We start from the raw sequence: 57,671 nt of genomic DNA, 5'->3' as shown, positions 1-57,671 counted from the left end.
GTGACTGGTAATCGTCCATCTTAGCGGTATATGCAGTACGGCTTGTAACCGAAAAGCTCGTAACTGCCATATTCACAGTAAGCTCACAGATTACGACAACAAACGCCAGATTCCGGAACATTCTTCGCATCGCACGGTTGGACTTTTTGCAAAGCAGCAGGATCACTGCATAGATTGCCAGAAAAATGCCGGTCACATAAAATGCCAGCGGATCAACCAGTTCCGCATCCATCTGCATAAAACCTGCAATGAGTACGCCACTACCAGCCAGAAAAGCCACTACAATATGCCAGATTTTATTTCCTTTCCATTTCCGTATCGTCTCAAATGACATCACAAGAATTAAGAACGAATACAAAAAGCTTTGTCTTCCCGGGAGTGAATCTGGAAAATGCAGCCCATGCCAGATAAAATCCAGATAATTATTGGAAAAACTAATCAGGAAGAAACCAAGCATTGCAAGTGAAGGAATCTTTTTCTTCCATGAGATTCTGCGGTTAAACACATAGAGAACCACACACAACATTGTAAAAACACCGGTATAAAGATTCGGCCAGTGTTCCCTTCCCGTGTAAACATATGCGGTGAGACAGTTTCTCGAAAGCTCCTGGATCAGATTAAAATACCAGCTGACTGTTTCCGGGAAACTGATTCCCTGTGATCCACTGTATCCTAGGATCAGATATTCCGGGATTAACAGAATGGCCGCTGTTCCACCTGCAAGAAGCGAATAAATTCCAAAACGGATAAGTGCTCCCCATCTTTCCTCTTTCTGTGACACAAAAAGCACAAGAAAATAAAAGACCAGACACAGGCAGATCATGATTGAAATATAATAATTCGATACAATCGCCACTGCCAGCGATACATAATATACGGCAACTTTATTCTCCTTTACTAATTTTTCAAGTCCAAGGAAAATAATTGGTGCCAGCACAATGCAGTCCATCCACATGATATTCCAGTTGTATGCTGCCACAAATCCACACATCGCATATGCGGTTCCACAGGCAATAGCCGGCACTCTGCTGTTAGCATGAAGCACTCCGTCTTTTCCAGTCAGTTGGAAATGATATTTCAGAAACAGGAAAAAAGTCACACCACTTAATGCTATCTTGGCAAGAATCAGCACCGTCATAAACTCGATCACATATGCTTTCGGGCACAGAATCAGAAGCCAGTTCAACGGACTGGCCAGATAATACGCATATAAGGACACAAAATCAGATCCAAGCCCCAGATTCCAGGAGTACAGAAGGCTTTCTCCGTTTTGGAGTTTCTCCAGAAATTCCGTAAAAAACGGGCAGTACTGATGATACATATCCACATGTAAAATACAATTCTCACCAAATGGATAGACTCCGTTTCCGATACAGATTCCCAGACAAGCCAGAAACGGGATCAGAAACGCAATCATATGCGGATAATATTTTTTCCTTGTAAGTTGTTTCCACCAGTTTTTCATTCTTAATCCTCTTTTTCATCAAACAGGCTGTAATATTGCAGCTGTTGATATTGAAGTAGTCCTTTCTTTTCTTCTTTACTATTCGTCTCCGTTCCGTCTGCCTTTTCAACACGGACCGCTGATATGACCGGATAATCTTTTTCAAGTTCCAGCAGATAATTCTGATATGCGGATGTCGGAACGCCGGCAGTCTGAAGTACTCTGGCTGCAAGATAATTTGCGCTCGTATCCTCTCCGGTGCCTTCCTCAATATCATAATTTGCCCAGATAACATACGGAACCTGATAGCGCAGTCTCTGGTCTTCACTGTTTAACGAATTCACATCTTTCCCATTCAAAGCCAGAACCGGTGCTGCAACACTGTCTGCCGGCTGATGATCACCAAAAAACACAATGATTGTCTTTTCCTTCTGCCCTGCAAAATAATCAATCAGATTTTCCAGAGCCTGATCCGTCCGTTTAATCAGGGACAGATACTGTTCCAGCACAAAGCTGTCTGTACCTGTAACCGTAACATCCGGTGTGAAATTATTATATGCATCCGTATAGCTTCCATGATTCTGCATGGTTACATTAAAGATAAATGCCGGATGACCTTCGTCTTTCTGTTCATACGTCTGAATGATATTTTTAAAATCACTGTCATCACTTACGTATTTTCTTAAGAAAGTTTTATCTGTAAAATCATCAAAAAATCTGGTATTTTCAAATCCAAGAAGCGGATAGACACGATCTCTGTCCCATCCGGAAGCATTATACGGGTGCATTCCATATGTTTCATATCCCAGCCCGGAAAGATATTCTGCCAGGCTTGGAGTTTCGCTCTTAATGTACTGCTGATACGGAATACTTCCTGCCGGAAGAAATGCCATCGTATTTCCGGTCAGAAATTCAAATTCTGTATTTGCCGTATTGCCCCCACAGACAGACACATTCAGGTATCCGGTAACCGTATTGTCATTGCCCTGTTCCAGGCTATGTACAAATGGCATATAATCCTCATTGGGCTCAAAGTCTCCTACCACTGACAGATCTGAAAATGCCTCATCCATAATCACAATAATGTTCGGTAAATCCTCTGTATTGTCTGCTGCATCTGCGCTTTCATAGGTCTCCAGAGTCTCTTTTGCATCCTCCGCATGATAATCCGCTGGTCTGTCCACCGCAATATACTCCAGATTCATGGCAAATGTAACAAGCATACCGTTCACCTGTGTCATATACGCTGGTGTAAATAAAAACGGATACAGATAATGCTTTGTTTTAAAATCATCATTCTGAAGTGCATTTACAAAGACACAGAGCACCAGTACGACAAGCGCTGCGGATATCATTCTTGCATATAATTTCCATTCAGATCGGAAACGCAAAAAACGGACGCAAAAAATCAGTGCAAGAAAAAGAATGCTTACTAAAATCACCCTTCCTGAAGGCGTAAAATCATAGTTTCCCGCTACACTGGCAGCCGTATTTACCGATAAAATATCCCATGGAACAAACGGCGTTGAACGAAATTCCATAACATAATGGTTCACCAGTCCAAAGATCATAACCGCAACAAGCTCGATCCGAAGCGCCAACACAGCTCTTCCAGCCAGAAAAAATAAAGTCCATGCGGTCAGTTCCAACAAGAAAATATTAAAAAGCTGGGCTTCTGTTCTTACCTCCTGAAACGGATTATGCTGATAAAATTCCAGAAGATAAAAACAAATGACAGGAATCAGGGAAAACAAAATTGCCTTCCCTGACACTGTCATGATCCTTTTCTTCTGATTCGGTTGTAACAAATTACTAAAAACTTCCACTTACTCTATCTTCTTTCTATCATAATGGGGCATCCACTCTCTCAGCCTTACGAGCCCTTTTCAGACGATACATTTCCTCATCAGCCTCATTGATGCAATCATTCAGTGATGAAGAACTTCTGTCTGCGATCACATAACCGATACTTGCTTCAATCCGGAAACCAGATCTGTGCGTATCCGATATTTTCTGCAATGTATGCTCAATTTTGCTCTTTAGTTCTTCCGCTTTCGCCTGATCATAGTCCGGAATAAGTACCACAAATTCGTCTCCTCCGTATCTCATGGAAACTGCACTTTGTGGGCAGCACTGACGGATTCCCGACGCAATACTGCTGATGGCAAGATTTCCCATATCATGTCCAAAATTATCATTGATGTATTTCAAATGATCTGCATCCACAAACATGACCATGATTGTCCTGTTCTCTTTCATACATCTCTCATAGAGTGGTATCGCTAGCTTATTATATGCCATCCGGTTATATAATCCGGTAAGTGAATCCATAATGTACAAAAGAGACAGCTTTTTGTTCATTCTTTTCAGCACAAGTCTTCCGTACAGATTCTCAAGTGACTCCTGAATTGTCGTCATGATCTCAAACAAAAGCTGATGGTTTAAAATATAATCGCAGTTCTGTAAAACCAGATATCCAACTTCTCTGTCACGGAAATGGATTGGAGCAAACAGATACAGATTTCCGGGTGCTTCCTTCCATAACTGTGGAATCAGTTCTCCCTTTTTCCGCTCCATACTACAATACTGCTTTCCATGTCCACATGCAAGAACCAGATCCATCTCTTCCGGATACCCCTTTTTAACATATGCTTCTGCCATATCTTCTTCCAGAATATCCATCTCTTCCGCCTGCAGGATGTCCCTGTTCATATAAAAATACATTCCTTCGCAATGCAGACCTCTGAAATACGGCGGAAGCCACTCTGCCAGTTCCAGATAACTGTTGCATTCCAGAAGATGACGCTTTAAATCCAGCATCTCATTCAGAAAATCTGTCTCACGTACTTCCCCGAATATCCGATCGATCACATACTGTCCTCTGCTGACCGGATGCCTTGCTTTGCATCCACAGCTATCCTGAAATACCCACTGTACATCCACATATAAAATCCGTTCCGTCTTATTGCCTCTCCAGATCTGATCCAGCAATCCCATTGCTTTATATGCAATGTTTTCTTTCGTAAAGCCTACAGTTGTAATCCTCGGTTCATAGATACATGCTTTATCAAAATTATCAAATCCGGTCACAAGAAAATCATCCGGAATCCGATATCCAAGTTCTGCAGCACGATGGCAGAGTCCGACCGCAATGTTATCGTTGGCACATACAAACGCCTCCGGAAGAAGCTCTCTGTTCAGAAAATAATCAAATCCCCATTCACCTGTATCGATCTCATAGTCTTTATGAATGATCCTCTGTTCTTCCACTTCTATTCCATGACGTTTCAAAACATCACAGTAAGCTGCAAGTCTTTCCTTGTTTTCGCCATTCCAGACCGGTCCTCCCACATAATTCAGTGTTTTGCATCCGTGTTCTGTCACCAGATGCTCCACAATCTTCTCCATTGCAGAATAATTATTGATTCCCGTATAATATAACCCTGGAATCTCTTCTAACAGAGAAACGGCCGGAACTTGGGACTTCTTCACATTATCGATGATCTCATTCCGGATATTCTCCGGTGAAATATTCGTCACCTCCAGAATAATACCATCAAATTCCCTGAAATCTGGAAGATTTACAATATTATATTCTCCATTATTGAATTTCTCGTCTCTGCTGAAATTACCAAAACTATTAAAGACATAAATATCAACATCCAGATGATGTTCTTTTATATACTGTCTGCTGCCACTGATCCATGCATAATTTGCGAATCTACGCCAGCCATCTGTAACAATTGCTATTTTTTTCATCGTAAAGCCACCCCATCAGCAATACATGTAATGTAACTATTATACCCGAAAGTTTCCGCTGCTTCCAGTAATTTTTCTTAATATTTTCTACATTTTGGTTGATTTTATTTTATTTTTATGTTAACATAGTCACTGTTCAGTCGCAACGTCTTTGTTGCTATGAATGCGCCGGCATGTCGGAATTGGCAGACGAGGCAGACTCAAAATCTGTTGATGGCAACATCGTGTGGGTTCAAGTCCCACTGCCGGCATCCAAATGAATATGACAACTACTTGCAGATATGGTTCATCGGTAGAACGCTAGCTTCCCAAGCTGGAGAGGCGGGTCCGATTCCCGTTATCTGCTTTTTTAATGCTGAGTTGTGCTTATATATAGCATTCCTCAGCTTTTTTGATACTGTTTTGATACTATAGTTATAAATGCATGGCAACTCTCTCTGTTGCACTAGTCCTTGTATTTAAGAACGACTTAACACCCGTTCCCTTCATACCCTCATCACGAATCATGTGCGGATCTATCCAGAACGACTTATTAATATACCTATGATATGGTATATTCTTTTTATCAATATTCCACCAACTAATTATATATTCATCATGACAAATTTTACAATATGCTGGAAGATTTATAACCTTTGTTTCACTTGTCAGTTTTAAGATTCTCTTACGGCATACAGGGCACAATGCCCATCCGTCAACTTCCTGAATAAAATTATCGGGGAGTTCTTCCTCTTTTTGGGGTTGCACTTTTTCTTTCTTTCGTTCTGTTTTCTTGTTCGGGACACACTGATCCATATCCTCATCAATCATACAAAGTTGCATAAAAGCATGTATCAATTTCTGAAAACGTTTCGATAGTTTCTTAGGCTCTGCACCATCGTCACACGCCATATTATTCAAATCTACGGTTGTTCGTGTAAAACTATACAACACATCGTAATATGCTCCAATGCTCTGATCACACTCACTAAGTTTCTTCTCTGCCATGTATCTTGTCTCCATATAGGAGTAGTGCCCGAAACTACATTTCTGTAACTCCAGGCGCTCCCATTTTCCTACGTTGTTATATATTAATCGCATACCAAAATGCAATCAATATCAGTTTATGATGCGGAATTTTCCTGATAATAGATACCCATTTTCTTGTTTTCAAAGATATAGGCATCATATACCACACGCCCCTCCACCAGTGTTCCGCTGACTCCTGGTGGGTCCTGATGCATGTTATACGCTTCAAGTCTCGTAGGTGCACAACATGCGGATTTGTGAGACAACATGAAACCGAAGTCTTCCGGCAGTCTTGATGCAGCAATCTTGAGCACTGCTGCCCCGTCAAGGTTTGCAATCACGCCTTTCTTCCTCATATCTGCACCGATTTCTGTTTCCATAACAATGTCTTTAGATTTCTTCATAAGAAGATAAATCTGCGGTGTTACTGTCAAAACCCTGTCCTCTTCCGGTACAAGAGCATCATCCAGAGCGGCGCTTGCCTTAATAATCTCATCATAAATATTCGTTGCTGTAAGTTTAACTGCTGCCGGCTTTGTCCCGGCTCCTGCCGCCATAACACCATATACATAATTATCAATTTCCGGGATAATGACTTCTCTTTGCTGTCTTGCAAGTGCCGTAGCTCCTGCAAGCTGTCCTCCTGTCTGGTCTTCATCCAGTTTGTCGATTACAAATGTAAAGGAACGATCTTTTGTGAGGGTCGCCGTCTCTGTAGTAGCGTCCAAACTCTTCAATGCTCCATATCTTGACCAATTGCTGCCAGTTGGACCGCTTCTACCATAATCTGACATTTCTGCGGTATTTACCTTATATATTTTTACTGACTGAGCACCGTCAAACGAGAAATTATTATTTGTCAGTAAACTTTTTTTACTCTCCTGCGTGAATAATTCATCCACATAAGGAAGATATTTCTTTACTAATTCAATAGCCATTTAATATACCTATTTCAGACCGAATGCATTGCGAACCGGATCAGATGGATTTACTCCAGCGCCTACTGCTCCAATTGGAGAACACGTCCCAATTACTCTCGGTTGCTCTCCGGTCTCACCTTTCATTTTTAATACTGCTTCCATACTCTTCTGGAAGTCTTCCTCTGTATTCATGTTAAGAGCATCTACGAGATAATCCGGCAATCCATTCTCTCTCAGCTTTTCCTTTGCTGTGAGTTTGCGCTCTCTCAGATCAAGCTCTGCTGCTCTCTTTGTTAATTCATCGTTGTCGTTTCCCTTGCTTCTTTCTTTCGCAAGTCTTTCCTGCACGATCCGGTTTACATCATCCTGTGTAAATGTTTTCTGCTGTGCCCCTTCTGTGCCTGTCTGTGTGCCCTCTGTAGAGGTATTCTGTAAATCGCTCATAAATATTTACCTTCCTTTCATTTTACGCCCGAAATAGGCTAATTCCGCTTACACGGTGCGTGCCCCGGAGCCTTTTTTCTTCATGCTCAGGAATATTCCAAAATCATCGCCGGGCAGGAGAAGGTTGGCCCGTATCTGTGGTTAGGAAAATATGGCAATATTCCACAACACTATTTTACCATAACTTATAGTTATATCAATAGTGTTATTATATAATTTGCTATTATTTTGCTATATCCTCTAATTTTTCAAGACGATCCAATATATCAACCTGCTCTGTCAATCTATAAGTATGTCGGAGCAGCATATCAATAGCATTGAGCCTTACCTGTGTGGAATTACCTTTATCATCGATCACTGCCACAAGCTCATTTACCGCTTTTTCCATGTTTGCCTGTAATCTATGACAATTATCTGCAAGCATTGCCCTGCGTTTTCCGTCATATTCCTTTTTGAATTCCTCATTTCTCAAATAACGATATATCGTTGCCTCACTGATCCCGGTTGCCTCAGCAGTTGCAGTAATTGTCGTATGAGCCAGTAACCCCGCTATAATAATCTCTTTAGTCTTTTCCTTTTTCATCCTCTTCCCTCTCTTCTGGCTGCTCCAGTTCATCTATGTCTCTATTCGGCAGCGGATGCAATATGGCATTAATCAGCTCCGCAAAATCACTTCCCGCTGTTTCTATGATGGGATTATCTGCATTTAACAGATCCTCAATTGGTGGCGTGCCATAAAATCGCTTCATTTCCCCATTCTGGTATTTTGCGTCAACTATTGGCAAATCATTTGCAAAGGCCTTTTCGAGACGTTTCAGCCTGGCTTCTATCATTCTTCTATCCATATGCTCCCCCTGTTGTACCTCGTATTTTCTTTCTTTTTCTCTTATATGATAGCATTATTTCATATGTTTTTCCATTTTTATTGCATATAGTGCTTTTCAATTAAAAAAGCCTATGCCAGGCATTTTATTACTTCTTTGCTCGGTATAGGCTTTTATGTGTCGAGGGCTTTGTTTCATTCAGAGCATTACCGCTCTATGCTTGTATTATAATTTCTGATCGCTTCCCTTGAAATGGAACAATGATTTCTGTATGCTCAACTAGGATCGGATCCAGAAACTGCAGCACGGTAGTAAGCTGTTCTTCTTTTTCATATTCGAGGGTAAGCATACACTGCCTGCCCCCTGTCTGTATCATACAGCACCTTCTTTCAGGCATGAACCGATTGTGATCCATAGCTTTTCCATGAATTTCTGTGCCGCCGGTCTGTCTGCACATGCATTCATCATTTCTTCTTTGATCTGTTCCTGATCTTCTTTTGGTAATCTTTTAAGATGCAGAACTATCTCTGCAACTTCCGGAACAATTGATATGTAAAATTCTCTTTCTGTCATTTTTCTCCTCCTATGGCATTTATTCGCACTTACGTATTCCCCTACTTTGTCAATAGCTGGTAAATGCTATCATACTTGAGCTTAATCAGATATAAGCTCTCTGTGAGAGATTTCATTACAGGTGTGTCAGACTGCGCATATCCATAGCACATTTCAAGTAAATTATTTGCATCATGGAATGCATCCATTATTTCTTCAAAATTTTTATTATCCATATGTTCCTCTTTCTGCCGGAATCTGCTATAATGCAGACGTAACCGGACTTTTCTGTGGTTATTGTGTTACATTGCCCTGTGATGGTGTTGCAGCACCGTCCTGGGCATTTTTCATTATGTTCTTTAGAAAATCCATGTTTTCATCGTGTGCCTGTATGGTCCTGATCGATTTCTCCGGCAAATCCAGTTTTATACACATACTAAAGATCCGGTCAACGATGCGTTCATTCAGCTTCAGCTTATCTATTGGAATATTACTGGTAAAGATCGTGACCTTTTTATTTGAGTATCTGTAATCAATCAGCTTGAATAATTCCGTATCAATCCATTCTTTTTTCGTTTCTGCTCCAAGATCATCCAGAATCAACAACTCTGCTGCCCATATCTTCTCAATGTCTTCTTTTTCAATAAAGTCTTTATAACTTTTCTTTGTCATTTCGAGAAGCTCCGGCACCGATATAAATTTTACGCATATATCCACATACTCCATAACACCATTAGCAAGACAGCACGCCAGCAACGTTTTTCCACTACCCTTTGTCTTGGAGAAAATATACAATCCTTTGCCCTTCCTCCGGTACTCTCCGAACTGTTCAATAAATGATTGCGCTATCCTTTCTTGGGATGAAACATTCTCTCCATACAGGTCCCATCGGAATTTTTTCATTGTGGCATCTAAGTAATTAAAGGGTATAAGGGAACGTGATCTTCTGAACTCTCCGTTACTGATCTCCCTATTCTCGATATATTCTGCATAACCGTAATCCTTTACCTGATAAGCTACAAGATCACACATTTTCCCATCATGCTGTTCTATACGCTCCCTAGACAATTCCTCTTTACTTATATCCAAGTTCTTTCCATAATTTTTCATATTCATCACTGTCTTGATATATAGACCGGTCTCCTTCCTCTTCGCATTCTGTTACAGGCTCTGTATAGTTTGCATCCAGATAATCTACGTACCCACTGTTAAAGAATGTGCTGCCGTTCTGAGGCTTTCTCCATTCATCCTTGGAAAGATCATTCGTATACCGTTTGATTGCCCGGCTCAACTCATCATAACCGATTTCAAACAATGCTTTTTTCTTGGAAGCGCTAATCTGCCCTTTTCCTTTTTTATTTGGGTATAACTTCCAGATCTTTTCAAAAAACTCATCAATGTCAGCTTTGCTCGCTTTTGGTGCAGCGTCAGATGCACATAGTTTATTATCTTTACTTTCCTTATCTAACCTATACTTACCTATGCGGACATTTGCCAGACATTTGCCAGACACTTGACCGTCATTTGTCTGACAAATAGACTTTACTCGTGAGTAATACGATGGTTTTGATTCTTTTAACATAGCATCTGGTACTATTTCCAACAGCAGCTCTTTGTAAATACTATCAACTTTTCGATCAGCTCTAATATTATTATTTTCAAGCCAATCATTTAAGAATGTGACCATATCACTATTAAGCAACGTTGCAAATCCTTTTGAGATTATCACTCTCAGATCATCCTCTGATGCCCCTATTGAACACATTACAGGATATGCTTCAACAACTCCATCATCATCGGCATGCATTCCTAAATGAAAGTACAGATTTTGAGAGGTTGCCGGCATTTTTAAAAATCTCGTTGACTCCGTCACCCTGGAGCTAAACATCCTCCTACTCGCCATTATTCACATGCTACCCCCTTTCCGTCATAGACACGCTCATAGAAATATTTTGCATTAATCTTGCCACGATTCACAATGTAGCCCTTGCTGGTCATTTCATCATTCAACTGACGTATAATTGTATATGCCCTGCTTACGCTGCATTCCATAATCTGTGACACGTCTGTGGCAGTCAAAAATCTTTTTTCGCCTTCCATATGTTCTTATCCCTCCGTTTTTTCTCTTTTCTCGATAATCGTAAGAGCCTTAATGATGCCTCTCAGAATATCATCTTCCATATATGATGATAACGTATATTCATCGTTGACTTCTTTCAGAATAATTTTCGCTTTTTCTTCTTTGCTCATAAGTTGCTCCTTTCTCTCTTACTACATCGCCGCCAGGCTTTTAGTCCTCTAAAATTTCTGTTACGTCTACACCAAGAGCTTCCGCTATTCTTCCAACGGTTCCCGGCTTGCATGTACCTCTTGAATACACAGTACAAATTGTGTTCACTGACATTTTTGCTTTTTCTGCTAAGTCATTACGGTTAAGTTTTGCACGTGCCATTGCGATTTCTACTTTCTTTTTGCTTACTTTCACTGTTTTATCCTCCTTAATTATTTCTTGCACTTGCAAGATTTGATTATATGTTACTGTGCATTTGCAAGATTGTCAATAGTTTTTTGTACAAATGCAAGTTTTTTATATACAAATGCAAGTTTTTATGGTTTAATAATTAATAGAAAGTGAGGTGTTTACCATTGGCCATAGGAAGAAATTTGCAAATTGCACTGAAGGACATAGATATGACCGTTGCCGAACTATCAAGAAAAAGTGGCGTTTCAACTAACACTTTATATGCAATAATACGACGAGACAGCAAAAAAGTTGATACAACTATTTTAAAAAAAATATGCGAAGCCAGCGGAATTCCTATATATGACCTCTTAGATGATGTTACGTCTGATGAGGATTTTCCTTTTTACGATTATTTATGCGCTGAAACTGATGCAGATCGTAAAGAGGTTAAAGATAGAGTGGTAAAGTATCTAAAAAATAAAGATTCTGAATTAAGCTCATATATAGCGGAATCCTTAAAAACCGATGAAATGTTTATGCAGATATCATCTGCATATGATTCGCTAAATTTTTTAGGAAAAAAAGAAGCTCATAAACGCGTACAGGAATTAACCGAAATTCCACGATATACCAAACCGGACAAGGACTAGCCGGGTGCAATATTGCTCTGGGCAGTCCTTTCTTCCGAAAATGGAATGAAGCCACTCAGATTTGAGCGGGTTGTCCAAAGGGTGTGCGTACAATTCGCACCCTTAAAACTGCGCTGCCGAAGGTAACTTATCGCCAAAAATGACGAAAATAAGCGTACTCAAAATTGAGTAAAACCCTGCATAAAAAAGTACGGGGTGACCGAACCAATATTGCTTTTTGACTGATCTGTCCAAACCTGGACACACCGACAACGAGCGCAGTATTGCTCCGGTTCACAACGTGGGAAGTTTTTCCTTGGTTGCCAAAGCAAATATTCACCCCGGCAGAATTTATCACATTGACAATATAATATACTTAATAGGGAAGCCGGGGAACGGTTGCATCTACTCCGAGCCTGTGAAGGGGATGATGCCGATGGTTACATATTCAGATCTGTTCACGTTTGTGATAATGATATGTGCTATTGTTACACTTGTAAGAGATTTTAGACATAAAAAATAACCGTCCTGCTCCTGGTAAGAACTGACGGTTATTTTATAACTTGATATTCGCCGGAGTAGATAGCTGGTACCTATCTATCGGCTTTCCTGTTAAGTATATTATACGTATAAGGCACAAAAAAATCAATACCTATCTCTTTTACTACATCGCCGCCAGAGATATAGAAAAGAGGTAATAATATGCCAATATATCACGATGAAAAAACAAACACCTGGTACGTGAAACTATACTATCAGGACTATACCGGGACAAAGAAACAGAAAATGAAGCGCGGGTTTAAGCTGCAACGAGAAGCCAAAGAATGGGAGCATGAATTTATCACAAAGCAAGCAGCACAGCCCTCTATGCCTTTCAGAACGCTTGCAGAGCTATATCTCGAAGATAAGCAGGCACACACAAAGAAAATCACCTACGAAACGAAAAAGAACCGGATCAATACTTGGATATTGCCATACTTCAATACGCAACCCATCAATGAAATCAGTGCACCGGATGTAAGAAAATGGCAAGCAACCTTAAAAGAATCTAAGAATGCTAATAATGCCCCTTTATCCGCTGGTTATATGCAAAACCTTGTTATGGAGCTGTCAAGCATGTTTAACTTTGCAGTGCGCTTTTATGGGCTTGCGGTCAATCCTTGCCATATTGCGGGGAATACAGTAGGAAAGAAAGCACGCAGTCTGAACTTCTGGACCAAAGATGAGTTTGATAAATTCATAAGTACGTTTGACAAGTCGAGCCCTTATTATGTGGCATTCCTTATACTCTACTACTGCGGAATGCGTATAGGAGAACTGGAAGCCCTCACTGCTGCTGATGTGGATCTTAATGCGAACACTATAACCATTAACAAAACCTATCATCTAATCAATGGCCAGGGTGTTGTTACAACGCCAAAGACACAGAAAGCCAACCGGACAATCACAATTCCACCATTCCTATCTGCAGTTATACGGGAATATGAGAATCGCATATACGGTTTAGAGGGTGATATACGCCTGTTCACGGCTTCTCATTCAACCTATGCCCGTCTAATGGAAGAACATACAAAGCAGGCCAATATAAAGCGTATACGACTCCACGATATAAGGCATTCACATGCGAGCCTGTTAATTGAGCTTGGCTTTTCAGCGCTTCTGGTGTCGGAAAGACTTGGTCATGAAAACGTATCAACAACACTTAACATTTACTCCCATTTGTTCCCTTCCAAGCAGATAGAGGTAGCGGAAAAACTGGAAAAGTTGTGTAAAAATAACTCTTATTTATGATACTAAAATGATACTATAAAATTGTATATATAAAAAAATAACGGGGAAAACAAGCCTAATTTATATATTTTTCAGCCAAAAATAGCTAAAAAACCATGTAAATTTGCGACTTGCGATTCCCGTTATCTGCTTTTTTATATATAAAAACACCATCCGGTCTGGATGGTGTTTTTCTTCGTCAATATGCTATTCAGTAATATGGATATCATCAAAACAGTCAAATGTTGCAAAATAATCTTTCGGTGTTTCTGCTCTTCGGATAAGCTGTACGGAACCATCCTCTTTCAGAAGCAGTTCTGCCGATTTCAGTTTACCATTGTAATTGTATCCCATGGAGAATCCATGTGCTCCGGTATCATGAATTACCAGATAATCTCCCATCTCAATCTCAGGAAGCATTCTGTCAACTGCAAACTTGTCACAGTTCTCGCACAGGGAACCTGTCACATCATATTTGTGATCACATGGTGCATCTTCTTTTCCAAGTACCGTAATATGATGATATGCGCCATAAATTGCAGGTCTCATAAGGTTTACTGCACATGCATCTACACCAATGTACTCTTTGTAGATGTGTTTCTGGTTAATTGCCTTTGTCACAAGGCAGCCATATGGTCCCATCATAAATCTTCCCATCTCGGAGTAGATTGCCACATCTCCCATACCAGCCGGAACCAGAACTTCATCATATACTTTATGAACGCCTTCGCCAATCACACGGATATCATTCGGCTCTTTGTCCGGAGTATACGGGATTCCGACTCCACCGGAAAGATTGACAAACTTGATATCGCATCCTGTCTTTTCTTTTAATTCTACTACCAGTTCAAACAGCTGTTTTGCAAGCTGCGGATAATACTCATTTGTTACCGTATTACTTGCAAGGAATGCATGAATTCCGAACTTCTTGGCACCCTTTGCCTTTAAGATCTTGTATGCCTCAATAATCTGCTCCTTGGTCATACCATACTTGGCATCTCCAGGGTTGTCCATGATTCCATTGCTCATCTGGAACACTCCGCCCGGATTATAACGGCAGCTGATCGTCTCTGGAATATATCCCAGTGTATCCTCTAAAATCTGAATATGTGTAAAGTCATCCAGATTGATAATTCCACCAAGCTTATTGCAGTAAGCAAATTCCTGTGGCGGTGTATCATTGGAAGAAAACATAATGTGATCTCCGGAAAACCCAGTTGATTTTGCAAGCATCAGTTCCGTATAGGAAGAACAGTCACATCCACAGTCATATTCCTGCAGAATCTTAAGCAGGTATGGATTTGGAGTTGCTTTCACGGCAAAATACTCACGGAATCCAGGATTCCATGCAAATGCTTCCTTTACTGCTTTTGCATTCTCCCGAATGCCTTTCTCATCATATAAATGAAACGGTGTTGGATAGGTCTTTACGATCTCCTCAACCTGTTCTTTCGTTACAAACGGTGTCTTCTTCATATATTCCTCCCATATCGAATCTTCTGTTCGCTTTTATACTTTATCATGCTAAATACTTTGCTTTCACTATGCTACAACATATTTTTCGGAAATTCAAGTTTTTTTGCGTATTTTTCCTGTTCGTTCCTGAGAAAATATGTTATACTTGGCGTGATGTGATAATGAATCATACATATAGTAAGAAAGGAGCAGTGATTGTGAGTATTACAATTCTGCCTTATATTGATCAGACATTGCTTCAGCAACAGAAAGAAGCAATTGCCAATTCCAAAAAACAAGAAGTCCTGAACCAGTTTGAAGCAGCACTGAACGCAGCAGCTTCCGCCCTCGAAACAATTCAGGCGGATCAGAAAGCTTTTTCTGCAACGGCTTCGCCTGCTTCTTCGGTCACTGTGTCTTCTGAACCATACAGCATTTCATCCCAGACTGCACCTGTCACTTCCGCATCACTGAATTGTCCTGCAGAACTGGAAGCCTATTTTAAGGAAGCCTCTGAGACTTACGGGGTTGACGAACGTTTATTAAAATCCATCGCCAAAACCGAATCCTCTTTCCAGTCGGATGCAACCAGTCATTCCGGTGCAATGGGTATCATGCAGCTTATGCCTGCTACTGCTTCCAGCCTCGGAGTCTCCAATGCATATGATGCAAGAGAGAATATTCTTGGCGGTGCCAAATATATTTCTCAGCTTTTACAGCAGTATCAGGGAGATACCTCCCTTGCTCTTGCAGCTTACAATGCCGGAAGCAATAACGTTAACAAATATGGCGGAATCCCGCCATTTACCGAGACCCAGAATTATGTTTCCAAGGTTCTCGGCTATTACAACAGCGAAGAATTATAATTTTAACTTTGAAAGAAGATCTCCAAGACTTGTCGATGCGGTCTCATCGGATGTGTACTCTTCTACATCTCCGGCATCCTCCGTATCGACCATTTCTTCTTCCAGCGCTTTCATACTGAGGCTGACCTTGTTATCATTTGTATTTATAATCTTTACCTTGACTTTCTGTCCTTCTTTTACCTCCTCATGTGGGGATGCAATTCTTTTCTGACAGATCTGTGAGATATGCACCAGCCCGCTGATTCCATTTCCAAGATTCACAAATGCTCCGTATGGCATAATCGACTCTATGGTTCCTTCTACGATTGATCCAGGAACAAGCATGGAAATCTTATGATTTCTCTGTTCTTCTTCACGTTCTCTCGCAACTGCTTTACCGGATAATACTAACTTCTCTTTTTCCGGTTCCACCGTAATCACGCGGACATCTACTGTTTTTCCGATCCATGCATCTGTATTTTCCACATAATCACTGCAAATCTGTGATGCCGGGATAAATGCACGGATTCCTTCAAGATATGCAACCACACCGCTTGGAACACTTTCTTTTATACGCACAGATACGACCGTATCATTTTCTTTCATTTCTTCCAGTTTGTCCCACGCAAGCATATCGTTGGCTTCTTTTTTGGATAATTCCATATTACCGTTTCCATCATCCATATTGATAACAGTCGCCTCAATCTCATCTCCCGGATGGATTTCTTCCATTACGGAAAAATCCGGATCATTGCTTAAATTCTCGACTTTGATAATTCCCTGCGTATAATATTTCAGATCCAGAGTTACCTCTTCTTCATTCACATCAATAACCGTTCCTGTAATGATATCTCCTTCTTTGATCTGCCGAAAAGAAGCCTCTATTTCCTTTTCAAAATCTTTCATTGTTTCCATTTGTATTGTTCCTGCCTTTCTTTGAAAATGTAAGAATTTTTTATACAAAACACAAAATTCATATTGACATTTTATGTCTGCTATAGTATATTAAATGAGCTGACGTAATTGCGGAAGCAAGTGATGCTGATGTGGCTCAGGGGTAGAGCACTTCATTGGTAATGAAGAGGTCACGGGTCCGATTCCCGTCATCAGCTTTTTTCAAACCCTTGATTTAATCAAGGGTTTTCTTTTTATCTTAAAAGCACATTTCCTGCTTTATCATTCCCTGCTTTTAATCTCAACGATCACAAACAGACCGATCAGGCCAAAAATTCCACCGATACATGCAAATCCGGGATTCGCAAGGAAAACGCCAATTGCGACAAAAACCACACATAACAGGAAGAGGAACATGATGATCCGCATTTTCCAAACGTTATTTCTTTTTTTCATAGTCTCATCCTTTCCACGACAATATAAGGACTTAGACCGGGTTTTGTTCCTCCCCGTCTAAGTCCCCCTTTTTAACCTTGAATATAATTCGGCACGCCTTCATTCAGTGCCTCAAATTTCTTACGGATATCCGATGCCACATTTTCCGGAGTATCCTCCGAAAGAACATACTCTCCATTCCGTACATGCAGATAATATAACTCATCTGCCGTAAAACCTATATCCATAACCGGCTGCCTCCCTTTTCCGTCATTTTAAATTATGTAGCTCTATATTTCAATGATGTATTTCTCATATGCATTGATTACCTTGGTATCTCCGATCATATCTTCTCTCTGGAATTGTCTTCCATAGGACAAATGAACATGACCATGCACAAAATATTTCGGACGATATTTATCGATCAATGTCAGAAAAACCTGAAATCCCTGATGACATAAATCGGTTCCATCATGAAACCCTCTGGCTGGTGAATGCGTTACCAGAATATCAAAACCTCTGTGAAACCATAATTTAAACTTCAATTTTGTAATCCGTTTACGCATCTCCCGTTCCGTATACTGGTTGATGCCCTGCTTATACCGCTGTGAGCCGCCAAGTCCAAGTATCCGTACTCCCTGAAATGAAAAAATATCATCTTCGATGCAGATACATCCCTGTGGTGGATCTGTTTTATAACTGTCATCGTGATTCCCCCTGATATAAAGCACCGGAATCGATGTCATAGTCGTCAGGAACGATAAATACGATGCTTTCAGATCGCCACAGGAAATAATCAGATCAATATCCTTAAAGTCATCTTTGGAAAAGAAGTCCCAGTAAGTTTTGTACTCCTCATCCGCTATACACAGTATCTTCATTCTTATTTTGTTTCCTCTACACCCTTTAATGCAACAACCGAATGTGCATCGTCAACAAGTTCGCCGATTGCAGGAATCCTTCCGATTACATTTTCTACAAGCCAATCCATTTTCATGATCTTCTCCGGCTTCATCTCCTGCCCTTCCCGATTCTTCAATGTGCCATCCTGTGAATGGATTTCTCCATAAAACGGAACGATCGATCCGGAACAGATATCGTTTTTGAAGTGTCCCACCAGACGTCGTACACCCGTTGGAACATTGTTGGAGCAGATCAGGTCAATAACACCTGCCGACATTCCCCACCAGTAATTTAAAGCTTTACGCTCGCCATTCTCTTCGTTCTGGTAATTGCCTTCCATGATGCTTCGTATCATCTTCTCATAGAAAATTCCCCAGTTCCAGAGTGGCATTGCAAGGTTGGTCGTCACACCATTCTCAATCCGATAGATGCCAAACTGTCTCGATGCACTCTGTGGTGTAATCATATCCTGATTGGAAATATAGTGAATATCGTTCTCTTTGATAAACGTATCCAGGTCATATCCTTTTCTTGTAGACCATTCCAGATAAATCTTTGCTCTTGGATTTACACAGGCTGCACCAAGGGCAAATGCGTTGATATTCGCAGTCATTCCATAAATCGGATAATCTGCAATATATCCAATCTTGTCATTTTCAGCCATTGCTCCTGCAATCAGTCCGGATATAAATTTCGCCTCATACATACGTGCATAATACGTGCGGATATAACGATGTGGGGTATTCAGCGAACAGTTCAGAATCTTAACTTCCGGATGTTCAATCGCAGCTTTCAGGCTCTGTTTCATCATCTGCGGGGCAACTCCAAATATAATCGTAGCTCCCTGTGCTATCACAGACTCCAGTACCTGTGCAATATTCTGTTCATTTACATCATTCACGCAGATCGTACTGACTTCATCCGGGAAAGTCTCCTCGAGATATGTCCGTCCCAGTTCATGTGCATAGATCCAGTCCGATGTTTCCGGTGATTTCGGATATAAAAATGCAACCTTAACTTTCTTTGTGGTAGAAGGTAAAAAGTAACTCCAGAGTTTCCGTTTTTCCGGTGCCTTTTCCTGTTTCGGATCAAGAACCAGATCAACACTGTGTTTCTCTGTCAGCATGATAAATTCATTCCACGATTTCACTACATTATCGTTGTATTCTTTATCACTCATATTAAGTGCAGCTTCAAATCCAAAAATATTAATAAAGCACAGGATTGCATCTCCCATTGTAATCGGAAGTTTATCTCCACCGTTAAAACGATATGCACGTTCAAAATGAAACAGCACTTTGTTAAACTTCTCTCTTGTGAGATCATCCCACTTTCCCTGTACCCCAACAAGTGAAAGCAGACGTTCTGCACTTCCTTCTTTTGTAAATTCAACCGTATTCAATCCTGATATATCACTGAATTTCATAAATTCATAATAGTGCCTTACATCTTCGTCATCCGTCAGTTTCGGTATCTTTCTTGTAACAAACGCGGAAATTGCAAATGCTTCATAATATTTCAGCACGCTTACCCTTTTATTGCCCTCAACCACATAATAACGGTTCATGTATTCGTATACTTCGATTGGATCACGAATCCCCTCTGTCACCTGTGCATCTGCAAGATTGGACCATTTTACGGAAAATTCCGTACCATAATCCAGAATCGGCATAAAATTATCTGCAAATGCCTGTGTTCTCCCCATCGTACTGGTACCAACCACGTGATCCAGCGGAATGTTCATCAGCCCCAGATACTTCTCTGTCTGTATCATATCATTATTAATGATTTCATCCAACACAGGAAGATACGGAAACCGTCCCTTTGCGACAGATGATTTATATTCTTTTCTGCCAAGCTTTAATGCTTCCTGATATTCATGTATTCCCATTGACTCACACTCCTTTGTCATCTCCTATAGTATTATAATATCTTCTTTTGTCGAAAAAAACAAATACTTCTTTATTAACTGCCAATTATTTGATATAATAAGTTAGGTAATAGGTACTACAGGAGGGGATTGAGTGAAAAATATAACTTTGGAGCAGGCAGATATCATTGGAGAAATCGCCAATATCTGCACTGGAAATGCTGCTACAGCATTAAGTATGATATTGAACCGTGCAACAAACATTACAACACCTGTCGTTGAAGTCCTGAGTAAAGAGGATGCTCTGACAGCGAAAGACCGGATTCTGATCAAAGTTCCTTACACCAAAGGATTAGATGGCACGAATCTTATGATTCTTCAGGAACACGATGCACTTGTAATTGCCAATCTCATGATGGGCGGTGATGGTAAAGATGTTTCCAATCTTGCACTGGATCCACTCACCTTATCGGCAATTTCAGAGGCAATGAATCAGATGTGTGGCACAATCGCCACTTCCATGGCAACACTTTTGAACAAACCAACCGATATTGGAACACCTCTCATCAATTCCAATTATGAGAAATCCTTTGATATACCGGAAGAATTATGTAACGGAACAGACATTTTAAAGGTCACATTCCACCTGACCGTAGATAATCTGATCGACAGCAGTCTTCTTCAGTTATATCCAATCAGTATTGTACAACAGATTTTAAATCATTAGGAGGAAATGAATATGGCAAGCGTTTTAATCGTTGACGATGCAGCATTTATGAGAATGATGCTCAAAGATATTCTTACTAAAGGAGGATATGAAATCGCCGGTGAAGCTGGCGATGGCAATGAAGCTGTGGCAAAATATGCAGAACTGAAACCAGATCTCGTCACACTTGATATCACCATGCCAAATAAAGATGGTCTTCAGGCATTAAAAGAAATCAAAGAATCCGATCCAAATGCAGTATGCGTCATGTGCTCTGCAATGGGTCAGCAGGCTATGGTTATCGATGCGATCCAAGCTGGTGCAAAAGATTTCATTGTAAAGCCTTTCCAGCCAGAACGTGTTCTGGAATCTATTCGTAAAGTAATTGGATAAAACAAATTGCTTTTATCCACTAAAAAACCAGTAAATGGGAATTCCATTTACTGGTTTTTATTATACACAGGAACATTTCTTTCTTACTCTCTGAATATACTTTCTTTCAAATTCGCGTACTGAAATCGGTTTATCGTACAGATATCCCTGAATCATATTACAGCCACATTCCTGAACGATCTTCTCTTCCTCACTGGTCTCAACGCCTTCACAGATTACATCCAGATTGATTCTCTGGAACATCTCCACAAGACTTCTCATAATCTCAATTCCCTGACAGTTCTGAAGACTGTTCACAACAAACGCACGGTCAAATTTTACAACGTTTGTCGGGATTCTTCCCAGGATATAGAGAGAATTATATCCGGTTCCAAAATCATCCATACTGATCCGGTAACCTTTCATTCTAAGCCAGGTAACCTTCTGAATGATTCTCTGTAAATCCTCACAAAACATGGTTTCCGTAATCTCAAACTCAAGGTATTTCTTTGGGATCTGATAGCTTTCTACCAGTTGGTCCACTTTCTGAAGGAATCCAGGAACCATAAAATCCGCGCGGGAAAGATTTACGGATACCTCAAGCAATTCTCCATAATCTTCCTTCCACTGTTTCATCTGTTCAAGCACAAGAATGATCATCTGAAAATCCAGTTGTGTGATCAGTTCCGCAGACTCAAGAACAGGAACGTAGACATTGGGTGACATTACATTTCCATGTTCATCTTCAATGCGGGATAACGCTTCCGCTCCAACAACCTTCTGTTCATCAATTGAAAACTTCGGCTGCAGGAAAAGCCGGATCTTATTATTCTCAAGTGCATTCTCAAAACTTGGGATCACACTTGCCTCTTTCAATGTTCTGTTTCGCAATTCATCTGAATAAACAGCAATCACATCCACATATTTATGTGTGATACTCTTCATTGCATACCTGGCATTATCAATTGCATACTGAAACGTATCGTTTGGTCTCATAATATATGCTCCGCAACTGATGTGCACCTTTGACATCGGGTATTCTTCATTAATCGTTTTCATAAATTTCTGAATTGCCATCTGGAGTCTCGCCTTCAGAAAACGTTCTGGAACACCGTAGCCTTCCGTTAAGATAATCAAGTGATCCGCATAGTATTTTGCAGCAAGCCAACAATCATCATCATCTATACAAAAATAACGAATCATTTTTACGATCAGTTCATCTCCACAGGTATATCCATAAACTTCATTAAAATATTTCAGATTGCGGATATTTACGCTGATCAGAACCGGTTCATCCATCAGATGGTATAACTGGCTGCCAAATCTCTTAAACTCTGCAAGAGACACCAGTCCATCCACATCGTATTCTACATTGTCAAACTTCTTCATGTTATACTTATCCTTTTTATCAGTATCAGAAAACACCAACTTCTCCAAGCTCTCCCCACGTTGTATTTTTCCCCATAAATACTCCTAAATAAGTTTCTCACCTTTTTTGCGTTTTGTAAATAGAGTTTTAGTAACAGATTCTGCACGTCTCAATTGCACGATCCGCCAGAATCTGTTCTCCATGTTCTTCCAGAAATGCTTTTCTTTCTGGTCCAACCGCTACTTCATCCGCATATTCATCGGTCAGCACCGATAAATGAAGCACTTGACTCTCTGTACAATTGGTAAGCGTCATAATCAGATAATACTTTCCCTGGTATTTATATAACATATTCGCAGGAATCCGTTCCAAAGTCACCAGTCTGGAAAACCGCATAAATACATCCATATCTGAGAACGTAAAAATTGCCACAACTTCTGTCACATCTTCCACCTGTTCTGACGGATCTGTGTCGCTCTGTTCCTCTTTTTCCGATTCTTTCTTTAATTCATCCCATTTATCCGGCGGAATCGAATCTAAAAATCCATTTACGATGTCTTTCAGATGCTCCATCATCTGAGATCCCTGATGCTCTGAAAATGTCAAAGCCAGTGTGTGATCCGGCAGAAAATCAGCCCGGACGGTCTTTACCCCAAGGTTAAACTTCTGCTCAAACTTCTGTTCTGCAAGGTCAAATATATGGTTCATGAACTCCTGTGTCCGCTCTCCATTGCTCATAATCTCTTCCAGCGTATATCCCAGACTTTCAATTTCTTCCTCTGAAATTACACATTTTATGGTATGTTCTCCGATTCGTGAAAATTCCATATACAATCACCTGCCTTCCCTCAATTGTTAATCGTTTTTATTTTACTTCTGATGCGTTGCAGCGCATTATCGATCGACTTTGGAGTTTTTCCCATATATTCTGCAATCTGAATATAATTCATTCCTTCCAGATAATGGTCAAGCACATCCCTTTCCATTCTGCTTAACTTTTTCACAAGGGCAGCATAAAAATCCTGCTGATTCTCATATTCGATCATAAGCTGTTCCGGGCTTTCCGCCCGCTGACTGCTCAGCATCTCATCAAGAGGAATTCCGTTTTCCCGGCTTTCGGTATTGAAAGATACATACGTATTTAACGGAATATGCTTCTTCCGGTTCGAAGCCTCTACTGCGGAATAAAGCTGTCTTGAGATACAGATATCTGCAAAATGAAAAAAGCTGGAATCATGTCCCTGCCTGTAATCCCTGACCGCCTTAAATAATCCGATCATCCCCTCCTGGATGAGATCATCGGTCTCTCCTCCGATCAGATACATCGCATTTGCTTTTTTCCGCACCAGTGGCTTATATTTTTCCATGATATAATCAATTATGTCATTGTCTCCCAGTCTGAACTTCTCGATCAGCTGTTCATCTGTAAAGCTACTATATTTGTTCTCCAAACGCTTTATGCCCCACTCTTTTCCGATATCTGTTATTTTGCATGAATTCTCTGGCGCACGATCTCGTATGCCAAAACCCCTGTTGCAACAGATGCATTCAACGAATCAATATCACCATTCATCGGAATCGATGCAATAAAATCGCAGTTTTCACGTACGAGCTTGCTTACACCTTCTCCTTCATTCCCTATCACAAGTCCGATTGGTCCGGTCAGGTTCAGATCATACATCGATGTTCCATCCATATCTGCACAGACAAACCACATTCCCTGTTCTTTCAGATCACGGATCGTATTGGTAAGATTGGTCACTTTTGCAACCGGTGTATAGTTAATTGCTCCAGCAGAAGTTCTGGCTACTGTAGGTGTAAGTCCTACTGCTCTTCTTTTCGGAATGATAACACCATGTGCCCCTGCAAGGTTTGCTGTACGGATGATCGCACCAAGATTATGCGGATCTTCGATTCCATCCAGAATAAAAATGAACGGTGGTTCGCCTTTTTCTTCTGCTTTCTTTAAAATATCTTCTACTTCAGCATATTCATATGCAGCCGAAATTGCGATCACACCCTGGTGTTTTCCCGTCTCAGATAACTGTTCCAGACGTTCTTTTGCCACATAATGCACGATCGTATCATGCTTTTTGGCTTCTCGCAGAATGGATCTTACCGGTCCATCCTGACAGCCGTCCAGAACAAATAATTTGTCAATTGTCTTTCCGGAGCGAAACGCCTCAAGTACCGCGTTCCGTCCTTCGATTTTATTCTCTTCGTATCCCATAGGATCTCCTTTAGCTTTAATATGTAATATTAAGTTTTTCGATCGCATACTTTACAAGTTCTACGATTCTTGGAAACTCATCTTTCAAATACAGATACCCCATCAGCGCCTCAAATCCGGTCGCATTCCTATAATCTGACATCGTTGCATTTTTCGCCATCGTCGGAGACTTCGCATTGCGGCCTCTCCGATAAATGTCCGCCTCCTCTACTGTCAGTATTTCTTCGAGTACTTTCATCATTTCTGCCTGTGTTTTGGCTTTCACGATATGGCTGGTCCGATAATGCAGCTGACTCGCCTTTGTATTTCCCTTTCCGACAACGATAGAACGGATCACAAGGTCAAAAATGCCATCACCGATATATGCAAGCGCAAGCGGTGAATATGTGCGGATATCCACCGGTGCGATTTCAAACTGCTCTTTAATATATGCGTCAATTCCTTTTTCCATTAAACAAGCTCCCATACCACGCCCTCACGGGTATCTTTAATTGCAACACCTTTGGCAAGAAGCTCATCGCGGATCGCATCTGCCTTTGCAAAATCCTTTGCTTTTTTGGCTTCTTTCCGCTCAGCAATCTTCTCCTGGATAAATGCTTCAAGTTCCGGATCCACACTGCTTCCAGCTTCTTTCAACGCAGCGCCTGCAGTTGTAAGATTCAAAGATAATACCTTATCAAAATCTGCGGCAAGCGCAAGCTTTGTCTTATCATTCGTGTCAGCCTTCAGCATATCATATACGACAGTAAGTGCCATGGATGTATTCAGATCATTGCAGATCGCATCCTCAAATCTGCTCTTATACTCTGCAAAAACCTTGTCATCCACTTCGCCCTCATCTTTTAATTCAGCAATCTTTTTAACGAGCTTCACATATGCTCCTGTGATATTGTCCAGATTCTCATAAGAAAAGACAAGCGGTTTGCGATAATGTGACTGTAAACAGAACATACGATAAACCATCGGATCGTATCCTTTTTCCTCAAGAAGCGAAACGGTAAGGAAATCTCCCTTTGATTTACTCATCTTGCCCGTCTGGTCGTTCAGATGATTGACATGGAACCAGTAGTTGCACCATTTATGTCCAAGGTATGCCTCGCTCTGTGCGATCTCATTCGTATGATGTGGAAAAATATTGTCCACGCCACCGCAATGAATATCAATATACTCTCCAAGGTGTTTCATACTGATGCAGGAGCATTCAATATGCCATCCAGGATATCCGACGCCCCATGGACTATCCCATTTTAACGCCTGATCTTCAAATTTGGATTTGGTAAACCAGAGTACGAAATCATTGCGGTTGCGTTTATTAACATCCTCTTCTACATCATCACGGACGCCAACCTGAAGCTGTTCTTTCTCCACCTGGGAAGAAAAGACAAAATAATCATCCAGTTTCGAAGTGTCAAAATAGACATTCCCACCAGCCTGATATGCATATCCCTTCTCCAGAAGAACTTCGATCATATGAATAAACTCTGGAATGCAATTTGTGGCAGGCTCCACAACGTCCGGTCTTTTAATATTCAGCTTTCTGCAGTCATTAAAAAACGCATCGGTATAATACTGTGCCACCTGCATAACGGTCTTATGTTCTCTTTTGGCACCTTTTAACATTTTATCTTCTCCTGTGTCTGCATCGGAAGATAAATGACCGACATCGGTGATGTTCATGACACGCTTCACATCGTATCCGATATAACGAAGTGACTTCTCCAATACATCTTCCATAATATAGCTGCGAAGATTTCCGATATGTGCAAAATGATATACCGTAGGACCGCATGTATACATTGCAATCTTTCCATCCTCATGCGGAATCACTGTGTCAATCTTTCTTGTCAAGGTATTATAAAATCGAAATTTATTCTCCATGGTATCTCCTTCTTTATCTCTATTTTAATCGATATTTATGCATTTTCCAACTGATTTTGCAAATTATTTTGTCTCAGTTTCCGCCTTCTGAAGCTTTGCAAGCTGATATTCCAGTTCATGCACTCTGCAGCCCAGCATGTCGTTTTCACGCTTTAAGCATTCGATATCTTCGCAGATCGGATCTGGCAGATGTGTCTGATCCAGATCTTCCTGCGGAAGTCTCTCGTTATTTCTTTTTACGACACGGCCTGGTACTCCGACTACGGTTGAGTTCGGTGGGACTTCCTCCAGAACAACACTTCCCGCGCCAATCTTACTATTATCTCCAATTTTGAAGGAGCCAAGCACTTTTGCTCCTGCGCTGATCATTACATTATTTCCAATCGTAGGATGTCTCTTGCCGTGTTCTTTTCCGGTTCCTCCAAGTGTAACGCCCTGATATAAGGTACAGTTATCTCCAATGATTGTTGTCTCGCCAATAATGACGCCGGTTCCATGATCGATAAAAAGACCTTTTCCAATCTGTGCGCCCGGATGGATTTCAATTCCGGTTTTTCTTGCTGCGCGCTGCGACACCCATCTTGCCCAGAAATAATGACCTTTTACATATAATTTATGTGCTCTTCGATAGCTGAGCATTACCTTAAAACTCGGATAAAGAAATACTTCCATATTGGAATGAATGGCCGGATCTCTTTCCCTGATAATTGCAATCTCCTGTTGAATATTTTTCCAAAAACTCATTCTTCTCACTCTTTCTTTTACATAATTCCTATAATACAAAAACCACGGACACTCCGCCAAGAGACGAAGTATTCCGTGGTTCCACTCTATCTTCCGAAAAAATCATAAAAACCTGTGTTCTGATCTGTGATTCTTTCGCTTTTTACCTTTTAACGTAAGTTACCCGTTTCAGACTACTGTTCTTTCGTCTGAAAAGCTCCCGGAGGCACTTTCGGAAATCTGAAATGGAAACTGCTTGCAGCCGATGGCAGCTTCTCTCTGTTATTTCAATTATTTCTTACTCTTTCCGTTCTTCGCTTTTACTATTATAATCCTTACCATAGTTTATGCAGAATTGGATTTTTTGTCAAGACTAAGTTATCTTTTCTGGCATCCACTGCAGGAAGCGCAGCGGCTTCCGCCACCAACTTCCATACTGCTTTCAAAAAATCCATTCAGACTGCAGATTGCCTGAGATGAGATGCCTGTCTCATTGCCGGTAAATCCAAGCCCTTCTTCGGTCGTTGCCTTCACATTCACCTGATCTTTTGCAATTCCAAGCACTCCGGCGATATTCTGTTCCATCTCTTCGATATAAGGACGAAGTTTCGGTTTCTGGGCAATGATCGTAGCATCAATGTTCTCCACAACATATCCATGCTCCGTCAGAAGATTCCCCACATGTTCTAAAAGCTTCATACTTGAAATTCCCTTGTACTTCGGATCTGTATCCGGGAAATGCTTTCCGATATCTCCAAGTGCCGCTGCACCAAGTAATGCATCCATGATCGCATGCAGAAGTACATCTGCATCCGAATGCCCCAAAAGTCCAAGTGTATGCGGAATCTTTACTCCGCCTAAAATCAGATCTCTTCCTTCCACCAGTTTGTGTACATCATATCCCATTCCTACGCGCATTGTTTTTTCTCCTGTCTTTCAAAATTATGTATCCAGTCTGCCTTCAGCAGATATACAAGAAACAGTATTGAACTCAGTGACCAGGTCAGCGGATATGCCCAGAATACGACCTGGATTTTATGTATAAAGTGTACAATAATCGTTATATATGTAATTCGGATCAGACACCAGCAGATCAGCATAACCACAAGCGGCACTGTCGACTTGCCCGCACCGCGCATGATTCCGGCAACTGTATGCGAAAATGCCAGCAGAAAATAAAACAGCGTAACTGTTCTCGCCTGTAGCGTACCATATCCAATTACTTCCGCTTCCGTATCAAATAAACGGATCAGCTGCGGAATGAAAATATAGATTACCATTCCGATCAGTTCTGCCGCAGTAATGGAACAGAAAATTCCAAACGCTGCACCCTTTTTTGCCCGTTCATACTCTTTTGCTCCAAGATTCTGTCCGATAAATGTCGTCATCGCCATCGCAAAACAGGTGATCGGCATAAAACCAAAGCCTTCAATCTTTGAATAAGAACCACATCCAGCCATTGCCATCTTTCCAAATGAGTTGATATTGGACTGTACTACAATGTTGGCAATCGAAATGATTGAATTCTGTACTCCGGATGGAAGACCAATTGTAATGATCTGTTTTAACATCGGCAGATCAAAACGTATCTCTTTTAGTCTGACCTGATATACATCCTGTGTATTCATCAGTCTTCTCATACATAAAATTACACTGAGCATCTGTGAGATAATCGTGGCAAGTGCCGCATATTCGACACCAAGACGGAACACACCGTTAAAAAGCAGATCCAGAATCACATTTACAATGGATGAAAAGATCAGATAATTCAACGGATGCCTGCTGTCTCCCACTGCCTGCAGAATTCCCATACAGACATTATATAATACAACTGCCAGCGAGCCAAGGAAATAAATTCTCAAATATGCGACCGAATTTGGAAGCACCTCTGCCGGTGTCTTCATCCAGAGCAGGATCTGAGGTGTAAACACAATTCCAAGAATCGTCATAAGCACACCTGCTGCAATACCAAATGCCAGATCCGTATGCACTGCCTTATGGACTTTTTCATAATCCTTTGCGCCAAAATATCTGGATATTACCACACCGGCGCCCATTGCTGTTCCATTAAAAAATCCAACCAGCAAAAAAATAAGACTTCCTGTAGAAGTCACTGCTGCAAGTGCATTGCTTCCAAGAAAGTTTCCAACGATCAGTGAATCTGCCATATTGTATAGCTGCTGGAACAGATTCCCAAGAAACAGTGGAATCGCAAATGCAATGATTTTCTTCGGAATGGATCCCTCTGTAAGTATATTGCTTTCTTTCATCTTCTACCCCTTTTTTACCGAAAAATGAGCTGCCATTCCGAAGTCTTCTTTCGAAATGACAGCTCTGATTATCTTATACTCTTATATGGTATTTGTCAATCTGACGCTTATGCTAATGCTGCTGTAATGATTGCCATAGAATATACTTCTGATGCGTTGCATCCACGTGACAGATCATTGATTGGAGCATTCAGACCAAGTAAGATTGGACCATATGCATCGAAATTACCAAGACGCTGTGCAATCTTGTAACCGATGTTTCCAGCATTGATATCTGGGAAAATAAATGTATTTGCATGTCCTGCAACTTCTGATTCCGGACATTTTGTACGAGCAACACGTGGAGCTACTGCTGCATCGAACTGGATCTCTCCCTCGATTGGAAGTTCCGGATATTTTGCTTTTGCTTTTGCAGCTGCATTACGCATTTTATCAACATCTTCACCTTTTCCAGATCCAAGTGTTGAATAGCTTAAGAATGCAACCTTTGGATCTACGCCAAAGATTCTTGCACAGGCAGCTGATTCTCCAGCGATCTCAACTAACTCATCCTCTGTTGGATGAATGTTGATTGCGCAATCAGACATTGCAAGTACTTCGTTCTCACCTGTAGCAGATGGACGAACAAGAATAAAGCAGGAAGATACGATGGAATTTCCCGGTTTTGTCTTAATAAGCTGTAAAGCAGGTCTTACGGTATCTGCTGTAGAATAGGTAGCACCACCGAGTAATGCATCAGCAACTCCCATTTTTACTAACATAGTACCGAAATAGTTTGCCTGTGAGAGAATTCCACGAGCCTGCTCAGGTGTAACACCTTTGCTTTTACGTAATTCGCAGAACAGATCTACCATCTCATCAAAATGATCATAGTTCTTTGGATCGATGATCTGTGCACCACGGATATTAAATCCGCTCTCACTTGCTACTGCATAAATCTCTTCTTCATTACCAACAAGAATTGGATGAAGGAAGTTGCTTGCTAAAAGACGGGAAGCTGCCTCAAGAATACGAGGATCATTTCCCTCTGTAAATACAATTTTTTTAGGACTTTTCTTTAAGATGTCAATTAACTGACCAAAACCAAACATGTTTTGTATCTCCTTTTTCTATAATTTTATTTTTTCACCTAGAGCCATTTTATACCCCTTTTTCGTGAATTACAATGAATAGTAATGTTTTTTATCGAAAACATTTCTCGTTATTTTTTTGACAATTTTCGTCCCTGAAAACTGGAATTTTCTTGAAGCCTGAGAACAGATAGCGTATACTAATCCAGTATATCAGGCACAAAAGAAAGGCGAATAATATGAAAAATGAAAATTCTGTCCGCGGTATGTTCCTGCTTCTGGTCACTGCTGCAATCTGGGGAACTGCTTTTGTAGCGCAAAGCGTAGGATTGGAACATCTTGGGACATTTACCTTTAATGCAATCCGTTCATTTATCGGTGCAATCGTTCTTTTTCCATTTATATGTATCCGGGACAAAAAATCCATCCGGGCTAAAGATGTCAAGGAACGCCGCACCCTTTTACTGGGCGGGCTTATCTGTGGAACAGCATTATGTATTGCATCAAACTTCCAGCAGCTTGGTATCAGTCATTCCACGGTTGGCAAGTCTGCTTTTATCACAACACTCTATATCGTAATTGTTCCGCTTCTCGGGCTCTTCTTGCACAGAAAGGTCTCTTTCCAGACATGGATCGGGGTAATTCTTGCCCTGGCAGGTCTCTATCTGCTTTGTATGAAAGATGAGGGGTTCACACTTCAGACCGGAGATATCTATCTTCTTTTATGTGCCCTGTTCTTTTCCTTCCAGATTATTGCTGTAGATCATTTTTCTCCGAAAGTAGACGGACTTAAGCTTTCAATGCTTCAATTCCTTGTGACAGGAGTTCTTTCCGGAATCTGTATGTTTCTGTTTGAATCACCCTCACTCGCAGATATCGCAGCCAGTGCTTTCCCGCTCTTCTACGCCGGTGCTATTTCCTGTGGAATCGCATACACCTTACAGATTCTCGGACAAAAAGAAGTTGCTCCTGCCATCGCCTCTCTCATCATGAGCTTGGAATCCGTAATTGCTTCTCTTGCCGGATGGCTGATCCTTGGAGAGACATTGTCCACAAAAGAACTGATCGGCTGTGTTTTCGTATTCGTTGCCGTTCTGATCACACAGATTCCACTGCCGAAACGCCACAAACATACATCATGATCTTTTACCAGTTATCTCCTATTGTTTAATTGTTACAGAATTGTTACAATTCATTTGTGCTTAGCTAAGGCAGCAAAAACAAACAAAGGAGGATACATCTATGTGTTATAATTTCTTCAGTAATTGCGACATCATGGCAATTATCCGTAAATGTTTCGGATGTAACTAATATTAACATTTGCATAAATACAAAAATACTTAAATAAACATTTCCCCTATGGCAAAAGGTCCCGTTTTCGGGACCTTTTGTTTTGTGCAATTTGCCAGCCACTAAGTTAAAAGTCATCTTTTGACACCCTGATCCAATAGAGCCAAAAAATCCCCGACTTTCGTCGAGGATAATTGCGTAGCGAGAGGGGGATTCGAACCCTCGACACTGCGGGTATGAACCGCATGCTCTAGCCAACTGAGCTATCTCGCCATATGAAATTGTGATAAACACAAAAATGGGACCTACAGGGCTCGAACCTGTGACCCTCTGCTTGTAAGGCAGATGCTCTCCCAGCTGAGCTAAGATCCCAGTTTTGTCGTCCGCTCTCGCTGACGACTTATTTATTATATCTGTTGCGAAAAAAAATGTCAACTATTTTTTGTTTTTTATTTGAATTTTTATCCCTTCTTCTGGCAAAGCCCGAAATATGTTTTCACAGAATTGTGCCTCCTCACTGCTTATGCTTTCCTCTGAAAATGCAGCCTTTTGTACAATCTCCATGTAGTGTTCCCAGTCTGTCCGGTTTATTTCCGGAAAACTTCCGGTTAATATTTCAAGATACTGTCTGTCCGACAATCCGGATTTCCGAAAACGCTGTTTTCGCATCACCATATGATAGATTTTCCGGTTCAGCTGACGTACTGCTTTATTATATTGTCCTCTTTCCAGCTCCCTGGCAAGTTTTTTATTCCAGAACTGTTTTTTCTGCTTTGGTCGAACCACAATCAGATAGAAGCAAATCATCAGGAAACCGGCAATTACAATCATGATACTGATCCATTCACATACTTTCGTCCAGTTACTGTTCTCTTCATCTGTCTGTTTTTTCTGTGTCTGTCCATCTTTTGATGTCGTCTGTCCATGGAATCCTGTATCATCTGACGTCTGGTTCATTCTAACGTTGCTTTGCGTATTTTCCTCTGCCGTATTCTCATCCTGTGTCAGATCTTCACTTTGTGTATCTGACGGCTGCTGATCCTGCTGTGCTTCCTGTCTTTGAATAATCTTTTCCTTACCTTCATTATTCTTCTGAGTCTCAGATTTGGTCCACTCACTCGGAAGTTTCGTCTGATCGTCATCATAGCCCGGTGTCATCTCCATCGGCACCCAGCCATAATTGTTCAGATAGACTTCCACCCACGCATGCGCGCAGTTATCCTCCACCACATAATCTGTCGTGTCGTCTTCGCCGCTTGTTCCATTTCCTTTTGTGATATATCCGGTTGCATATCGTGCCGGCACGCCAAGTTCACGCAGGATAAATACCCCTGCCGATGCAAAATGTACACAATACCCCTTATGGCTTACCGAAAGGAAATACTCGATTGGATCCTGATTTCCCGGAGAATCCAGATATAAACTGTACATTCCACGGGCAGCAAGTTCAGAACTGACAAGCTGTGCATATATAATTCTTTTCATGTTCACAGCATCGCTCCCATAGCTGTCACCATAATCAAGCTCTGCAAGATCCGACTGCATGATCTCTTCTGCAATCTTTCCTGCTGTCACTTCCTGCGCTGGTACGGTCAGATAATTTGCTGCAGCATACTGATTATACCAGTCGAAAAACTCCTGTTCTTTGTCCCACAGTCCACCATAACTGTCTGCATACCAAAAAAGATTCTCTCCTGCGGTTTCCCAGTTAAACATATCCCAGTTCTGCAGATTTGCTGTCGCAAAAAAGGTTTTCTTTCCCTTTTCTTTGGAGATAAGATAATCCCCGGAAAGTGTAACATCCTTCATGCTGGAATAACTGCTCGCATACAGTGCATACGTATACGAATCCTGAATTCCGGTATATTCTACCGAATACTCTGTTGCAGCACCGGCATCTTCCGCCATTGCATTGATATACTGTGCATTCGCCAAAAGTTCTGAGCCTTCTTCCGATGAAATTCCATGATCAATGCATGCCTTCGCAAATACATCATCTGCGTTCATCCATTCCGAATTCTCATAATCGGAGCCATAATATCCACGAAGATACATACGCCCACCATTTGAACTGCCATCCATATGGATTCTCATTACTTCTTCATTGTTATACTTCGGTGTGTGATTATCCACACATCCATCTTCCATATTTCCATGGAACAGCTGAACTCTCAGATTTTTGAACGAGCTTTCCAGTTCGCCCTGTACCACTTTCATCTGCGTTTCTTTCGACGCAATATACTGTGCCGGTCTATTCAGACCATATGTCACAGCTACAACAACAAGAACAATGGACACACCAATCCAGATCATCCGTCTTTTCCCCGGAAAGATTTTCTTCCAGAATACACAGCCGCCGAGCACGATTCCAGCATAAAGCAGGATGAAAGCGCCCCATCCAGGTGTATAGCCAATCAGAAGTTCAAGCACGCATACGATCAGCGGCAAACTAATCATAAGCCACCATTTCCGGAATACTCCTGCAAGCATCTGAAGTACCGATGCAGCCACAACCACTCCAAAAGACAGTGTAAGTGAAATATATGCTGCGTCGCCACCGGAAAACTTTGCCGTGGTATTGTAATATTCATTCCACCGATCCAGATAAAGCTGTCCAAGTGCCATTCCTCCGTCTTCCATTGGTATTCGATGATTTCGGTAAAACAGATAACAGCCAAATGCAGTAATCACAAGGACTGCCAAATTTCCAATAAGCCTTCGCATCTTCTGTTCTGCCCCAGTCATCATTCCATTCCAGAACGTAAACACAGCGATTACCACAACGGAAAGAATCACTCCGGAAACATATACTTTCATATCTGGAAATACATCCTGTATCATCCAGACAGAAGACAGTAGAAAAAGAACAGCAATTATGCTGTTGCCAATGCAGCGCACAACTTCTGTCCACCCGGAGTTTTTGATTGTATTTCTATAGACCGGTCTGCTCTGCTGCCAGTCGATCAGCTTCTTCTGCTGTTTCATTTCTATCTCCCGCTACAATATAAGTTCCAGTTCATGAATATCCGCTTTTGCATGATCCTTACGGATCGTTTTAAGCAGCTTTTTGTCAAGTCGGATCTCCATTTTTTCATTCAATACAATATGATGCAGGATCAGCTCAGAACGGTACTTTTCTTTATAAAGTGCCTGAATATCTTCCTGCGCCTTGTCTTCTTTTTCATTCAGATAAAAGGCAAGAAACTGATAAAAACTTTCCTCATCATCCACGCGGATTCTTACAAGATCCATCGTCTGTCCACTAAACCATGCCACATAATGCGGACATCCTGCATCCATAAGCGAATAGGAAATACTTGCCGCTGCCATATAATAAATGTCCATCTGCCTTACATTGTCTTTTCGTGTGTTTCTTCCATGGGAATCAAGAAGCAATGTCACAGGGCATGCTTTCGGATGACTGTTTTCTTTTACCATCAGCTCATCCATTCTGGCACTGATTTTCCAGTGAATACTCTGAACCTTGTCCCCATTTTGAAATGGGCGGATCTGAAAGACTTCGTTCGCATCATCTCCGGCCTTTAATTCATCATACACTTCTGCCTCTCCAAAGAAATTCCGAACCGGTTCTGTCAGCCGCACAGACATCTCTTCCATCTCCGGCAGAACTTCAATACTTCTCGCCACACGCTTTGTGACTTTGCGGTTCAGATAAAAAAAGCCAGTCATATCATATACCCGGATCTTATTTAAAATGATCTCGTAGCTTCCAGCATAGAAAAAGCCAATCTCAAACTGCCGGTTTTCAGAAACACCGGACTCCATATCCAGGTAGATCCAGCGTTTTTCCTGTTCTTTCCCCTGAAAATTAACCGATATCTGATAGCCGATCTTTCGGTTATTTTTACCGGAACGATTGTGAATCTCTGTATTGATCAAAACCTTCTGCCCTTTTTCCGCCAGTGCGATTGGAATGCGAATGACCGGTTCAATCTCCGCCGCAATCAGATTCATATATACCAATGAAATCAGCATTAACAGCAACAGGCAGAAAGCAAACATTGCAATCGGTGCACTTCCATAAATCATAGCGGTATAGATCAGCAGAACAATCATGATCAAAGCTGTAACATATCGTTTCACCCAGATTCCTCCATCCAACTCTTATTCCATATATGAAGCAGGCTGCTGGACTTCTGAAAGAATCTTTTGCAAAACTGCCATTTCTGTCACATGTGAAACTCTCGCCTTCGTGTTCAAAACAATACGGTGTCTTGCCACATCCGTAAAAACAGCGGCTACATCCTCTGGAAGCACATAAGTTCTTCCCTCCAGAAATGCATGTGCCTTTGCCATCTTTGTACATGCGATCGTACCACGCGGGCTCACTCCAAGTTCAATATATGCATTTTCTCTGGTTGCAGACATAAGCTCCGCAATGTATTTGTAAATACTGTCATGAACATGTATCTGTCTGACATATTCCTGTAATTTTTCCAGCTCATCCGAACGTAAAATACTGCTGACCTGGTCAATATCCGACTTTACGCTTCGTCCCTTGGCAATCTCGATCTCACTGTCCAGTTCCGGATATCCCATGCTCATGCAGATCATAAAACGGTCCAGCTGTGATTCCGGAAGCAGCTGTGTACCGGCACTTCCTTTTGGATTTTGTGTTGCAATGACCACAAACGGTTCCGGCACCTTATGGCTGATTCCATCCACCGTCACCTTGCCTTCCTCCATAACCTCAAGAAGCGCAGACTGTGTCTTCGGAGATGTACGGTTGATCTCGTCTGCAAGAAACAGATTACACATAATCGTTCCCTGATGATATACAAACTGGCCTGTTTCTTTCTGATACATTGAAAATCCAAGGATATCCGCCGGAAGCACATCCGGGGTAAACTGCACTCTGTGGTTCACCAGCGCCATTGCCCTGGAAAATGCGATTGCAAGTGTTGTCTTTCCCACACCAGGAACATCTTCGATCAGAATATGTCCCTCTGCAAGAATCGCTGCCAGTGCCTTCTCAACACATTCATCTTTTCCTTTTACAACTTTTTTTACTTCATCCATCACAGCACGTGCCATAAAATAAGCACGTTCATGCTGGTCTTTTGCGTCCAAGTACCCCATGTTTTACCTCTCTTTACGCTAATATATTATGATTTTATCACCTTTTTCCTGTCTGATAAACACAAAAACACCATCTTCATGAACTCTTAAGAATTCCACAAGAATTTCCAATTGTAAAAAAATGCAGCAGATCGCTCCGCTGCACTTTTTCATCCATTTTCTTATAAAAGTTCTTTTAAGATCTGGTTGACCATAGCCGGATTTGCCTTTCCTTTCATGGCTTTCATCGTCTGTCCTACCAGATATCCGATTGCTTTTTCCTTACCGTTATGATAATCAGCAACCGATTGCGGATTGTCCGCAATGATCTGCTCAATTGTTGTTCTTAACGCACCTTCATCATTTACGGTCTTTAATCCTTTTTCTTCCACATACTGTTTTGGATCAACATCGTGATAGAAAATCTCCTCAAATACTTCTTTTGCCACAGTGCTGTTGATCGTTCCAGCCTCTGTCAGTTCAATGAGTTCCGCAAGATTCTTTGGTGAAAACTTCAGATCCTGCGCATCCATCTCATTCTCTTTCAAAAGACGCATAGTCTCAACCATAAGCCAGTTGGATACTTTTTTCGGTTTTCCGCAGAGTTCTGTTGTCGCCTCAAAAATATCTGCCATATGTTTGGATGCAGTAATGATCTGTGCATCATATTCCGGAATATCATATTCCTTTTTGTAACGGATGAGTTTCTCTGAGCGGAATTCCGGCTGTTTCTTTCTGACTTCTTCAATCCACTCATCTGAAATAACGATCGGTACAAGATCCGGTTCCGGGAAATAACGGTAATCCTGCGCATCCTCTTTCGAACGCATTGCATGAGAAGATTCTTTATTGTCATCCCAGCGTCTTGTCTCCTGAACGACACTTCTTCCCATCTCAATCAGTTCAATCTGACGTTCTCTTTCGCCTTCAATCGCATGTGCAATTGCCTTAAAGGAGTTCAGGTTCTTCATCTCGGTACGGGTTCCAAATTTTCTTGCTCCAACTTCTCTTACTGAAATGTTGACATCCGCACGCATGGATCCTTCATTCAATTTACAGTCGGATGCTCCCAGATACTGGATTGTCTCTCTTAACTTCTCAAGATATGCAATAACTTCATCTGCAGAACGCATATCCGGTTCTGATACGATCTCGATTAACGGTACTCCGGAACGGTTGTAATCGACAATTGAAACATCTTCCCACTCATCATGAACCAGTTTACCTGCATCTTCCTCCATATGGATCTCATGGATTCCGATTACTTTCTTTCCTGCTGCTGTCTCAATCTCAACCCCGCCATTTCTGCAGATTGGCAGATATAACTGTGAAATCTGATAGTTCTGTGGATTATCCGGGTAAAAATAGTTCTTACGGTCAAATTTGCAATACTGGGTAATACTACAGTTTGTTGCAAGACCAACTGCCATTGCATACTCAACTACCTGCTTGTTCAAAACCGGAAGTGATCCCGGCATACCGGTACATACCGGACAGGTATGTGTATTTGGTGCGCCACCGAATTCTGTGGAGCAGGAGCAGAAGATCTTGGTCTTTGTTGCTAATTCTACATGGACCTCAAGTCCAATGACTGTTTCATAATTCTTTGCCATTTTCCTTCTCCTCCCTTCTATGCTTCACACGCCACATCAGATAACGGGCTGTGTTTCATATCTCTTGTCTGTTCAAAACTATATGCTGCACGAATGATGTTCTTTTCCTTAAAGCAGTCTCCGATCAGCTGTAATCCGATCGGAAGTCCTTTGGAATCCATTCCGCATGGAAGAGAGATTCCAGGAAGTCCTGCAAGGTTAACTGAAATCGTATAAATATCTCCAAGATACATTTTGATCGGGTCGCTTAAGCTTTGTCCAAGCTTTGGTGCTGTTGTCGGAGCAGCCGGTCCAAGGATCACATCATATTTTGCAAACGCTTCATCAAAAGCCTTTTTGATCAGAGCCTTGACACGGAGTGCTTTCAGATAATATGCATCATAATATCCGGAACTTAAAACAAAGGAACCAAGCATGATTCTTCGTTTGACTTCAGGTCCAAAACCTTCCGAACGGGTCTTTTTATACATATTGTGCAGTTCTTCATACTCGCTGGTACGATATCCGTATTTTACGCCATCAAAACGCGCAAGGTTTGAGCTTGCCTCCGCACATGCGATTACATAATAAGCCGGGATTGCGTACTCCACAAGTCCAAGATCAAACTCCTCAACGACTGCGCCTTTTTTCTCCAGTTCCTTTGCAGCGTCGAGTACCGCTTTTTTCACTTCCGGATCTAAACCTTCTCCAAAATAATCTCTTGGAATTCCAATTTTCATTCCTTTCACATCATCCACAAGCGCTTCTGTAAATTTCAGATCTTCTCTCAAAACAGAAGTGGAATCCTTGGTATCATGTGCTGCAATACATTCCAGAATGGTTGCGCAATCGGTAACATCTTTGGCGATCGGTCCAATCTGATCCAGAGAAGAACCATATGCGATCAGTCCGTAACGCGATACTGTACCATAAGTTGGCTTGATACCGGTCACACCGCAGAAAGAACTTGGCTGACGGATTGATCCACCTGTATCGGAACCTAACGCATACGGAACTTCCTCAGCTGCTACTGCTGCACAGGAACCGCCCGATGATCCTCCTGGAACATGTTCTGTATTCCATGGATTTTTCGTTGCTCCATAAGCGGATGTCTCTGTTGTACTTCCCATTGCGAATTCATCCATATTGGTTTTTCCGATGATTACAGCACCTGCATCCTCCAGACGTTTTACGGCTTCCGCTGTAAAAGTCGGGATAAAGTTATACAGGATCCTGGATGAACATGTTGTGAGCATTCCCTCTGTACACATATTATCTTTGATAGCAACCGGAACGCCTGCAAGCGGTCCGGTCAGTTTTCCTTCATCGATCAGCTTCTGTACTTCTTCTGCTTTTTTCAGCGCTGCTTCTTCATCTACTGTCACAAAACTGTTTACTTTTTCTTCTTTTGCATGAATTGCATCAATTGCTGCCTGAACAGCTTCAGTAACAGTTACTTCTTTTGCTTTGATTTTTCTGCCTAATTCTACGGCAGTGAAACTCATTAAACTCATTTAATTTCCTCCATAGCCTTAAGCTTATTCTCCAATGGTCTTTGGCACCTTGAAACCGCCATCCTTCTTAGAAGGAGCGTTTGCAAGCGTTGCCTTGCTTCCATCGCCGTTTGTAACAACATCTTCACGGAACACATTATTTACCGGGAACACATGGGACATCGGCTCAACACCTTCTGTATCCAGTTCATTCAGCTGATCAATATAATCCAGCATCTCTCCGATATCTTTCTTTGCCTGTTCCTTTTCCTCATCATTCAGCTCAAGCTTTGCAAGAATTCCTACATATTCGATCGTCTCATCCGAAATCACGTTTTTACCGTTAACTTTCGTTGCAACTGCTTCCTGTTTTACGACCGGTTCTTCTTCCTCAAATGCAGCAAAGCCTTCAGACTGAAGAAGAGCTGCTGAACATCTGATCTTCGCATAATGCATGCAGTCACAGATTCCGGTATTATTCCAGTCAGAAGCCTCCGATGTTCCCTCATACTTCATGCCGCATTTTTCCATAACTTTTGCAGAATTCGTATTGTGTACATCGCATCGTGCTTCTACACGGTTTGCACCAACTTCATCGAAAAAGAAACGCATCACTTCAGCCAATGCCTCTGATGTATATCCCTTTCTCCAGAATTCTTTGCCAATGCAGTAACCGATCTCTACCGACTGTACCTTTTCATTCATGCCGACTGCACTGATGCTTCCGATCACCTGTCCGATCTCTTTTAATTCGATTGCCCACTGGTAAACATCGTTATCAATGGTCTCATCTTCCCATCTGGTGATCACATCCTCCGTCTGATCCAGATCTGTATGTGTCGGCCATGTCAGATATTTGGTAACTTCCGGATCCGATGCCCAGTTCTGGAACATGTCGGATGCATCTTCTATCGTAAAACGTCTTAAGATCAGACGATCTGTCTCTAACATTTTTGTTCCTAAATGCTTCACTTTGTTTCTCCTTTCCAATTGTTGCTCTTCATTCCTATGGTTCCAGACGGCTTAAATCTCTTGGGAATAAAGTTGCTTCACGCACATTTTCCTCGCCGATCAACTGCATGGTAAGACGTTCGAGACCGATACCAAGTCCACCATGTGGCGGCATGCCATGTTTGAAAGCAGACAGATAATGTTCCATTCCTTCTGTCTCCATTCCACGCTTTTGAATCTTTTCCATAAGTTTGTTGTAATCATGGATACGCTGTCCACCCGTTGTAATCTCAAGTCCTTTATACAAAAGGTCAAAACTCAGTGTAAAAGTCTCATCCTCCGGATCATCCATTGCATAAAACGGTCTCTTTTTCGATGGATAATGTGTTACAAATACAAAATCTGCACCACACTCTTCTTTAAAATACTGTCCGATCAGTAATTCTTCTTCCGGCTCCAGATCATACGGATTCCGGATCTTTCTGTCATATTTCTTTGAGACGAGTTCCTTTGCTTCCTTGAAACGGACACATGGGATCTGGTCCACTTTTGGAAGTGTCAGACCAAGGATTTTCAGCTCTCTTGCATACGATGTTTCAAGAAGCTTCATGGTATACTGTAAAAATCCGGTCTCCATAGCCATAATATCCTCAAATCCATCGATGTATCCCATCTCAAAATCAAGACTTGTATATTCATTCAAATGACGTTTGGTATTATGCTTCTCAGCACGAAATACCGGAGCAGTCTCAAACACCCGGTCAAACACGCCGACCATCATCTGTTTGTAAAACTGCGGGCTCTGCTGCAGAATCGCCGGTCTGTGGAAATACTCTAATTTAAAGAGGTTGGCTCCACCCTCGGCACTTTTGGCTCCAAGCTTTGGTGTATGGATCTCTGTAAATCCCTGTCCATATAAGAAATCACGAAAACCTCTTGTGATTCCTTCCTGAATACGGAACACAGCACGTTCTCTGATATTGCGCAGTGCAATTGCACGGTTGTTCAGCTTGGCATCCAGTGAAGTATTCATCTTCCATTTGGAAATCTGAAGCGGCATAGCCTCTGCCGGTTCTGATAAGATCTTCACGGTGTCCAGTCTGAGTTCAAATCCATTTGGTGCACGGTCTTCCATCTTGACCGTTCCTTCTACCTCAACGGTATCCGCTTCTTTCAGATCCTGAATATCGAATCTGGATTTGCCTTCTTCATACACACACTGTACCAGGCCTTCTCTTTTACGCAAAACGATAAAAGCAACTTCGCCCATATCCCTTATGGTATGGATCGCGCCCTGTACCTTAATGTTCTTTCCCTCATAATCAGCAGAAAGGATCTCGCTGATCTCCAAGGTGTCTTTCTTTGCTACTCCTGTCATAAATTCCATACGATTGTACGCTCCTTTTCTTCCGCATTACGCGGTGTTATGCAAATGCCAGAGCATCTGCGAATGAAGGTGCGGGACGGAATCTAAGATTTTTCCATAAAACAAAAACCCCTGAAACAAAATTGCTGAACAACTTTGTTCCAGGGGCGAAATTCTTATTCATTCCGCGGTACCACCCGCATTGAAAAATGATAACATCATCTCATTTTTCCACTCAACGTGCGTAACGTGCACTTACGTATCAGCCTACTTGAATCGCTTCCTGTTCAACTGATCTGCTCCGGTAGTGTTCCCGTAATCTCCTCTTTCAAACAACGCTCTCAGTCGGTGACGCTGTATTCCTGTCGATGTCTGAAGATCCGAGTCTCCTTCAACGCTTTACTATGTTAATGTTGTAAATGTTATACCATATAAAAATTTCAATTGCAAGAAAAAATTCTAAATTTTTTTAAAAATATATTGTTCTTTTATTCCAGCCAGCTGATCTGCTTTCAATCGGAATGAAAAAGCACCGGATGCATACGGTCCGAAAATATAAGGATCGATCACAATCTCCATCCCTTCTTCCGTAAGTGCAAACGTCCCATCCTGCAGTATTGCAGACGAAAAATCCGTTGTGTCCACATCATAGAATCGATCCGCATAGTCTTCGCTTTTTGAAATATCCTGCACCAGTGAGATCACATTGGCCTCAAACTGCTTTGTATCATCCGAAAGATCATTCCAGCCAATCACATCCCCCGTCTGTGCATCAAAGTTCAGACAGTGATAGGAATAATCGCCATGCGCTCCCTGAAAATTGACATCGATCCGGACACAGATGCTGAACACCTGTTCATCATTCCGGACAATGCTGCTCTGATAATAAAGTGCATATGGGCTAAACTTCTGCCGTTCTTCCTTTGGAAGCGTTTCCTGATATGCCTGATAATCCGTATATCCGCTCTTTGCCTCCGCAAGTGTAGAGTCCGAGTTCTCCTTTGCTTTCGAAAGATCGTCATTCAACGCCTGATTCACCTTATCTATAACAGCCTGATCTCCCTTGCCTCCGGTGATCGTATAATACTGATAGCTGGAAACAAAAATCTCTGTCTGATCCTCTTTCTGGTCATTGGAATCACTCAGACTTTTCACCTCAAAATAAGCATCCTCTTTCTCGACAGCCTCAGCTTCTTCCGTATCTGACAGCTCTGTATCTTTTTCTTTTTTGGTGTCCTTTTTAACATGTTTACTTTTTTTAACGGATTCACCTGCATCCGTTTCAGCCTGCCCCTTATCCGCATTTATCGCCTGCTCGACTGTCTGGTTTCCACAACCGGCCAGAAGAATCATGGCTGCAATAACTGGAAGAAAAAATCTCTTTTTTTTCATCACTATCCCCTCCCTGTCATATGATATATCCGGTAATTGCGAAACTATTGAAATTTACTCTGACATGTACTGTAAGTACATGCTTAGTTAAAATTTTAATAGTTTCGCAATTAAATATATATTATATCAAGTATATCATAATTTTTGACAAAATTGGGATAAAATCCAGGCTACGGCTTTGTAACCTGATCTAAAATGCCGGTAAGATGCGCAATCGTAACTCCATAATTCGTCATCGGCACCTGCTGGGCTCTTGCCCGGTCAATTCTGGAAAGTACATATTTCCGGTTAAACATGCAGGCTCCACACTGAATGATCAGATCATATCCACTGACGTCTTCCGGGAAATCCGTTCCACTCACCATATCTATGGTCAACGCTTCTCCGGCGCGTTTTCTTAACATGCGCGGAAGCTTTACTCTTCCAATATCTTCTGTCAGAGGTGCATGTGTACAGCATTCCGCGATCAGCACTTTCGAATCCGCCTTCAGACTGTCGATTGCTTTTGCCCCTTCCAGATAATACAAAAGATCGCCTTTATAAGCAGCAAAAAGCACAGAAAAAGAAGTCAGCATACTTTCTTTTGGTTTGTGTTCATAAACATACCCAAACACCTGGGAATCAGTAATGATCAGCTTCGGCGGTTCCTTTAAAAGTGAAAGCATCGTCGTAAGCTTGTCGGTTGTCACACTTACCACAAGACATTTTTTATCTAAAAGTTCACGGATTGTCTGTACCTGAGGAAGGATCAGGCGGCCCTTCGGCGCCTGAATATCCTGTGGCATAACAAGAAGCACCAGATCATCTTCCTTTACGAGATCTCCTGTAATAAATTCTTCCCCGTAATTCTCTGGAAGCAGACGTGTAAGCGTGGATTTTACTTCATCCATCCCATTTTTCGTCCTGGCACTGACCATAAGAACTTCTTCTCCGGTCTGCTTTTTCAGCCAGTCTGTCAAAATTCCTGCCTTCTCACTGTCCTGATCCGCCTTATTTACAACAAAAAATACCGGTGTATGTCTCTCTTTAAACAAACGATACCACTCAGCCTCATCCGGAAATCTTTCGCTTAACTTTCCCTGTGGACATACTCCTGGGTCCGTTCCTGCTATGACAATGACTGCGATATCCGTCTTTTGTGCTGCAAGCTTTGTCTTTTCCACTCTTTTTGCACCAAGCTCGCTTTCATCATCAAATCCGGCTGTATCAATGATCACGCATGCACCTAACGGCTGGATCTCCATCGGTTTATACACCGGGTCTGTAGTTGTGCCTGCCACATCAGCGACAATCGATACCTTCTGTCCGGTCAATGCATTGATCAAAGAAGACTTTCCACTGTTTGTTTTTCCATAAACACCAATATGTAAGCGGTTTGCAGATGGTGTTTCATTGAATGATGCCACTACACTTCCTCCTTTTTCAACTAAAAATGCCTGTCACAATTAAAAACGGAAATCACGTTTTCCTTCTGAAATATCATGAATATGTTCATATGCTGTCTGTTTTACCTTTGGATTGGTGATCTTCTCAAGCTCACGGTCGATTAAAGCCATACCAAGTGTTCTTGTCTCCTCACTCGCATAATCCTCCAGATACTCTTTTAAAGTCATAAGTGCGTTCGGATGACAGCAGTTTAAAATCTGCATGCTTTTGCAAAGTGCCATAAAACGGTCGCCGGTTCTTCCCTCTCTGTAACATGCAGTACAGAAACTTGGAATATAATCCATTTTGATCAGCCAGTTTACAACTTCATCCAAAGTTCTCTGGTCGCTGACATCAAACTGTTCTGAGCTCTCTTCTTCCGGTTCTGCCTCAGCATAACCGCCGACACTTGTTCTGGATGCTCCTGAGATCTGTGATACACCAAGTGGAAGTACTTTTTCACGAACCTGCTGACTCTCTCTTGTAGAAATGATCATTCCTGTGTATGGCACTGAAATACGGATCAAAGCACAGATTTTCGCAAATGTATCATCTGTGATGCCATTGTCAAACGCACTCGGATCAATATCATCCGCATGTTTGATTCTCGGTACACTGATGGTATGTGGTCCGACACCGTGTACTGCCTCTAAATGCTCTGCATGCATCAGAAGACCGGCAAACTCATAACGGTACATCTCAAGACCGAATAACACACCCAGTCCCACATCATCGATTCCACCTTCCATGGCACGGTCCATTGCCTCTGTGTGATAAGCATAATCGTGTTTTGGTCCTGTCGGATGCAACTTCTCATAACTCTTTTTATGATAAGTCTCCTGAAACAGGATATAGGTTCCGATACCGGCTTCTTTTAATTTGCGGTAATTCTCTACCGTAGTCGCTGCAATGTTGACATTGACACGGCGAATTGCACCGTTTTTGTGCTTGATGCTGTATATTGTCTTAATGCATTCCAGGATGTATTCAATCGGATTATTCACTGGATCTTCTCCTGCCTCGATTGCAAGACGTTTGTGTCCCATATCCTGAAGTGCTGTTACTTCCTTCACAATCTCTTCCTGTGTCAGTTTTTTTCTTGCAATATGCTTATTTTTCATATGGTATGGGCAGTATACACAGCCATTGACGCAGTAGTTTGACAGATATAACGGAGCGAATAATACGATACGGTTTCCGTAAAAATCCTTCTTAATCTGCTCTGCAAGTTTATATACCTCATCGATTTTCTCAGGAATCTCACATGCCAGAAGCACTGATGCCTCCCTGTGTGTCAGTCCTTTTCTCAAACGCGCTTTGTCAATAATTGCGTCGATCAGTTCGACATTGTCCTTATTGGCATCCGCATAGGCAAGTGTATCTAAAATTTCTTCGTCTGAAATAAATTCTTCTGCTTTTAATGATTTAACGTTATACATTTTCTTTTCCTTCCAACTTAAATATAATCTCCACGGGATACTACGACCTGATAGCCGATGCTTTTCATGCGGTTTTCCATGCAGAACCGGCATTCGGCCGCCTCATCTCCGGTGCAGATCTTGTTATCATACAATTTGTATTTATCCCTTACATCTACCGGTGACAGATTCGGCATTACAACATTGGCTCCGGACTGAATTCCAAGTTCACGCCCTTTCGGGTGAATTGTTCCAAGAGCCGTAGTTGCCGGTAAAAGTACATGCGGATGGATCAGCCGGATGATCGAAAGCAGCCGTAACGTCTGCTCCATCGTTCCTGCTGGTTCCCTGGCAAACGGTGTATCTTTCTGTGGGATAAATGGTCCAATTCCAACCATATGTGGCATCAGTTTCCGAATAAACTGCAGATCTTCATATAAAGTCTCTGTCGTCTGCCCAGGAGAGCCTACCATAAATCCACATCCAACCTGATAGCCGATCTCCTTCAAATCCCAAAGACACTGTTTGCGATGTTCCAAAGAAAGTTCATCCGGATGCAGCCTTCTGTAATGCGTCCCATTTGCTGTTTCATGGCGAAGCAGATAACGATCCGCGCCTGCATCAAAATATCTCTGATAACTCTCTTTGCTTTTCTCACCGATCGACAGTGTGATTGCACAATCCGGATGTTTTTGTCTGATCTCCGATACCAGCTCGCAGATCCTCTCATCCGTAAAATAAGGATCCTCCCCACCCTGAAGTACAAACGTACGAAAGCCCAGTTTATATCCGGTATCTGTACAGGATAAAATCTCTTCTTTTGTAAGGCGGTAACGATCGGCGCAATGGTTGCTTCTTCGTATTCCGCAGTAATAACAGTCGTTTTTACAGTAATTCGTAAACTCGATCAGCCCGCGTATAAACACCTGGTTTCCATAAATCTTTTGTGCTGTCTGCACTGCTTCCTCACGAAGCATTTCCAGACAATCTTTGTTCTCCGTTGTAAGCAGATATTCCAGCTGTTCTATGCTGATATCCCGCCTGCATTTGATCTCCTGGATCATCTCTCTAGCTGTTTGTTGCATTATTTCCGGTTATGTTGGAATATACCGTTTTTACTCCGATACCATTCAGACGACCGATCTTACCGGAAAGTGCACTGATGATATCCTGTGGTGCATCAATTGCAACACTGATAATATTCAGATTGCGTTCCCTGTAAGGAATTCCCATCCGTCCAATAATATAATGTCCGTACTCATGCAGAAGATGATTCAGTTCTTCCACTGAATCCGGATTCTCTACAATAATTCCAATCAAAGCAATTCTGGTTTCCACAATATTCCCCTTTCTTCATGACCTGGTTATTTACAGAACTTTTCTATATAACAAAAAAGCCATATCTTCCGTAGAAGATACAGCCAAAATATGCATACAAAAACAAGAAACTGCCTGTCCAGTCTCTTTCATACCTATGTTCTGCCGGTTTCTTCCACATCAATCTAATTTCTGTGTTAGTGACAAATTATCTTTATCTTCCAGGCGCAACAACAAGAAATACTCATCGAAGCGTGTGTCAGATGAGAAAATTTTATCATGTAGCCGACAAAATCACAATTAAATCTTATTATGTTCTTTTAAATATGCAAGAAATGCAGTACATCCTGTTACCACATCACGATATGTTTCATCGTAGCAATCATAATACCAGGGATCTCTCACCGATTTTGATTCATGGTTAAATTCCAAAAGTAAATGTATTTTATCCCCTGCCTTATGACCTGTCATCCTTTCGATATTGGATATATTCTCCATGTCCATACCGATAAGGTAATCGTAATAATCATAATCAGAAGCCTTTAATTGTACTGCCCTTTTTCCTTCACAGCTTAAGCCATGCTTTGCTAATTCAGCTTTTGCCGGAGGATACACCGGGTTACCTACTCCATTCCAGATTTCCTCTGTGCTTGTGGCTGCCGACGCAATTTCAAACTGCTCTGCAAGCCCACGCTTTGCAACCATGTCTTTTAAAACAAACTCAGCCATTGGCGATCTGCAGATGTTGATAAAACAGCCAAATCTTCCTATCTGCTCTAATGTCTCTACCAACTTGTTCTGATAGTGATTTACAAATCCATCTTTGCAAGTAATCGAAAAAACAATATTCGGGATTAGAATTACAATAACAAATGTCAGTCCGCATAAGTTGAAATATTTATTCATAACTTTGCTCCCAGTCCTTTCAAATATGTAATGCCTGTGTTGTGGATCATCTGAAACATATTCTCCTTTGTATCCTTGACAATCCCGGATGCAATCAGCGAACCAATTCCATGTGTATATATAATCATTGTCATAGAAAAATCTGTTGCCTGACTTACAGTAATTCCAAGCCTGTCTGCTAATGGTTTGTAAATTCCTGTATTATTCTCAGTATTCAACTGAAATCCTGCACTTAAAAGCTGACTCCTGTCTCCCATATAGAGAAACTGAAAAAGCATTGGCTTATCAAGCGCCAGCTCAATCGTCCCTCTGCCTCTTAGCTCAAATGCTGATAATTCATCAACAGCTTCCTTTCTGCGATAATATTCTTCTTCCACATATTGCTCTGCAAACGGGATTAGCTCTGTTCTCAAACCGTCCATACCGCCAAACTGCCATGAAATCGGTGCCGTAGAGCATCCCAGCCTTTTCGCTACCTCTTTAATATTTAGAGCTGAATATCCACTCTCCATTACAATATCCAATGCTGTTTTCAGCATATCTTCTTTTTTAATTTTAGGACTACTTGGCATATTAACCTCCATATGTAATTATTCAGTACCTTCATAATTACATTTCGCAGATTCATGAAAATTCGCTATGCGAATGGAATCTGCTCACACCAGAATCATGTTCTTACGACCTCATCAGCAAGTGATTCGGTCTGTGCTGAATACTCACCTTTATATTATAAATTAGTTTATTGTAAATTCATTTATAGTATAGCACACTGAATAAACATGTCAAGGCTTACCATCTCTTTTCCAATGCAATCCCTATGTTAATTCAAGCATCCTTACGCTCCTTCATACCGCCTTTCCCAATAGCATAAAAAAGTAACCCGCCTTTTATCATCAACTGAAGAAAAACTATCACAACGCAATAGGTTTCTCTTACCATTGAAAAATACAAGACCGCTATCATGCTGATCAATACGGAACTGATAGTAATAATATCTTTTCCCTTATCTATATGCATATAATTTAATACTATTTTTACAATTCCAAGTAGAACGAATGCCACAATCAGAACCCAGCAGATAATACTAATCCAATTATTTTCCGGTTTAAAATTCCAGAGATTCACTGCTATTACAGAGTTATCCATCTGTCTGGAGTATAGAGGCAATAGTGCAAGCAAGATTCCGATTAAATCAACAGTTCCAAACAACACATCACATATTCTTTGGATATTTGACCTGTTTTCCTTTTCAGCAATAGATACCAAAGCGTCTGCCGACAGAAGTTCATCAATCGAAATGGAAAAGAAGCCTGCTATTGCTTTTAATGAATCAATACTGGGATATCCTCTGCCCGATTCCCATTTTGAGATTGCAGTTCTCGAAACATATAGCTCCTCTGCCAGTTCTTCCTGTGTGAGGTTTCTGCTTTTTCTTAGTTCCTGTAATTTTTCATGAAATTCCAAATGATCACCTCTTATCATGCATCAAAACGATTGCTTTATATATCAGATAAGAACCTGTACTTAGCAGGATTGCACCAACAATATCTGTCAGCCAGTGAACTCCTGCAACAGTTCTTCCGATTACCATAAAAAGACTAAATGATGCTGTCACAAATATAAGTATTTTTCGCACAAGTCCTTTCTTCATCCGCCTTTTCAATTCAAATATTAAGGTCGGCATTACACTTAGCACAAGGAGTGTTGTAGACGATGGATACGATGCTTCCATTCTTCCTTCGATAAAAATTGGTCTGTAATTAATCGGTATCATCTCAAAAATCAAATACTCCAAAATTACAATGACATAAAACACACCAAGCATTCGGATGTCAAAATCCACCTTTAAAAGTTTTCTTCTTTTGATCCACTGACATAATCCCAACAGTCCAAAACCCATGCATACAAATACAGCAACAAGACCAAGCCAGTCTGTGATGGTATAAATTTTCATATGAACACCTGTCAGGTTATGAAACCAGACATTGATTGTCGAAAAACCAATATCTGTTCCGTCTATTCCTTCCGGCTTCACATCAAACACCTGAATCATAATTGTCCATAAGACAAATCCCAATAAGTATATCACTCCACCGCACATGTTTCTTCTTTCATTTTTCATAATTTCTGTTTATCCTTTCTCTTTGCTTGTTTTACTCATGAGCTGATCCTAAAGTAACAAACATATTGAAAGAATGAAAGAAACGCCTGGTAACATGCGCGATACGAATCGTCACACCCGCATATTTCCTTAAATCATAAGTCAATTCTGAACAATTCTATTCCCAGCACTGCATTATATCCTACTGCCGCAAAAACGCTGAACCGCTCAACAACACCAAAATATTCTTTCGATACGATATTCATTCCAAGTGCACCAACTAACATCATTCCCAGAGCAATTCCTGCAAACACACCGAAACTGCGATATTCTTTCCTCTTCACTCCTGCTATGATAAGTATAACAAGCGAAACGATGGATAGCAGTACAACTAAAATCGTTGAAAGAATATGCATTTTATCCTGAAATGTCCCTGCATAGCCACTATCACTTAACGGAAACACGGAAAATCCCACTGCCGATATCCACTCCATTGCGGTAAACAGATAGATTCCGGTTCGTAGTAACCTGCTTCCTTTTCCCTGTATCCCTGCGCAAACCATCATGGCACAGATTAAAGTACAAATATTATACAGGCTGCTAAGCTGATTCCACAGTCGCAGAGACGGAGCATTCGTAGCACTCAGATCACTGACTGCCTGTGCCATCCAGTTATATCCGGGATAAGCAAGTGGAGAAAACACAACCGCCGCTGTGTAAGAAAGTAATGCCACAATTCCAAGCAGTCCACAATAATTCATAAAATTCTTTTTTCTCATGTTAATCACCAGCTTCCACTTGATTCTCCGTACAAAACCATTTCAGATATTCATCCAGAAGATTTTTGGGTTCTTCATCATATCCATACTTCTGATCCAGTTCATAATCCATCAGTCCATGAACCGTCATTGCAAAGCTTACTGCACTCATATCAGCATTTTCAAAATGAAGCAGCTTGTGTATCACCATTGCATAAAATAGCTGTTTTGTTGCAATGATCATTCTCTCAGTTTCTTCCGCAACGATTCTGGCTGCCATCGGCTGAATGCTACGCTCAGAATATATAACCTTATAAAATGTAAGCAGTTTTTCCTGATGATTCATATTGACATAACCTTGCACCACTCCCTGCAATACTTCGTATGCAGTTTTCCCTTGAAAAAGCTGGCTGAAATCCACAGGCTTTATATTGGCATTTTTCTTGGACTGTTCTCTGAGAAACTGATACATTGCTTCCACAATTTCATCCTTGGATGAAAAATGCTTATAAAGCGATGGCTTTTTGATACCAATCTTATCAGCAATCATACTCATGGAAACTCCCGCAAGTCCTTTTTCGGCAGCTAACTCTAACGTTGTCAGAATGATTTCTTCTTTTCTGTTTGTGCCCATTGTCATTCTCCATTAAAATAATCATTTAATAGCCTGTAAGCTATCGTTCGTTAGCTTTATAATAATACATCCAAAGAGAATATGCAAGTCCTTTTTCAATAAAGCGAATGCTATACTGATTGACTTGCATATTATAAGCTCATCTCTCTAATTGTCATTTTCTTTATTAAGATACAATATGGCAAATAGCACCATTAATCCAAGAAGTACCCATGGCAATGCAGCCGAAATAAAATCAATGAACGGGTTGCCGTCAAATACATTCCCAAGAATAATCATAACAACACCGATTACAATAGATATCCATGCAAATTTGATAACGTTATTTTCAGCTTTGGCTACTTTCATGTCTCTTTCAATTTTATTAAGCAATGTCGCATCTCCTTTCAATAATTCGTCCAGGCTTAAATCATATAATTCACTCATTCTTATAATGCTTACAATATCAGGTAGTGATTTTCCATTTTCCCAGTTAGAAATAGTCTGCCTGGAAACATTGAGGTCTTCAGCAACCTGTTCCTGTGTAAGTTTTTTTATAGTACGAGCATTTTTAATTTTATCAGCTATCATAATTCTGTATGCCTCCTTCTTCCATGAGATTACAGCAAACGTAGTAGTAATGTCTATCAAAAGGCTTTTACATATTAGATAAAAGCATGTAAAATTTCTTTTACATAGCTTAATTGCGGTCTATTTAGCTTGTTTCTTGACTACTCAGGAAAAATATTTCTACCCTCGCCCCACCTGTATTTTCAGAATTTGAAAGTTTAATACCTCCACCATATTTTTCAGCCACAGTTTTTGCAAAAAATAGTCCCATCCCATAATGGGCTTCGCCATTTCTACTTGTGTCATCCATAAAAAACTGCTCTGTGCCATGCAATAATGCTTCTTTTGTAAATCCTGATCCGCTATCCTCCACAATGAATGTCAGCCGGCCATCCTGCTCCTTTGCGTCAATATAAATGATTCCATTTTCTTTTGTATGCTCCACTGCATTCTGAATCATATTCATTACGGCCCGGAACATTGGATCATAAGCAATCGTTACCTTTTTATCACTTTGTCCCGCCTTCCAATCTATTTTCTGGTGATAGATTTCTACCAGTCCGAGTGCCTGTTCCTTTATATCTGCGAAAAAATCTTCTAACCTCACCGTTGTATAGGTAACATCACTGCAATTCCATGATTTTGTGACATCTATCAACTGTTTTACATAACTTTGTATCTGTGTTGTGCCGTTCAAAACATAAGTGATATTATTCTTCTGTTCTGTGGTCAGTTCAGTCTCTGAAAGTAGTTCTGCATTTCCCCGTACAATCGTAAGAGGTGTTTTAATATCATGCGCCAAAGCAGACATCTGCTGTTTCTTTTCCTGCTCTGTTTTCCACTGCTTTTCTAAAGATTCTTGCAATGCATCTCGCATATCATCGATTGCCGATAAACAGTCATCAAACTCTTTGATACCGGAACAGGATGTCTCATATTCCAGATTTTGATCCTTTATTTGTCCGATTGCGTCTAATACAGGCTGCATCTGCTTTTTGATTCTTTTTCCAAAACGTATGGACGGAATGATGATAATCGCTACCGCTCCAATCACAGACATAATAATCATCACATTCTGTGGTCCTATAAAATGCTCCCTCAAAAAAGCTGAATGATATTGAGGTGTCAGGCGATATTGCAATACAACATATTCATTTTCCCTTACAATTACTTTATAAAAATATTTCCCGGATGCGTTTCCGTACTTTGCAACATTCCATGCTATCTGTTCGTATTGTTCTGACAGATCTCCACCTATTTTCTCTCCATTCTCTGAAAAGATTACATAATCACAAAGTGCGGGAATCATCTCAGCAGTCACTTTATCTGCACGTAGAATCGTATCATATGCTTCATTAATCTTTTGCTCTGCATAATTTGCCGGATAAATACAGCCCACACTAATCAAAAGGTACAGCAGCAGATAAGCAACAATCACCAAACCAACTAATGATCCAAGCATGACCAGTACATATCTCATAAAAATCCTGCTGAGTGCATTGCTTCTCTTTACTCTTCCCATTTATATCCAATCCCCCAGACTGTTTTTATCGGTGTATAATCATAATCCGCAAATTTTGCTCTTATATTTTTGATATGCGTGATTATAGTACTGTCATTACTCTCATTGTCAAAGCCAAAGACCGCTTCCAATATCTGTTCCTTCGAGAAAACCTGTCCTCTGTTTTTAGCCAGAAATTCACAGATTTCGTACTCCGCTTTCGTAAGAGGAAGTTCCTTATCATCAACCAATAGTTTCTTTTGAGATATTTGAATACAGACCCTCCCCAAAACCATCCGGACAGAATGTTCCCTGTGCTCTCTTCTAAGATGTGCATTGATCCTTGCCCGAAGTTCCATCACTCCAAATGGCTTTGAAATATAATCATCTGCTCCTAAAGAAAGTCCGTTTACCAGACTGTTTTCCTCCGTTTTTGCCGTAAGAAACAAAATCGGACAATCCACAAGTATCCTAATTCTTTTGCATAATTCGAAGCCATCAATTCCAGGCATCATAATGTCCAGTAAAATCAGGTCATAACGATGTAATTCTTCCATATTAATTTTTAGTGGATTACTTACTTTGGTAACCAGATGTCCATCCTTATTCAAAATGCTTTCTATCATTTCCAAAATTGCCGGTTCATCATCAACTGCCAGTATTTTTGCCATAGTTTCCCTCGATTCTATTCCGATATTCTGTTTCCTTCCCAGTGGTTTACCCACCAAAAATAGTATACCATACTAATCCCTGTAAATATTAAGCAACCTGGTATGAATGACAACCATTCACCTACACTAGTTTCTCCCAATACAGATTGCAGATAAGTATATGGTACTCTACCCGCCCAGCAGACAAATACATATTTCCACACATAATCTCCAAGTCCGGTAAGCATCAATGCACTAATTAGTCCTGATATAATCCCTGCTCCAATGGATACCCCTTTTCCAAACTGAAAAGCCAGAATCAGCTGCCACAGATAAAGTGGAACACTGCTTCCCCACAGCAGCAATGCTGCAAATATACATCCTTTCATGATTTCGATATCGCTTGATGCGATTCTTCCAAATCCAATTCCGAATATGATTGCTGTCAATAGGATAGAGCACAGACACAAAACCAGTAGCATCAACAGTTTCGATAAAAATGCTGCAGGTTTATCCGGTAAAGACAACAGATTTTGAAAATCACCTGCATTTTGTTCCTGTTCCATCACACTTGCTGTAAAAATTCCAATAAGTACCGGAAGTCCTGCTCCTATTGCCTGATAAAATGCAATCACTTTCATATTTTCATTCCATGGTGAAAAAAAGTAATATATTAAAAATATAACGCTGGTTATAATCGGAATCAGTAAGTGTGCCAGAATCACAGATGTTCCTTTCATCTTTCGCAAGTCTGCATTAAGAGATCTTCCAATCATCTTATTTCACCTCTCTTCTCTCAAACCATTTCAAAAACAGAACCGTTACAAAAACAAACCAGATGATTGAGAGACACATTCCCGGAACAATGACTCCCGTATCCAAAAGAGGATTCCCTGCTTCTGCGGCAAGTCCATTTGGTAAAACATGAAGCAACGGGCACATCATTCGCATAGGGATTGCAGAAACAAGTACATACCAGATTCTGGTTTGTGATATTACCACACCGCTGACGGTAATAAATAGGCAGACGAACAGGTTTACAATCATTCCAAATCGTTCACTTAAAAATAAAGCTACCGGAATCTCCCATAACTCAGAAACCGTCAGAAACAATACTGCAATCAACGCTCCTCCAACTGGAACATGTGTCGTTAGAAGAAAGCCTCCAAGCGTTGCTCCTGCAAACACAATCACATTAGAAAACAAAATCATGTACCCAATATAAATAATTTTCCCCAGCAACAATTTTCTTCTGTCTGTGGGAATAGTCATTAAATGATAGTATTTTATCTTTTTCTCCTGCGCCACAGAAAGATAACAAAATAGAGCAATCATCCCCGGCAGCAAAAGTGTATACCACCAGTTCCAAACACTTTCTGCATAAGCATTTGTCATCCCAAGAGTAAATATAAATGCCATGACAAATGTAAGAAGAGGAAATCCCCAGAGAAACTTTTTTCGCATGGTTCTTTTGGCTTTTTGATGTTCTGCTTTTATAATATTAACCATGGATTTCACCTGCTTTCTGGTTTTTTCTTACCACATTCATAAACAAATCTTCAAGATTATCTCCCTGCTTTAATGCTCCTTCGTATCCTAAGATTCCACCTGAAATAATCCCGACTTTATCTGCAAGTAACTGTACCTCTGAGAGAATATGACTGGAGAGAATTACAGTGATTCCCTGTTCCGGAAAAGACCGGATCAGCTCTCGTAATTCCTCGATGCCTATTGGATCTAATCCATTCGTAGGTTCATCCAATATCAAAAGTTCCGGTTCTCCAAGCAATGCCATTGCAATGCCTAGTCTTTGCTTCATCCCCAAAGAAAACTGTCCTGCTTTCTTCTTTCCGGTGTTTGTAAGTGATACAATCTGCAAGACCTCATCAATTCTGTTTTCATCTGTACCAAGCAATAATTGTCTTACCTTCAAATTCTCTCTGGCGGAAAGATTTTCATAAATAGGCGGATTTTCAATTAACGCTCCTATTTTTGATAAATCTTTCCTATCCAAAAGTTTTCCATCAAAGTAAATCTTTCCTGCAGTTGGTTTCATCATACCGGTCAGCATTTTCAATGTGGTAGATTTACCAGCGCCATTCGGTCCAAGCAGTCCATAAATCTGTCCCTTTTCGATATTAAGTGAAACATTATTTACCGCTTTCTGTTTTCTAAAATATTTACATAGATTTTGTGTCTGTAACATCATTTCCATCTTTACTATCCTTCCTTCTATATTTCATTTCTTACTGAAATATAACCTAACAGAAAAAAATAAAGATTTGATGAAGGGCGTGTGAAAAAACGAAAGTTTTTTCATGCGTCCTTTTTATTATGGATACAACAGTAGTTATATTTCATAAAACGTGTATAATTCCCCTTACCCCATAAGAAAGGCTATTATGGAATCCTATG

The 57,671-nt window shown here is 41.0% G+C and carries 62 protein-coding genes, 5 tRNA genes, 1 pseudogene and 1 other annotated feature (1 of these 69 running past the window's edge); of the genes and pseudogenes, 9 read left to right on the top strand and 59 right to left on the bottom strand.

The window, feature by feature from the left end:
- The 3 genes from FYJ75_RS09875 to FYJ75_RS09865 form a co-directional block, all read right to left on the bottom strand.
- A protein-coding gene (locus tag FYJ75_RS09875) for a YfhO family protein (protein ID WP_154430278.1) crosses the window boundary here: on the bottom strand, positions 1–1,465 show its 5' portion. 1,076 nt of this gene lie to the left of the window's left edge; 1,465 of the gene's 2,541 nt are visible here — the first part of the coding sequence; its start codon is at positions 1,463–1,465; its stop codon lies beyond the left edge, outside the window.
- 2 nt (positions 1,466–1,467) lie between these two features.
- On the bottom strand, positions 1,468–3,222 hold the full coding sequence (locus tag FYJ75_RS09870) for an LTA synthase family protein (RefSeq protein WP_154430277.1): 1,755 nt from the start codon (positions 3,220–3,222) through the stop codon (positions 1,468–1,470).
- Positions 3,223–3,289: 67 nt separating this feature from the next.
- Positions 3,290–5,203 carry a GGDEF domain-containing protein gene (locus FYJ75_RS09865; RefSeq protein WP_154430276.1) on the bottom strand — a complete coding sequence of 638 codons (1,914 nt, stop codon included), beginning with the start codon at positions 5,201–5,203 and terminating at the stop codon, positions 3,290–3,292.
- Positions 5,204–5,370: 167 nt separating this feature from the next.
- Here FYJ75_RS09865 and FYJ75_RS09860 point away from each other — a divergent pair.
- Positions 5,371–5,454: transfer RNA gene (locus FYJ75_RS09860), tRNA-Leu, on the top strand.
- A gap of 24 nt (positions 5,455–5,478) precedes the next feature.
- Positions 5,479–5,549: transfer RNA gene (locus tag FYJ75_RS09855), tRNA-Gly, on the top strand.
- Positions 5,550–5,617: 68 nt separating this feature from the next.
- Here FYJ75_RS09855 and FYJ75_RS09850 read toward each other — a convergent pair.
- The 13 genes from FYJ75_RS09850 to FYJ75_RS14515 form a co-directional block, all read right to left on the bottom strand.
- Positions 5,618–6,190, bottom strand: coding sequence for a cysteine-rich KTR domain-containing protein (locus tag FYJ75_RS09850; protein WP_154430275.1), 573 nt, complete (start codon positions 6,188–6,190; stop codon positions 5,618–5,620).
- Between the two features lie 116 nt (positions 6,191–6,306).
- Positions 6,307–7,149 carry a hypothetical protein gene (locus tag FYJ75_RS09845; protein ID WP_154430274.1) on the bottom strand — a complete coding sequence of 281 codons (843 nt, stop codon included), beginning with the start codon at positions 7,147–7,149 and terminating at the stop codon, positions 6,307–6,309.
- A gap of 9 nt (positions 7,150–7,158) precedes the next feature.
- Positions 7,159–7,575 (bottom strand): hypothetical protein, encoded by a 417-nt coding sequence (locus FYJ75_RS09840; RefSeq protein WP_154430273.1) that lies wholly within the window; start codon positions 7,573–7,575, stop codon positions 7,159–7,161.
- A 223-nt stretch (positions 7,576–7,798) separates the two neighbouring features.
- A complete protein-coding gene (locus FYJ75_RS09835) occupies positions 7,799–8,158 on the bottom strand; it encodes a phBC6A51 family helix-turn-helix protein (protein ID WP_195838988.1) in 360 nt (119 codons plus the stop codon).
- Positions 8,139–8,420, bottom strand: coding sequence for a hypothetical protein (locus FYJ75_RS09830; RefSeq protein ID WP_154430271.1), 282 nt, complete (start codon positions 8,418–8,420; stop codon positions 8,139–8,141). Before FYJ75_RS09830 ends, FYJ75_RS09835 begins: the two co-directional genes overlap by 20 nt.
- A gap of 193 nt (positions 8,421–8,613) precedes the next feature.
- Positions 8,614–8,775, bottom strand: coding sequence for a hypothetical protein (locus tag FYJ75_RS09825; protein WP_154430270.1), 162 nt, complete (start codon positions 8,773–8,775; stop codon positions 8,614–8,616).
- Positions 8,772–8,972, bottom strand: a complete 201-nt coding sequence (locus FYJ75_RS09820; RefSeq protein WP_154430269.1) for a hypothetical protein — start codon at positions 8,970–8,972, stop codon at positions 8,772–8,774. The genes FYJ75_RS09825 and FYJ75_RS09820 overlap by 4 nt, the downstream gene beginning before the upstream one ends.
- 41 nt (positions 8,973–9,013) lie before the next feature.
- Entirely contained in the window at positions 9,014–9,187 is a 174-nt protein-coding gene (locus FYJ75_RS09815; RefSeq protein WP_154430268.1) for a hypothetical protein, read from the bottom strand.
- A gap of 58 nt (positions 9,188–9,245) precedes the next feature.
- Positions 9,246–10,061, bottom strand: coding sequence for an ATP-binding protein (locus tag FYJ75_RS09810; protein WP_235907071.1), 816 nt, complete (start codon positions 10,059–10,061; stop codon positions 9,246–9,248).
- Positions 10,027–10,797 carry a hypothetical protein gene (locus tag FYJ75_RS14520; protein WP_235907070.1) on the bottom strand — a complete coding sequence of 257 codons (771 nt, stop codon included), beginning with the start codon at positions 10,795–10,797 and terminating at the stop codon, positions 10,027–10,029. The genes FYJ75_RS09810 and FYJ75_RS14520 overlap by 35 nt, the downstream gene beginning before the upstream one ends.
- A 56-nt stretch (positions 10,798–10,853) precedes the next feature.
- On the bottom strand, positions 10,854–11,051 hold the full coding sequence (locus tag FYJ75_RS09800) for a LysR family transcriptional regulator (RefSeq protein ID WP_154430267.1): 198 nt from the start codon (positions 11,049–11,051) through the stop codon (positions 10,854–10,856).
- Positions 11,052–11,057: 6 nt separating this feature from the next.
- Positions 11,058–11,201: a hypothetical protein gene (locus tag FYJ75_RS09795; protein WP_154430266.1), complete on the bottom strand. Its 144-nt coding sequence runs from the start codon at positions 11,199–11,201 to the stop codon at positions 11,058–11,060.
- A gap of 40 nt (positions 11,202–11,241) precedes the next feature.
- Entirely contained in the window at positions 11,242–11,436 is a 195-nt protein-coding gene (locus FYJ75_RS14515) for a helix-turn-helix domain-containing protein (RefSeq protein WP_154430265.1), read from the bottom strand.
- 161 nt (positions 11,437–11,597) lie between these two features.
- On the opposite strand from FYJ75_RS14515, the gene FYJ75_RS09785 reads away from it, so the two are divergent.
- Together FYJ75_RS09785 and FYJ75_RS09780 are read left to right on the top strand one after the other, a co-directional pair.
- Positions 11,598–12,065, top strand: coding sequence for a helix-turn-helix domain-containing protein (locus tag FYJ75_RS09785; RefSeq protein ID WP_154430264.1), 468 nt, complete (start codon positions 11,598–11,600; stop codon positions 12,063–12,065).
- A gap of 681 nt (positions 12,066–12,746) precedes the next feature.
- The gene (locus FYJ75_RS09780; protein ID WP_154430263.1) at positions 12,747–13,835 is read left to right on the top strand and encodes a site-specific integrase; all 1,089 of its coding nucleotides are present in this window, start codon (positions 12,747–12,749) and stop codon (positions 13,833–13,835) included.
- Positions 13,836–14,021: 186 nt separating this feature from the next.
- Here the strand turns inward: FYJ75_RS09780 and FYJ75_RS09775 are convergent, their stop codons facing one another.
- On the bottom strand, positions 14,022–15,290 hold the full coding sequence (locus FYJ75_RS09775; RefSeq protein WP_154430262.1) for a diaminopimelate decarboxylase: 1,269 nt from the start codon (positions 15,288–15,290) through the stop codon (positions 14,022–14,024).
- 197 nt (positions 15,291–15,487) lie between these two features.
- On the opposite strand from FYJ75_RS09775, the gene FYJ75_RS09770 reads away from it, so the two are divergent.
- Complete coding sequence (locus FYJ75_RS09770; protein WP_328596915.1) at positions 15,488–16,135, top strand: lytic transglycosylase domain-containing protein; 648 nt, start codon at positions 15,488–15,490, stop codon at positions 16,133–16,135.
- Here FYJ75_RS09770 and FYJ75_RS09765 read toward each other — a convergent pair.
- Positions 16,130–17,029, bottom strand: a complete 900-nt coding sequence (locus tag FYJ75_RS09765) for a S1 RNA-binding domain-containing protein (RefSeq protein ID WP_154430260.1) — start codon at positions 17,027–17,029, stop codon at positions 16,130–16,132. The two genes, FYJ75_RS09770 and FYJ75_RS09765, sit on opposite strands and share 6 nt — an antisense overlap.
- Positions 17,030–17,154: 125 nt before the next feature.
- Between FYJ75_RS09765 and FYJ75_RS09760 the strand changes: the two genes are divergently transcribed.
- Positions 17,155–17,226: transfer RNA gene (locus FYJ75_RS09760), tRNA-Thr, on the top strand.
- A 64-nt stretch (positions 17,227–17,290) separates the two neighbouring features.
- On the opposite strand, the gene FYJ75_RS09755 is transcribed toward FYJ75_RS09760, so the two are convergent.
- The 4 genes from FYJ75_RS09755 to FYJ75_RS09740 all read right to left on the bottom strand — a co-directional run bounded on the left by FYJ75_RS09755 (position 17,291) and on the right by FYJ75_RS09740 (position 20,237).
- Positions 17,291–17,464, bottom strand: coding sequence for a hypothetical protein (locus FYJ75_RS09755; RefSeq protein ID WP_154430259.1), 174 nt, complete (start codon positions 17,462–17,464; stop codon positions 17,291–17,293).
- Between the two features lie 71 nt (positions 17,465–17,535).
- Positions 17,536–17,691 carry a hypothetical protein gene (locus FYJ75_RS09750; protein ID WP_154430258.1) on the bottom strand — a complete coding sequence of 52 codons (156 nt, stop codon included), beginning with the start codon at positions 17,689–17,691 and terminating at the stop codon, positions 17,536–17,538.
- Between the two features lie 42 nt (positions 17,692–17,733).
- The gene (locus FYJ75_RS09745; protein ID WP_154430257.1) at positions 17,734–18,324 is read right to left on the bottom strand and encodes a metallophosphoesterase family protein; all 591 of its coding nucleotides are present in this window, start codon (positions 18,322–18,324) and stop codon (positions 17,734–17,736) included.
- A gap of 2 nt (positions 18,325–18,326) precedes the next feature.
- Positions 18,327–20,237: a BMP family ABC transporter substrate-binding protein gene (locus FYJ75_RS09740; protein ID WP_154430256.1), complete on the bottom strand. Its 1,911-nt coding sequence runs from the start codon at positions 20,235–20,237 to the stop codon at positions 18,327–18,329.
- A gap of 133 nt (positions 20,238–20,370) precedes the next feature.
- Between FYJ75_RS09740 and FYJ75_RS09735 the strand changes: the two genes are divergently transcribed.
- Positions 20,371–20,943, top strand: a complete 573-nt coding sequence (locus FYJ75_RS09735; protein WP_328596913.1) for a chemotaxis protein CheC — start codon at positions 20,371–20,373, stop codon at positions 20,941–20,943.
- Positions 20,944–20,955: 12 nt separating this feature from the next.
- Complete coding sequence (locus FYJ75_RS09730) at positions 20,956–21,315, top strand: response regulator (protein ID WP_154430255.1); 360 nt, start codon at positions 20,956–20,958, stop codon at positions 21,313–21,315.
- Between the two features lie 60 nt (positions 21,316–21,375).
- Here FYJ75_RS09730 and FYJ75_RS09725 read toward each other — a convergent pair whose 3' ends face one another.
- From FYJ75_RS09725 to pta, 10 genes are all read right to left on the bottom strand, one after another.
- Entirely contained in the window at positions 21,376–22,683 is a 1,308-nt protein-coding gene (locus tag FYJ75_RS09725) for an EAL domain-containing protein (protein WP_154430254.1), read from the bottom strand.
- Positions 22,684–22,810: 127 nt separating this feature from the next.
- A complete protein-coding gene (locus FYJ75_RS09720; protein WP_154430253.1) occupies positions 22,811–23,491 on the bottom strand; it encodes an adaptor protein MecA in 681 nt (226 codons plus the stop codon).
- Between the two features lie 20 nt (positions 23,492–23,511).
- Positions 23,512–24,114: a sigma-70 family RNA polymerase sigma factor gene (locus FYJ75_RS09715; protein ID WP_235907069.1), complete on the bottom strand. Its 603-nt coding sequence runs from the start codon at positions 24,112–24,114 to the stop codon at positions 23,512–23,514.
- A 32-nt stretch (positions 24,115–24,146) separates the two neighbouring features.
- Positions 24,147–24,893: a 23S rRNA (guanosine(2251)-2'-O)-methyltransferase RlmB gene (rlmB, locus tag FYJ75_RS09710; RefSeq protein ID WP_154430252.1), complete on the bottom strand. Its 747-nt coding sequence runs from the start codon at positions 24,891–24,893 to the stop codon at positions 24,147–24,149.
- A gap of 16 nt (positions 24,894–24,909) precedes the next feature.
- Complete coding sequence (locus FYJ75_RS09705; protein WP_154430251.1) at positions 24,910–25,344, bottom strand: Mini-ribonuclease 3; 435 nt, start codon at positions 25,342–25,344, stop codon at positions 24,910–24,912.
- Positions 25,344–26,771: a cysteine--tRNA ligase gene (cysS, locus tag FYJ75_RS09700; protein WP_154430250.1), complete on the bottom strand. Its 1,428-nt coding sequence runs from the start codon at positions 26,769–26,771 to the stop codon at positions 25,344–25,346. The genes FYJ75_RS09705 and cysS overlap by 1 nt, the downstream gene beginning before the upstream one ends.
- Positions 26,772–26,834: 63 nt before the next feature.
- Entirely contained in the window at positions 26,835–27,515 is a 681-nt protein-coding gene (gene epsC, locus FYJ75_RS09695; protein ID WP_154430249.1) for a serine O-acetyltransferase EpsC, read from the bottom strand.
- Positions 27,516–27,571: 56 nt separating this feature from the next.
- Positions 27,572–27,818 (bottom strand) — a binding site (T-box leader).
- Positions 27,819–27,872: 54 nt separating this feature from the next.
- The gene (gene ispF / locus FYJ75_RS09690) at positions 27,873–28,412 is read right to left on the bottom strand and encodes a 2-C-methyl-D-erythritol 2,4-cyclodiphosphate synthase (RefSeq protein ID WP_154430248.1); all 540 of its coding nucleotides are present in this window, start codon (positions 28,410–28,412) and stop codon (positions 27,873–27,875) included.
- Complete coding sequence (locus tag FYJ75_RS09685) at positions 28,403–29,764, bottom strand: MATE family efflux transporter (RefSeq protein ID WP_154430247.1); 1,362 nt, start codon at positions 29,762–29,764, stop codon at positions 28,403–28,405. Before FYJ75_RS09685 ends, ispF begins: the two co-directional genes overlap by 10 nt.
- A gap of 107 nt (positions 29,765–29,871) precedes the next feature.
- The gene (gene pta / locus FYJ75_RS09680) at positions 29,872–30,855 is read right to left on the bottom strand and encodes a phosphate acetyltransferase (protein ID WP_154430246.1); all 984 of its coding nucleotides are present in this window, start codon (positions 30,853–30,855) and stop codon (positions 29,872–29,874) included.
- A 218-nt stretch (positions 30,856–31,073) separates the two neighbouring features.
- On the opposite strand from pta, the gene FYJ75_RS09675 reads away from it, so the two are divergent.
- Entirely contained in the window at positions 31,074–31,976 is a 903-nt protein-coding gene (locus tag FYJ75_RS09675) for a DMT family transporter (RefSeq protein WP_154430245.1), read from the top strand.
- A gap of 347 nt (positions 31,977–32,323) precedes the next feature.
- Here the strand turns inward: FYJ75_RS09675 and FYJ75_RS09670 are convergent.
- The 27 genes and pseudogenes from FYJ75_RS09670 to FYJ75_RS09545 form a co-directional block, all read right to left on the bottom strand.
- A tRNA-Met gene (locus FYJ75_RS09670) sits at positions 32,324–32,397 on the bottom strand.
- A 26-nt stretch (positions 32,398–32,423) separates the two neighbouring features.
- Positions 32,424–32,496 (bottom strand) — tRNA-Val (locus tag FYJ75_RS09665).
- A 63-nt stretch (positions 32,497–32,559) separates the two neighbouring features.
- Entirely contained in the window at positions 32,560–35,109 is a 2,550-nt protein-coding gene (locus FYJ75_RS09660; RefSeq protein ID WP_154430244.1) for a transglutaminase domain-containing protein, read from the bottom strand.
- 12 nt (positions 35,110–35,121) lie between these two features.
- Positions 35,122–36,228 (bottom strand): DUF58 domain-containing protein, encoded by a 1,107-nt coding sequence (locus FYJ75_RS14665; RefSeq protein ID WP_154430243.1) that lies wholly within the window; start codon positions 36,226–36,228, stop codon positions 35,122–35,124.
- Positions 36,229–36,249: 21 nt separating this feature from the next.
- A complete protein-coding gene (locus tag FYJ75_RS09650; RefSeq protein ID WP_235907068.1) occupies positions 36,250–37,224 on the bottom strand; it encodes an AAA family ATPase in 975 nt (324 codons plus the stop codon).
- Between the two features lie 161 nt (positions 37,225–37,385).
- The gene (gene gatB / locus FYJ75_RS09645) at positions 37,386–38,816 is read right to left on the bottom strand and encodes an Asp-tRNA(Asn)/Glu-tRNA(Gln) amidotransferase subunit GatB (protein ID WP_154430242.1); all 1,431 of its coding nucleotides are present in this window, start codon (positions 38,814–38,816) and stop codon (positions 37,386–37,388) included.
- A gap of 17 nt (positions 38,817–38,833) precedes the next feature.
- Positions 38,834–40,309, bottom strand: coding sequence for an Asp-tRNA(Asn)/Glu-tRNA(Gln) amidotransferase subunit GatA (gene gatA / locus FYJ75_RS09640; RefSeq protein WP_154430241.1), 1,476 nt, complete (start codon positions 40,307–40,309; stop codon positions 38,834–38,836).
- A gap of 24 nt (positions 40,310–40,333) precedes the next feature.
- Complete coding sequence (gatC, locus tag FYJ75_RS14885; RefSeq protein WP_328596918.1) at positions 40,334–40,621, bottom strand: Asp-tRNA(Asn)/Glu-tRNA(Gln) amidotransferase subunit GatC; 288 nt, start codon at positions 40,619–40,621, stop codon at positions 40,334–40,336.
- A gap of 189 nt (positions 40,622–40,810) precedes the next feature.
- A pseudogene (locus FYJ75_RS14880) lies at positions 40,811–41,239 on the bottom strand (GNAT family N-acetyltransferase); the annotation flags it as partial.
- Between the two features lie 55 nt (positions 41,240–41,294).
- Positions 41,295–42,626: an aspartate--tRNA(Asn) ligase gene (aspS, locus tag FYJ75_RS09630; RefSeq protein WP_154430240.1), complete on the bottom strand. Its 1,332-nt coding sequence runs from the start codon at positions 42,624–42,626 to the stop codon at positions 41,295–41,297.
- A 438-nt stretch (positions 42,627–43,064) separates the two neighbouring features.
- Entirely contained in the window at positions 43,065–43,997 is a 933-nt protein-coding gene (locus FYJ75_RS09625) for an RsiV family protein (RefSeq protein WP_154430239.1), read from the bottom strand.
- A 170-nt stretch (positions 43,998–44,167) separates the two neighbouring features.
- Positions 44,168–45,403 (bottom strand): [FeFe] hydrogenase H-cluster maturation GTPase HydF, encoded by a 1,236-nt coding sequence (gene hydF, locus FYJ75_RS09620; protein ID WP_328596912.1) that lies wholly within the window; start codon positions 45,401–45,403, stop codon positions 44,168–44,170.
- Positions 45,404–45,442: 39 nt separating this feature from the next.
- Positions 45,443–46,861 (bottom strand): [FeFe] hydrogenase H-cluster radical SAM maturase HydG, encoded by a 1,419-nt coding sequence (gene hydG, locus FYJ75_RS09615; protein ID WP_154430238.1) that lies wholly within the window; start codon positions 46,859–46,861, stop codon positions 45,443–45,445.
- A gap of 17 nt (positions 46,862–46,878) precedes the next feature.
- Positions 46,879–47,904 carry a [FeFe] hydrogenase H-cluster radical SAM maturase HydE gene (gene hydE, locus FYJ75_RS09610; RefSeq protein ID WP_235907067.1) on the bottom strand — a complete coding sequence of 342 codons (1,026 nt, stop codon included), beginning with the start codon at positions 47,902–47,904 and terminating at the stop codon, positions 46,879–46,881.
- A 4-nt stretch (positions 47,905–47,908) separates the two neighbouring features.
- The gene (locus FYJ75_RS09605; RefSeq protein WP_328596911.1) at positions 47,909–48,178 is read right to left on the bottom strand and encodes a TM1266 family iron-only hydrogenase system putative regulator; all 270 of its coding nucleotides are present in this window, start codon (positions 48,176–48,178) and stop codon (positions 47,909–47,911) included.
- 279 nt (positions 48,179–48,457) lie between these two features.
- On the bottom strand, positions 48,458–48,928 hold the full coding sequence (locus FYJ75_RS09600) for a low molecular weight protein-tyrosine-phosphatase (RefSeq protein WP_328596917.1): 471 nt from the start codon (positions 48,926–48,928) through the stop codon (positions 48,458–48,460).
- A 131-nt stretch (positions 48,929–49,059) separates the two neighbouring features.
- The gene (locus tag FYJ75_RS09595; RefSeq protein ID WP_195838987.1) at positions 49,060–49,635 is read right to left on the bottom strand and encodes a TetR/AcrR family transcriptional regulator; all 576 of its coding nucleotides are present in this window, start codon (positions 49,633–49,635) and stop codon (positions 49,060–49,062) included.
- Positions 49,636–49,888: 253 nt separating this feature from the next.
- Positions 49,889–50,527: a helix-turn-helix domain-containing protein gene (locus tag FYJ75_RS09590; RefSeq protein WP_235907066.1), complete on the bottom strand. Its 639-nt coding sequence runs from the start codon at positions 50,525–50,527 to the stop codon at positions 49,889–49,891.
- Positions 50,528–50,531: 4 nt separating this feature from the next.
- On the bottom strand, positions 50,532–51,185 hold the full coding sequence (locus FYJ75_RS09585; RefSeq protein ID WP_154430233.1) for a phosphatase PAP2 family protein: 654 nt from the start codon (positions 51,183–51,185) through the stop codon (positions 50,532–50,534).
- Between the two features lie 134 nt (positions 51,186–51,319).
- On the bottom strand, positions 51,320–51,943 hold the full coding sequence (locus FYJ75_RS09580; RefSeq protein ID WP_154430232.1) for a DUF998 domain-containing protein: 624 nt from the start codon (positions 51,941–51,943) through the stop codon (positions 51,320–51,322).
- 1 nt (position 51,944) lies between these two features.
- On the bottom strand, positions 51,945–52,556 hold the full coding sequence (locus tag FYJ75_RS09575) for a TetR/AcrR family transcriptional regulator (protein ID WP_195838986.1): 612 nt from the start codon (positions 52,554–52,556) through the stop codon (positions 51,945–51,947).
- Positions 52,557–52,703: 147 nt separating this feature from the next.
- The gene (locus FYJ75_RS09570) at positions 52,704–53,126 is read right to left on the bottom strand and encodes a helix-turn-helix domain-containing protein (protein WP_154430230.1); all 423 of its coding nucleotides are present in this window, start codon (positions 53,124–53,126) and stop codon (positions 52,704–52,706) included.
- A 124-nt stretch (positions 53,127–53,250) separates the two neighbouring features.
- Positions 53,251–54,627, bottom strand: coding sequence for a sensor histidine kinase (locus FYJ75_RS09565; protein WP_154430229.1), 1,377 nt, complete (start codon positions 54,625–54,627; stop codon positions 53,251–53,253).
- Entirely contained in the window at positions 54,615–55,277 is a 663-nt protein-coding gene (locus FYJ75_RS09560) for a response regulator transcription factor (RefSeq protein WP_005359225.1), read from the bottom strand. The genes FYJ75_RS09565 and FYJ75_RS09560 overlap by 13 nt, the downstream gene beginning before the upstream one ends.
- Positions 55,278–55,291: 14 nt before the next feature.
- Complete coding sequence (locus tag FYJ75_RS09555; RefSeq protein ID WP_154430228.1) at positions 55,292–56,032, bottom strand: lantibiotic immunity ABC transporter MutG family permease subunit; 741 nt, start codon at positions 56,030–56,032, stop codon at positions 55,292–55,294.
- Position 56,033: 1 nt separating this feature from the next.
- Positions 56,034–56,765, bottom strand: coding sequence for a lantibiotic immunity ABC transporter MutE/EpiE family permease subunit (locus FYJ75_RS09550; RefSeq protein ID WP_154430227.1), 732 nt, complete (start codon positions 56,763–56,765; stop codon positions 56,034–56,036).
- Positions 56,758–57,471 carry a lantibiotic protection ABC transporter ATP-binding protein gene (locus tag FYJ75_RS09545; RefSeq protein ID WP_005609481.1) on the bottom strand — a complete coding sequence of 238 codons (714 nt, stop codon included), beginning with the start codon at positions 57,469–57,471 and terminating at the stop codon, positions 56,758–56,760. Before FYJ75_RS09545 ends, FYJ75_RS09550 begins: the two co-directional genes overlap by 8 nt.
- Positions 57,472–57,671 lie beyond the last annotated feature (200 nt).

The sequence above is a fragment of the Roseburia porci genome, from assembly GCF_009695765.1.
GTDB classification, from domain to species: Bacteria; Bacillota; Clostridia; order Lachnospirales; family Lachnospiraceae; genus Roseburia; species Roseburia porci.
The sequence above is the reverse complement of the archived record's forward strand: the minus strand, read 5'-3'. Positions and strand labels throughout refer to the sequence as shown.

Bases quoted from the DNA above. Each gene is read 5' to 3' on its own strand.
- FYJ75_RS09870 (WP_154430277.1), bottom strand. From the start codon at position 3,222: ATGACAGTGTCAGGGAAGGCAATTTTGTTTTCCCTGATTCCTGTCATT.
- FYJ75_RS09865 (WP_154430276.1), bottom strand. From the start codon at position 5,203: ATGAAAAAAATAGCAATTGTTACAGATGGCTGGCGTAGATTCGCAAAT.
- FYJ75_RS09850 (WP_154430275.1), bottom strand. From the start codon at position 6,190: ATGGCAGAGAAGAAACTTAGTGAGTGTGATCAGAGCATTGGAGCATAT.
- FYJ75_RS09845 (WP_154430274.1), bottom strand. From the start codon at position 7,149: ATGGCTATTGAATTAGTAAAGAAATATCTTCCTTATGTGGATGAATTA.
- FYJ75_RS09840 (WP_154430273.1), bottom strand. From the start codon at position 7,575: ATGAGCGATTTACAGAATACCTCTACAGAGGGCACACAGACAGGCACA.
- FYJ75_RS09835 (WP_195838988.1), bottom strand. From the start codon at position 8,158: ATGAAAAAGGAAAAGACTAAAGAGATTATTATAGCGGGGTTACTGGCT.
- FYJ75_RS09830 (WP_154430271.1), bottom strand. From the start codon at position 8,420: ATGGATAGAAGAATGATAGAAGCCAGGCTGAAACGTCTCGAAAAGGCC.
- FYJ75_RS09825 (WP_154430270.1), bottom strand. From the start codon at position 8,775: ATGATACAGACAGGGGGCAGGCAGTGTATGCTTACCCTCGAATATGAA.
- FYJ75_RS09820 (WP_154430269.1), bottom strand. From the start codon at position 8,972: ATGACAGAAAGAGAATTTTACATATCAATTGTTCCGGAAGTTGCAGAG.
- FYJ75_RS09815 (WP_154430268.1), bottom strand. From the start codon at position 9,187: ATGGATAATAAAAATTTTGAAGAAATAATGGATGCATTCCATGATGCA.
- FYJ75_RS09810 (WP_235907071.1), bottom strand. From the start codon at position 10,061: ATGAAAAATTATGGAAAGAACTTGGATATAAGTAAAGAGGAATTGTCT.
- FYJ75_RS14520 (WP_235907070.1), bottom strand. From the start codon at position 10,797: ATGCCGGCAACCTCTCAAAATCTGTACTTTCATTTAGGAATGCATGCC.
- FYJ75_RS09800 (WP_154430267.1), bottom strand. From the start codon at position 11,051: ATGGAAGGCGAAAAAAGATTTTTGACTGCCACAGACGTGTCACAGATT.
- FYJ75_RS09795 (WP_154430266.1), bottom strand. From the start codon at position 11,201: ATGAGCAAAGAAGAAAAAGCGAAAATTATTCTGAAAGAAGTCAACGAT.
- FYJ75_RS09780 (WP_154430263.1), top strand. From the start codon at position 12,747: ATGCCAATATATCACGATGAAAAAACAAACACCTGGTACGTGAAACTA.
- FYJ75_RS09775 (WP_154430262.1), bottom strand. From the start codon at position 15,290: ATGAAGAAGACACCGTTTGTAACGAAAGAACAGGTTGAGGAGATCGTA.
- FYJ75_RS09765 (WP_154430260.1), bottom strand. From the start codon at position 17,029: ATGGAAACAATGAAAGATTTTGAAAAGGAAATAGAGGCTTCTTTTCGG.
- FYJ75_RS09755 (WP_154430259.1), bottom strand. From the start codon at position 17,464: ATGAAAAAAAGAAATAACGTTTGGAAAATGCGGATCATCATGTTCCTC.
- FYJ75_RS09750 (WP_154430258.1), bottom strand. From the start codon at position 17,691: ATGGATATAGGTTTTACGGCAGATGAGTTATATTATCTGCATGTACGG.
- FYJ75_RS09745 (WP_154430257.1), bottom strand. From the start codon at position 18,324: ATGAAGATACTGTGTATAGCGGATGAGGAGTACAAAACTTACTGGGAC.
- FYJ75_RS09740 (WP_154430256.1), bottom strand. From the start codon at position 20,237: ATGGGAATACATGAATATCAGGAAGCATTAAAGCTTGGCAGAAAAGAA.
- FYJ75_RS09730 (WP_154430255.1), top strand. From the start codon at position 20,956: ATGGCAAGCGTTTTAATCGTTGACGATGCAGCATTTATGAGAATGATG.
- FYJ75_RS09725 (WP_154430254.1), bottom strand. From the start codon at position 22,683: ATGAAGAAGTTTGACAATGTAGAATACGATGTGGATGGACTGGTGTCT.
- FYJ75_RS09720 (WP_154430253.1), bottom strand. From the start codon at position 23,491: ATGGAATTTTCACGAATCGGAGAACATACCATAAAATGTGTAATTTCA.
- rlmB (WP_154430252.1), bottom strand. From the start codon at position 24,893: ATGGGATACGAAGAGAATAAAATCGAAGGACGGAACGCGGTACTTGAG.
- FYJ75_RS09705 (WP_154430251.1), bottom strand. From the start codon at position 25,344: ATGGAAAAAGGAATTGACGCATATATTAAAGAGCAGTTTGAAATCGCA.
- cysS (WP_154430250.1), bottom strand. From the start codon at position 26,771: ATGGAGAATAAATTTCGATTTTATAATACCTTGACAAGAAAGATTGAC.
- epsC (WP_154430249.1), bottom strand. From the start codon at position 27,515: ATGAGTTTTTGGAAAAATATTCAACAGGAGATTGCAATTATCAGGGAA.
- ispF (WP_154430248.1), bottom strand. From the start codon at position 28,412: ATGCGCGTAGGAATGGGATATGATGTACACAAACTGGTGGAAGGAAGA.
- FYJ75_RS09685 (WP_154430247.1), bottom strand. From the start codon at position 29,764: ATGAAAGAAAGCAATATACTTACAGAGGGATCCATTCCGAAGAAAATC.
- pta (WP_154430246.1), bottom strand. From the start codon at position 30,855: ATGTTTGGTTTTGGTCAGTTAATTGACATCTTAAAGAAAAGTCCTAAA.
- FYJ75_RS09675 (WP_154430245.1), top strand. From the start codon at position 31,074: ATGAAAAATGAAAATTCTGTCCGCGGTATGTTCCTGCTTCTGGTCACT.
- FYJ75_RS09660 (WP_154430244.1), bottom strand. From the start codon at position 35,109: ATGAAACAGCAGAAGAAGCTGATCGACTGGCAGCAGAGCAGACCGGTC.
- FYJ75_RS09650 (WP_235907068.1), bottom strand. From the start codon at position 37,224: ATGGGGTACTTGGACGCAAAAGACCAGCATGAACGTGCTTATTTTATG.
- gatB (WP_154430242.1), bottom strand. From the start codon at position 38,816: ATGGCAAAGAATTATGAAACAGTCATTGGACTTGAGGTCCATGTAGAA.
- gatA (WP_154430241.1), bottom strand. From the start codon at position 40,309: ATGAGTTTAATGAGTTTCACTGCCGTAGAATTAGGCAGAAAAATCAAA.
- aspS (WP_154430240.1), bottom strand. From the start codon at position 42,626: ATGGAATTTATGACAGGAGTAGCAAAGAAAGACACCTTGGAGATCAGC.
- FYJ75_RS09625 (WP_154430239.1), bottom strand. From the start codon at position 43,997: ATGAAAAAAAAGAGATTTTTTCTTCCAGTTATTGCAGCCATGATTCTT.
- hydG (WP_154430238.1), bottom strand. From the start codon at position 46,861: ATGTATAACGTTAAATCATTAAAAGCAGAAGAATTTATTTCAGACGAA.
- hydE (WP_235907067.1), bottom strand. From the start codon at position 47,904: ATGATCCAGGAGATCAAATGCAGGCGGGATATCAGCATAGAACAGCTG.
- FYJ75_RS09595 (WP_195838987.1), bottom strand. From the start codon at position 49,635: ATGCCAAGTAGTCCTAAAATTAAAAAAGAAGATATGCTGAAAACAGCA.
- FYJ75_RS09585 (WP_154430233.1), bottom strand. From the start codon at position 51,185: ATGAAAAATGAAAGAAGAAACATGTGCGGTGGAGTGATATACTTATTG.
- FYJ75_RS09580 (WP_154430232.1), bottom strand. From the start codon at position 51,943: ATGAGAAAAAAGAATTTTATGAATTATTGTGGACTGCTTGGAATTGTG.
- FYJ75_RS09575 (WP_195838986.1), bottom strand. From the start codon at position 52,556: ATGGGCACAAACAGAAAAGAAGAAATCATTCTGACAACGTTAGAGTTA.
- FYJ75_RS09570 (WP_154430230.1), bottom strand. From the start codon at position 53,126: ATGATAGCTGATAAAATTAAAAATGCTCGTACTATAAAAAAACTTACA.
- FYJ75_RS09565 (WP_154430229.1), bottom strand. From the start codon at position 54,627: ATGGGAAGAGTAAAGAGAAGCAATGCACTCAGCAGGATTTTTATGAGA.
- FYJ75_RS09560 (WP_005359225.1), bottom strand. From the start codon at position 55,277: ATGGCAAAAATACTGGCAGTTGATGATGAACCGGCAATTTTGGAAATG.
- FYJ75_RS09555 (WP_154430228.1), bottom strand. From the start codon at position 56,032: ATGATTGGAAGATCTCTTAATGCAGACTTGCGAAAGATGAAAGGAACA.
- FYJ75_RS09550 (WP_154430227.1), bottom strand. From the start codon at position 56,765: ATGGTTAATATTATAAAAGCAGAACATCAAAAAGCCAAAAGAACCATG.
- FYJ75_RS09545 (WP_005609481.1), bottom strand. From the start codon at position 57,471: ATGGAAATGATGTTACAGACACAAAATCTATGTAAATATTTTAGAAAA.